At 68.6% G+C, this 55,575-nt stretch carries 55 protein-coding genes (2 of these 55 running past the window's edge); 9 read left to right on the top strand and 46 right to left on the bottom strand.

Annotation, left to right across the window (positions count from 1 at the left end; all coding sequences use genetic code 11):
• The 18 genes from B4920_RS13585 to B4920_RS13500 all read right to left on the bottom strand — a co-directional run.
• A protein-coding gene (locus tag B4920_RS13585; RefSeq protein WP_079435229.1) for an SDR family NAD(P)-dependent oxidoreductase crosses the window boundary here: on the bottom strand, positions 1-11 show its start. The gene continues 700 nt to the left of window position 1, outside the view; only the first 11 of its 711 coding nucleotides appear in the window; its start codon is at positions 9-11; its stop codon lies off the left edge, out of view.
• Between the two features lie 16 nt (positions 12-27).
• Complete coding sequence (locus B4920_RS13580; RefSeq protein WP_079435228.1) at positions 28-903, bottom strand: DMT family transporter; 876 nt, start codon at positions 901-903, stop codon at positions 28-30.
• A gap of 86 nt (positions 904-989) precedes the next feature.
• Positions 990-1,952, bottom strand: a complete 963-nt coding sequence (locus B4920_RS13575) for a PDR/VanB family oxidoreductase (RefSeq protein WP_079435227.1) — start codon at positions 1,950-1,952, stop codon at positions 990-992.
• Positions 1,953-1,978: 26 nt separating this feature from the next.
• Positions 1,979-3,625 (bottom strand): AMP-binding protein, encoded by a 1,647-nt coding sequence (locus B4920_RS13570; RefSeq protein ID WP_079435226.1) that lies wholly within the window; start codon positions 3,623-3,625, stop codon positions 1,979-1,981.
• A 12-nt stretch (positions 3,626-3,637) separates the two neighbouring features.
• The gene (locus B4920_RS13565; RefSeq protein ID WP_079435225.1) at positions 3,638-4,726 is read right to left on the bottom strand and encodes an acyl-CoA dehydrogenase family protein; all 1,089 of its coding nucleotides are present in this window, start codon (positions 4,724-4,726) and stop codon (positions 3,638-3,640) included.
• Positions 4,723-5,928 carry an acyl-CoA dehydrogenase family protein gene (locus B4920_RS13560; RefSeq protein ID WP_079435224.1) on the bottom strand — a complete coding sequence of 402 codons (1,206 nt, stop codon included), beginning with the start codon at positions 5,926-5,928 and terminating at the stop codon, positions 4,723-4,725. Before B4920_RS13560 ends, B4920_RS13565 begins: the two co-directional genes overlap by 4 nt.
• Positions 5,925-6,956 (bottom strand): NADP-dependent oxidoreductase, encoded by a 1,032-nt coding sequence (locus B4920_RS13555; protein ID WP_079435223.1) that lies wholly within the window; start codon positions 6,954-6,956, stop codon positions 5,925-5,927. Before B4920_RS13555 ends, B4920_RS13560 begins: the two co-directional genes overlap by 4 nt.
• Positions 6,953-8,350 carry an SRPBCC family protein gene (locus tag B4920_RS13550; protein WP_079435222.1) on the bottom strand — a complete coding sequence of 466 codons (1,398 nt, stop codon included), beginning with the start codon at positions 8,348-8,350 and terminating at the stop codon, positions 6,953-6,955. The genes B4920_RS13555 and B4920_RS13550 overlap by 4 nt, the downstream gene beginning before the upstream one ends.
• A 44-nt stretch (positions 8,351-8,394) precedes the next feature.
• On the bottom strand, positions 8,395-9,546 hold the full coding sequence (locus B4920_RS13545) for a thiolase family protein (RefSeq protein WP_079435221.1): 1,152 nt from the start codon (positions 9,544-9,546) through the stop codon (positions 8,395-8,397).
• 19 nt (positions 9,547-9,565) lie between these two features.
• Positions 9,566-9,997 (bottom strand): Zn-ribbon domain-containing OB-fold protein, encoded by a 432-nt coding sequence (locus tag B4920_RS13540; protein ID WP_079435220.1) that lies wholly within the window; start codon positions 9,995-9,997, stop codon positions 9,566-9,568.
• 112 nt (positions 9,998-10,109) lie between these two features.
• Positions 10,110-10,430 carry a type II toxin-antitoxin system RelE/ParE family toxin gene (locus B4920_RS13535; protein ID WP_079435219.1) on the bottom strand — a complete coding sequence of 107 codons (321 nt, stop codon included), beginning with the start codon at positions 10,428-10,430 and terminating at the stop codon, positions 10,110-10,112.
• Positions 10,427-10,660, bottom strand: a complete 234-nt coding sequence (locus B4920_RS13530; protein ID WP_254050933.1) for a type II toxin-antitoxin system ParD family antitoxin — start codon at positions 10,658-10,660, stop codon at positions 10,427-10,429. Before B4920_RS13530 ends, B4920_RS13535 begins: the two co-directional genes overlap by 4 nt.
• A gap of 120 nt (positions 10,661-10,780) precedes the next feature.
• Complete coding sequence (locus tag B4920_RS13525) at positions 10,781-11,611, bottom strand: TetR/AcrR family transcriptional regulator (RefSeq protein WP_079435217.1); 831 nt, start codon at positions 11,609-11,611, stop codon at positions 10,781-10,783.
• 169 nt (positions 11,612-11,780) lie between these two features.
• Positions 11,781-12,578 carry an SDR family NAD(P)-dependent oxidoreductase gene (locus B4920_RS13520; protein ID WP_079435216.1) on the bottom strand — a complete coding sequence of 266 codons (798 nt, stop codon included), beginning with the start codon at positions 12,576-12,578 and terminating at the stop codon, positions 11,781-11,783.
• A gap of 21 nt (positions 12,579-12,599) precedes the next feature.
• The gene (locus tag B4920_RS13515) at positions 12,600-13,367 is read right to left on the bottom strand and encodes a 2-oxo acid dehydrogenase subunit E2 (protein ID WP_079435215.1); all 768 of its coding nucleotides are present in this window, start codon (positions 13,365-13,367) and stop codon (positions 12,600-12,602) included.
• Positions 13,367-13,597 (bottom strand): biotin/lipoyl-containing protein, encoded by a 231-nt coding sequence (locus B4920_RS13510; protein ID WP_079435214.1) that lies wholly within the window; start codon positions 13,595-13,597, stop codon positions 13,367-13,369. Before B4920_RS13510 ends, B4920_RS13515 begins: the two co-directional genes overlap by 1 nt.
• Before the next feature lie 78 nt (positions 13,598-13,675).
• Positions 13,676-14,671: an alpha-ketoacid dehydrogenase subunit beta gene (locus B4920_RS13505; RefSeq protein WP_079435213.1), complete on the bottom strand. Its 996-nt coding sequence runs from the start codon at positions 14,669-14,671 to the stop codon at positions 13,676-13,678.
• Positions 14,668-15,654: a thiamine pyrophosphate-dependent dehydrogenase E1 component subunit alpha gene (locus B4920_RS13500; RefSeq protein ID WP_079435212.1), complete on the bottom strand. Its 987-nt coding sequence runs from the start codon at positions 15,652-15,654 to the stop codon at positions 14,668-14,670. The genes B4920_RS13505 and B4920_RS13500 overlap by 4 nt, the downstream gene beginning before the upstream one ends.
• Before the next feature lie 311 nt (positions 15,655-15,965).
• Between B4920_RS13500 and B4920_RS13495 the strand changes: the two genes are divergently transcribed.
• Both B4920_RS13495 and B4920_RS13490 read left to right on the top strand, forming a co-directional pair.
• A complete protein-coding gene (locus B4920_RS13495) occupies positions 15,966-17,570 on the top strand; it encodes a tetratricopeptide repeat protein (protein ID WP_079435211.1) in 1,605 nt (534 codons plus the stop codon).
• Between the two features lie 97 nt (positions 17,571-17,667).
• Entirely contained in the window at positions 17,668-20,631 is a 2,964-nt protein-coding gene (locus tag B4920_RS13490) for a PAS domain-containing protein (RefSeq protein WP_079435210.1), read from the top strand.
• A 9-nt stretch (positions 20,632-20,640) separates the two neighbouring features.
• On the opposite strand, the gene B4920_RS13485 is transcribed toward B4920_RS13490, so the two are convergent.
• The 11 genes from B4920_RS13485 to B4920_RS13435 form a co-directional block, all read right to left on the bottom strand.
• Entirely contained in the window at positions 20,641-21,549 is a 909-nt protein-coding gene (locus B4920_RS13485; RefSeq protein ID WP_079435209.1) for a Pnap_2097 family protein, read from the bottom strand.
• 29 nt (positions 21,550-21,578) lie between these two features.
• Positions 21,579-22,883: an MSMEG_0569 family flavin-dependent oxidoreductase gene (locus B4920_RS13480; RefSeq protein ID WP_079435208.1), complete on the bottom strand. Its 1,305-nt coding sequence runs from the start codon at positions 22,881-22,883 to the stop codon at positions 21,579-21,581.
• Between the two features lie 64 nt (positions 22,884-22,947).
• Entirely contained in the window at positions 22,948-23,241 is a 294-nt protein-coding gene (locus tag B4920_RS13475) for an MSMEG_0570 family nitrogen starvation response protein (protein ID WP_079435207.1), read from the bottom strand.
• Positions 23,234-24,475 carry an MSMEG_0565 family glycosyltransferase gene (locus B4920_RS13470; protein ID WP_079435206.1) on the bottom strand — a complete coding sequence of 414 codons (1,242 nt, stop codon included), beginning with the start codon at positions 24,473-24,475 and terminating at the stop codon, positions 23,234-23,236. Before B4920_RS13470 ends, B4920_RS13475 begins: the two co-directional genes overlap by 8 nt.
• Complete coding sequence (locus B4920_RS13465) at positions 24,472-25,464, bottom strand: sll0787 family AIR synthase-like protein (protein ID WP_079435205.1); 993 nt, start codon at positions 25,462-25,464, stop codon at positions 24,472-24,474. Before B4920_RS13465 ends, B4920_RS13470 begins: the two co-directional genes overlap by 4 nt.
• Positions 25,464-26,015 (bottom strand): MSMEG_0567/Sll0786 family nitrogen starvation N-acetyltransferase, encoded by a 552-nt coding sequence (locus B4920_RS13460; RefSeq protein ID WP_079435204.1) that lies wholly within the window; start codon positions 26,013-26,015, stop codon positions 25,464-25,466. Before B4920_RS13460 ends, B4920_RS13465 begins: the two co-directional genes overlap by 1 nt.
• Positions 26,012-27,121 carry an MSMEG_0568 family radical SAM protein gene (locus B4920_RS13455; RefSeq protein WP_079435203.1) on the bottom strand — a complete coding sequence of 370 codons (1,110 nt, stop codon included), beginning with the start codon at positions 27,119-27,121 and terminating at the stop codon, positions 26,012-26,014. The genes B4920_RS13460 and B4920_RS13455 overlap by 4 nt, the downstream gene beginning before the upstream one ends.
• On the bottom strand, positions 27,081-28,094 hold the full coding sequence (locus B4920_RS13450) for a Nit6803 family nitrilase (RefSeq protein ID WP_079435253.1): 1,014 nt from the start codon (positions 28,092-28,094) through the stop codon (positions 27,081-27,083). The genes B4920_RS13455 and B4920_RS13450 overlap by 41 nt, the downstream gene beginning before the upstream one ends.
• Positions 28,095-28,116: 22 nt before the next feature.
• Positions 28,117-28,599: an MSMEG_0572/Sll0783 family nitrogen starvation response protein gene (locus B4920_RS13445; protein WP_079435202.1), complete on the bottom strand. Its 483-nt coding sequence runs from the start codon at positions 28,597-28,599 to the stop codon at positions 28,117-28,119.
• 425 nt (positions 28,600-29,024) lie between these two features.
• Positions 29,025-30,422, bottom strand: a complete 1,398-nt coding sequence (locus B4920_RS13440) for a PLP-dependent aminotransferase family protein (RefSeq protein WP_079435201.1) — start codon at positions 30,420-30,422, stop codon at positions 29,025-29,027.
• A gap of 111 nt (positions 30,423-30,533) precedes the next feature.
• Positions 30,534-33,671, bottom strand: a complete 3,138-nt coding sequence (locus B4920_RS13435; protein ID WP_079435200.1) for a response regulator — start codon at positions 33,669-33,671, stop codon at positions 30,534-30,536.
• 270 nt (positions 33,672-33,941) lie between these two features.
• Here B4920_RS13435 and B4920_RS13430 point away from each other — a divergent pair, with 270 nt between their 5' ends.
• Positions 33,942-34,268, top strand: a complete 327-nt coding sequence (locus B4920_RS13430; protein ID WP_088179459.1) for a hypothetical protein — start codon at positions 33,942-33,944, stop codon at positions 34,266-34,268.
• 87 nt (positions 34,269-34,355) lie between these two features.
• On the opposite strand, the gene B4920_RS13425 is transcribed toward B4920_RS13430, so the two are convergent.
• The 7 genes from B4920_RS13425 to B4920_RS13395 form a co-directional block, all read right to left on the bottom strand.
• The gene (locus B4920_RS13425) at positions 34,356-35,561 is read right to left on the bottom strand and encodes an SRPBCC family protein (protein WP_079435199.1); all 1,206 of its coding nucleotides are present in this window, start codon (positions 35,559-35,561) and stop codon (positions 34,356-34,358) included.
• An 84-nt stretch (positions 35,562-35,645) separates the two neighbouring features.
• The gene (locus B4920_RS13420) at positions 35,646-36,428 is read right to left on the bottom strand and encodes an SDR family NAD(P)-dependent oxidoreductase (RefSeq protein WP_079435198.1); all 783 of its coding nucleotides are present in this window, start codon (positions 36,426-36,428) and stop codon (positions 35,646-35,648) included.
• Positions 36,425-37,858, bottom strand: a complete 1,434-nt coding sequence (locus B4920_RS13415) for an FAD-dependent oxidoreductase (RefSeq protein ID WP_079435197.1) — start codon at positions 37,856-37,858, stop codon at positions 36,425-36,427. The genes B4920_RS13420 and B4920_RS13415 overlap by 4 nt, the downstream gene beginning before the upstream one ends.
• Positions 37,859-37,880: 22 nt before the next feature.
• Positions 37,881-38,882, bottom strand: coding sequence for an NADP-dependent oxidoreductase (locus B4920_RS13410; protein WP_079435196.1), 1,002 nt, complete (start codon positions 38,880-38,882; stop codon positions 37,881-37,883).
• 3 nt (positions 38,883-38,885) lie between these two features.
• Positions 38,886-40,505 (bottom strand): GMC family oxidoreductase, encoded by a 1,620-nt coding sequence (locus B4920_RS13405; protein ID WP_079435195.1) that lies wholly within the window; start codon positions 40,503-40,505, stop codon positions 38,886-38,888.
• 288 nt (positions 40,506-40,793) lie between these two features.
• Positions 40,794-41,240, bottom strand: coding sequence for a bacteriohemerythrin (locus B4920_RS13400; RefSeq protein ID WP_079435194.1), 447 nt, complete (start codon positions 41,238-41,240; stop codon positions 40,794-40,796).
• A gap of 38 nt (positions 41,241-41,278) precedes the next feature.
• On the bottom strand, positions 41,279-41,866 hold the full coding sequence (locus B4920_RS13395; RefSeq protein WP_079435193.1) for a TetR/AcrR family transcriptional regulator: 588 nt from the start codon (positions 41,864-41,866) through the stop codon (positions 41,279-41,281).
• A gap of 164 nt (positions 41,867-42,030) precedes the next feature.
• Here B4920_RS13395 and B4920_RS13390 point away from each other — a divergent pair, with 164 nt between their 5' ends.
• The 6 genes from B4920_RS13390 (at position 42,031) to B4920_RS13360 (ending at position 48,521) form a co-directional block, all read left to right on the top strand.
• Complete coding sequence (locus tag B4920_RS13390; RefSeq protein ID WP_079435192.1) at positions 42,031-43,782, top strand: FAD-dependent oxidoreductase; 1,752 nt, start codon at positions 42,031-42,033, stop codon at positions 43,780-43,782.
• Positions 43,782-44,198, top strand: coding sequence for a hypothetical protein (locus B4920_RS28420; protein ID WP_088179458.1), 417 nt, complete (start codon positions 43,782-43,784; stop codon positions 44,196-44,198). Before B4920_RS13390 ends, B4920_RS28420 begins: the two co-directional genes overlap by 1 nt.
• A gap of 56 nt (positions 44,199-44,254) precedes the next feature.
• Positions 44,255-45,028 carry a LuxR family transcriptional regulator gene (locus tag B4920_RS13375; protein ID WP_079435189.1) on the top strand — a complete coding sequence of 258 codons (774 nt, stop codon included), beginning with the start codon at positions 44,255-44,257 and terminating at the stop codon, positions 45,026-45,028.
• Positions 45,029-45,305: 277 nt separating this feature from the next.
• Positions 45,306-46,616, top strand: a complete 1,311-nt coding sequence (locus tag B4920_RS13370; protein ID WP_161493303.1) for an SRPBCC family protein — start codon at positions 45,306-45,308, stop codon at positions 46,614-46,616.
• Positions 46,617-46,693: 77 nt separating this feature from the next.
• Positions 46,694-47,452 (top strand): SDR family NAD(P)-dependent oxidoreductase, encoded by a 759-nt coding sequence (locus B4920_RS13365; protein WP_079435187.1) that lies wholly within the window; start codon positions 46,694-46,696, stop codon positions 47,450-47,452.
• A gap of 28 nt (positions 47,453-47,480) precedes the next feature.
• A complete protein-coding gene (locus B4920_RS13360; protein WP_079435186.1) occupies positions 47,481-48,521 on the top strand; it encodes an NADP-dependent oxidoreductase in 1,041 nt (346 codons plus the stop codon).
• A 57-nt stretch (positions 48,522-48,578) separates the two neighbouring features.
• Here B4920_RS13360 and B4920_RS13355 read toward each other — a convergent pair whose 3' ends face one another.
• The 10 genes from B4920_RS13355 to B4920_RS13310 all read right to left on the bottom strand — a co-directional run.
• Entirely contained in the window at positions 48,579-49,028 is a 450-nt protein-coding gene (locus B4920_RS13355; RefSeq protein WP_079435185.1) for a VOC family protein, read from the bottom strand.
• A gap of 95 nt (positions 49,029-49,123) precedes the next feature.
• Complete coding sequence (locus B4920_RS13350; protein WP_079435184.1) at positions 49,124-49,651, bottom strand: nuclear transport factor 2 family protein; 528 nt, start codon at positions 49,649-49,651, stop codon at positions 49,124-49,126.
• Complete coding sequence (locus B4920_RS13345; RefSeq protein WP_079435183.1) at positions 49,648-50,178, bottom strand: nuclear transport factor 2 family protein; 531 nt, start codon at positions 50,176-50,178, stop codon at positions 49,648-49,650. Before B4920_RS13345 ends, B4920_RS13350 begins: the two co-directional genes overlap by 4 nt.
• 57 nt (positions 50,179-50,235) lie before the next feature.
• Positions 50,236-51,006 (bottom strand): SDR family NAD(P)-dependent oxidoreductase, encoded by a 771-nt coding sequence (locus B4920_RS13340; protein ID WP_079435182.1) that lies wholly within the window; start codon positions 51,004-51,006, stop codon positions 50,236-50,238.
• A 28-nt stretch (positions 51,007-51,034) separates the two neighbouring features.
• A complete protein-coding gene (locus B4920_RS13335; RefSeq protein ID WP_079435181.1) occupies positions 51,035-51,223 on the bottom strand; it encodes a hypothetical protein in 189 nt (62 codons plus the stop codon).
• Between the two features lie 3 nt (positions 51,224-51,226).
• Positions 51,227-52,651 (bottom strand): SRPBCC family protein, encoded by a 1,425-nt coding sequence (locus B4920_RS13330; protein WP_079435180.1) that lies wholly within the window; start codon positions 52,649-52,651, stop codon positions 51,227-51,229.
• A 16-nt stretch (positions 52,652-52,667) separates the two neighbouring features.
• Entirely contained in the window at positions 52,668-52,997 is a 330-nt protein-coding gene (locus B4920_RS13325) for a Rieske 2Fe-2S domain-containing protein (RefSeq protein ID WP_079435179.1), read from the bottom strand.
• 28 nt (positions 52,998-53,025) lie between these two features.
• Positions 53,026-53,553 (bottom strand): nuclear transport factor 2 family protein, encoded by a 528-nt coding sequence (locus tag B4920_RS13320; RefSeq protein ID WP_161493302.1) that lies wholly within the window; start codon positions 53,551-53,553, stop codon positions 53,026-53,028.
• A gap of 8 nt (positions 53,554-53,561) precedes the next feature.
• Positions 53,562-54,347: a glucose 1-dehydrogenase gene (locus B4920_RS13315; RefSeq protein ID WP_079435177.1), complete on the bottom strand. Its 786-nt coding sequence runs from the start codon at positions 54,345-54,347 to the stop codon at positions 53,562-53,564.
• An 18-nt stretch (positions 54,348-54,365) separates the two neighbouring features.
• Positions 54,366-55,575, bottom strand: the 3' portion of a protein-coding gene (locus tag B4920_RS13310) for an SRPBCC family protein (protein WP_079435176.1). 191 nt of this gene lie beyond the right edge of the window; only the last 1,210 of its 1,401 coding nucleotides appear in the window; its start codon lies beyond the right edge, outside the window; its stop codon occupies positions 54,366-54,368.

Raw genomic sequence — 55,575 nt, 5'->3', positions numbered from 1 at the left:
TCATTGGTCATGAGTCGCTCTCCCGAGCTAGGTTGCAGACGGCGCGCCGCCGCGTTGGTGCAGCAGCAAGCCCAGACTGATCGCCGCGGCGCCGGCCCAGGCCTGGGCCGGCAGCGCCTCGCCATTGAAAAGGCGCCCGAGGAACAGCGCGAACAGCGGCGTCACCACCAGGGTCAGCGCCAGCGCGGCGGCCTCCAGATGCTTCATCAGATAGTAGTAAAGGGCAAAACCCAGCACCGAGCCGAACACGCCCAGGTAGCCGATGGCCAGCACGCTGCGCAGCGGCAGCTCGGCCGGCCAGATGGCGCCGTCCGCCAGCCAGGCCAGACCGAACAGCGGCAGCGACACCAGCATCACGCCGGCGGTCAGCGCCATCGGCGGCGTCGCCGCGCCGAAGCGTTTGACGCCCACCAGGCCGGTGGCGTTGAGCAGCACTGCCAGCAGGATCGCCGCCAGCCCGGCCGGCGCATGGGCCCCGCCGAGGTCGGTACCATGACCGAAGACCACCGCCAGGCCGGCCGCGGCCAGCGCCATGCCGGCCACCCGGCGCGGCGTCAGTGCCCGCTCGCCGAGCCACAGGGCGGCCAGCACGCTGGTGACCAGCGGCGACAGGCCGAACAGCACCGAGATCAGCCCGGAATGGACGAACTGGGCGCCCCAATAGACGCACAGCATCGTGCCGAACAGGCTGGTGCCGCCGATCAGGTAGGCCGGCCACACGCCACGGCGCAGCGGAAAACCCGCGCCGGTGGCCGCCAGCACCCCCAGCGCACAGACCAGCCCCACCACCATGCGGGCGAACAGCGCGAACGCGAAACCGCCGCCGGGCAGACTCCAGTTGATCGCCAGCGGCGTGGTGGACCACAGGATGACGACCGAGATGTAGGCAAGGGGGACGGACATGGCATCGGGGCGAAAAGGCTCGCCGGCAGTCGGAGATTCAAACGCCGTGGGGCGAATTCACTCACCCGCAAGCGGTTTTCGGCGTCCTACAGGTCCAGCACCAGCTGCTTGCCCCGGGCCCGCGAGCAGCACGGCAGGAACTGGTCGTTGGCCGCCTTTTCCTCGTCGGTGAGGTAGTTGTCCCGGTGGTCCACCTCGCCTTCCAGCACGCGGGTCAGGCAGGTGCCGCAGACGCCCTGCTCGCAGGACACCTCGACATTCACGCCGGCCTCGCGCAGCGCCGTGACGACGGTCTTGGTGGGCGGCACGCTGACGCACTTGCCGCTGCTCGCCAGCTTGACCTCGAAGCAGCCGTCCGCCGAGGTATCCACCTTCTGGCCGGCGAAGTACTCGAAGTGCACTCGCTCGGCGCTCCACTGGCGGGCCGCGGCGCCCTTGGTGACGAAGTCGATGAAGCCCGACGGCCCGCACACGTACAGGTGGGCGTCCGCGCCGGCAGCCTCCAGCACCGCGCCGAGATCCAGCTTCTGCGCGGCGTCGCCGTCGTCGTAGTGGAAATGCACCTTGGCGGCGAAGGGCGAGCGGCGGATGCGCTCGACGAAGGCCGCCCGGTCGGCGGAGCGGGCGCAGTAGTGCATCTCGAAATCCGCCCCGCTCTGGGCCAGGCGCTCGGCCATGCACAGGATGGGCGTCACACCGATGCCACCGGCAAACAGGATCGAGCGCTTGGCCGGCACCAGCGCGAAGTGGTTGCGCGGCGCGCTGATGCGCAGCACCTGCCCTTCCTGCAGCAGCTCATGGACGGCCACCGAGCCGCCGCGGGAGACCGGATCGCGCAGCACGCCGATCAGGTAGCGGTGGGATTCGGTAGGGTCGTTGCACAGGGAATACTGGCGCACCAGGCCCGGTTTCACTTCCACGTCGATGTGCGAGCCGGCGCTGAAGGGCGGCAGCGCCGCCCCTTCGAGCGGGGCCAGTTCCAGCGATACGATGTCGGTGGCCTCGACGGCCTTGCGGGCGATGCGCACGGAAAGCTGGGTTGTCTCCATTTTCTTTTTCTCCTGTCTTCTGTCGTTCAGGCCTGGGCCTGCAGGCGCTCGCGGATGTCGGCGCGCAGGCGGTCCTTGCGTATCTTGCCCGAGGCGGTGCGCGGGAAGTCCTCCACCACCATCAGACACTCCGGGTATTTCTGCCGGGCCACGCCGCTGGCGGACACGAAGCCCAGCACCGCGTCGAGGTCCAGCTGCTCGCTGCCGGCCTGGGGAATCACATAGGCGCACAGGGTCTCGCCGAGCCGGGCATGGGGCATGGACACTACCGCCGCCTCCTTGATGCCGGGCATACGGTGCAGGATGTCCTCCACCTCCTTGGCGCTGACCTTCTCCCCGCCGCGGTTGATCAGGTCCTTCTTGCGGCCGGTGATGACGATCGCCCCTTCCGGCGTCAGGCGGCCCAGGTCGCCGGTGGTGAAGAAGCCGTCGGCGTCGAAGCTGGCCGCGGTGGCTTCCGGATCGCCGTAACCGAGGAACATCGCCGGGCCGCGCACGCAGATCTCGCCTTCCTGGCCGATGGACAGCGGATGCCCCTCGTCGTCCAGCACGCGCACCTCGTAGTCAGCGATCTGCCCGTCGGTGGTCGCCGCCATGTCCATCTCGCCGGCGCCGGCGAAGCCCAGCGTGGTCAGCGGCACCTCGCTGGAGCCATACACGCGGAACGCGCGGCACTGCGCGAGCACCTCGTAGGCCTTGCAGATCAGCGCTGGCGGCACTTCGGCACCGCCGCAAGCGAACACCTGCAGGCTGGGCAGGCGCCGTCCGGCCTGCTCGGCGGCGCTCAGCAGCTCGTGCAGGAAGGGCGTCGCGCCGACGCTGGCGGTGACTTTCTCGGCGTCGATCAGGTCGAGGGCCTCGGCGGCGCTCCAGCGCTCCATGAAGACCGTCCGGCTGTCGCTGCAGAAAGGCAGCTCCATGCCGCTCTGGCCGGTCACGTGGGTCACCGGCGAGGCCATCAGCAGCACGTTGGCGAGACCCGGAATCTCCGAGCCCCGCGACCAGTTCTCGAAGGCCCGCTTGAGGCGCAGCGGCCCGGTGTTGTGGGTGTGCAGCACGCCCTTCGGGCGGCCAGTGGTGCCGGAGGTATACAGGATCATCTTGACCGCGTTGGCATCCACCTGCGGCCGCTGCCCCAGCGGCAGGCCGGCGCTGACCAGCGCGTCGTAGCTGTCCGGGCCGTCGCCGCGCACCGCGAAGCGGTGCGTCAGGCCGGGCAGTTGGGGCGCCAGCCGCTCCATCATCGCCGCGTAGTCGAAGCCGCGGTACTCCACCGGGAAGAAGGCCGCCTTGACGCCCGCGTCGGCGAGCATGAAGGCCACCTCGGCATCCCGGTAGATCGGCACGATGGGCGCCACGACGAGGCCCAGCATCGTCGTCGCCAGGTCGATGACCACCGCCTCGCGCCAGTTGGGCAGCTGGAAGCTGACCACGTCGCCGGCCACCAGGCCGCGCGCCTGCAGCGCGGCGGCCAGGGCCTCGGCCTCGGCAAGCAGTTCGCTGACCGTGCAACGCTGCTCGCCGAACACGTGGGTGACCCGTTGCGGGTCGCGCTCGGCCAATTCGTAGGCGAAGTCGGCCAGGGTCTTGTTGGGCCAGTCGCCGCTGGCGCTGTAACGCTGGATCAGGGCCTCGTCGAGGCGGACCTGCCAGCCGCTCACGTCCTTGCGCATCGTCTGTCCTCCTCAGCGGGCCAGCGCGGCATCGGTGAAGCGCGTGAAATGCACATCCCGGTTACCGAACAGCGCCGCATTGACCATCAGGCGGCGGAAATAGTGGCTGACGTCCAGCTCGTCGGTGACGCCCAGGCCGCCGTGCATCTGCACCGCCTCGTTGCACACCTTGCGGGCGGCATGGACGACATAGGCGCGCGCGCCGCTGACGATGCGCGTGCGCTCCGCCGCCGGGCCGGCCAGCGCCTGCTGGGCGGCGGCGGTCAGCGCGCGGATCTCCTCCTGCAGCAGCAGGCAATCCACCATGCGGTGCTGCAGGGCCTGGTTGCTGCCGATGACGCGGCCAAACTGCTTGCGCACCTTCAGGTAGTCGGTGGTGATCTCCACCAGCTTGCGCACGATGCCGAGGCTCTCGGCACACAGGGCCACCGCCGCCTCGTCGCGGGTCTCGGCCAGCGCCGCCGCGGCGGAGAGGCCGGACTCCGGCTGCAACAGCTCGGCCGGCGCGCCGTCGAAGCTGAAGCGCGCCGCGCCGCGCCCGTCCACCAGCCGGTAGCCGCGTCGGCTCACGCCAGCCGCGTCGGCGCCGACGCGCAGTACCACCGGCGCGCCGGCGGTATCGCGGGCCGACACCAGCAGCTCGCCGGCCACGTCGCCATGCAGCACGCCGAGCTTGCCGCCGATGAGGCGGCTGCCGTCGAAGACGCAGGCGTTGCCGGCTTCGTCCTCATCGGCGAAGGCGAGGATCAGCGAACCGTCGGCCAGGCGCGGCAGCAGCGCCGCCTTCTGGCTGGCGGAACCGAGCTTGAGCAGCAGGCCGGTGGCGACCACCGCGCTGGCCAGCACCGGCTCCATCAGCAGGCGGGCGCCGACGATCTCCATTATCGCCCCCACCGCCACCGCATCGCCGTCCAGCCCGCCGTCGTCTTCGGGCAGGCGCAGGGCCAGGAAGCCGAACTCGGCCAAGTCGCTCCACGCCTGCGGGCTGTAGCCCTCGGGGCGCGCCAGCACGCTCCAGCGCTGGTGGAAGCTGTAGTTGTCGTCGGCGTAACGGGCGGCGCTGTCGCGCAACATCCCAATGGTTTCGAGATCGGTACTCATAGCCCCAGCACCACCTTGGCAACGATATTGCGCTGGATCTCCGACGAACCGCCGAAGATGGTCGCAGCGCGGTTATAGAAATGGTCCTTGAGGATGCCGCCGGCGTCGTCCGGCCCCAGCGGCGGCAGGCCGGCGCTGTGCAGGGCCTCCACGTCGCAGGCCACGCCGGCGGCGCCGAGGGCTTCCACCAGGGTTTCCATGACCTCCTGGTACAGCTCGGTGCCGCGGATCTTGATCAGCGAGGCCTCGCTGCCGCTCTCGCTGCCGTCGCACATGGCCTCGACGGCCTGGTAGGCAGCCAGCTCGAGAGCCAGGAAGCGCAGCTCGAACTCGCCGAGGCGGTGGCGCAGCAGCGGCTGCTCGATCAGCGGCAGGCCATTCACGACGCTCTCGCGGGCGTGGCGCTTGAGGCGGTCCAGCACATGCCAGGCCCAGCCGACGATGGCGCCGGCGGTGCGCTCGTTCTTGAGCAGGAACTTGGCGTAGGTCCAGCCCTTGCCCTCCTCACCGATCAGGTTTTCAGCCGGCACCTTGACGTCTTCCAGCCATACCTCATTGACGTGGGCGTAGCCGTCCATGGTGCGGATCGGCACGACCTTCACGCCGGGGCTCTTCATGTCGATGAGCAGGAAGGAGATGCCGCTCTGCGGCTTGTCGTCCTTGTCGGTGCGGACCAGGCAGAACAGCCAGTCGGCCCACTGGGCGTAGGTGGTCCATACCTTCTGGCCGTTCACCACGTAGTGATCGCCGTCGCGAATGGCGGTGGTGCGCAGGCCGGCCAAGTCGGAACCGGCGCCCGGCTCAGAATAGCCCTGGGCCCAGAACTCCTCGGTGGTCTTGATGCCGGGCAGGAAACGCTGCTTCTGGGCGTCGCTGCCGAAGGCGTAGATCACCGGGCCGACGTACTTCACGCCGAAGGGGATCACCCACGGGCAGCCGAGGCGCGCCAGCTCGTCCTCGAAGGCGAAGCGCTCGAGGGGCGACCAGCCCTTGCCGCCATATTCCTCCGGCCAGTGGGCCACCGACCAGCCCTGCTGGTCGAGCAGGCGCATCCAGCGCACGTAGTCGTCCTTGGACAGCACCTGGTGGCGGTGCGACTTGTCGCGCAGGTCGACAGGCATCACGGTGGCGTGGAAATCGCGCACCGCCTGGCGCAGGCTGTCGGCCCGCGCCCTCAGTTCGGAAAGCGGAGCCGGGCTCATCGTGCCTCCTCGTCGGAAATCCTGACCAGCTGGACGCCCCGGTTCTTGCCGTGGAACACCCGGCCGATGGCCTCGACCATCGAGTCCAGGCCATCCAGCACCTCGATCTGGTACTTCAGCGCACCGGTGGCGACCCATTCCTGCAGGATGCCGACCACCTCCTCGTGGCGGTGCAGGTACTCGCTGACCAGAAAGCCCTCCATGCGCGCCGCCTTGTTCACCAGCGTCATCAACGACGCGGTGTTCTGGGTGACGCCGCCGTTGTAGCTGGACACCAGCCCGCACAGCACGACGCGGCCCTTGAAGCGCAGGCGCTCGATGAGCATGTCCATCACCGGGCCGCCGACGTTCTCATAGACGATGTCGATGCCCTCCGGGCACAGCGCGTCGAGGCGCGCGGCGACGTCCTCGGACTTGTAATCGATGACGTGCTCGATGCCACACTCGTCGCGCAGCCAGCCGCACTTCTCGCCACCGCCGGCGATACCGATCACCTTCAGGCCGAGCTTCCGGCCGATCTGGCACACCAGGGAGCCGACGCTGCCGGCGGCGGCGGTCACCACCAGGGTTTCGCCGGCCTGGGGCTGGCCGATCTCGGTGAGGCCGCAGTAGGCGGTGAGGCCCTGCACGTCGAGCACCGAGCGGTAGGCGGCCAGCGGCACACCCGGCCGCGGGCGGACCTTCTGCAGCTGGCCGGCCGGCGCCACCGACCACACCTGGCAACCACCGAGGCCATTCACGTAGTCGCCGGGGGCCAGCGACGGATCGCGGGACGACTCGACGATGCCGAGGGTGATGCCGGTCATCACCTCGCCCAGCGGCTGCGGCGGAAAGTAGGTTTCCTTCGCGTTCATCCACAGGCGCATGGACGGCGGGATCAGCAGGTACAGGTTGCGCACTCGCACCTCGCCGGGGCCGGGCTCGGGGATCGGCGCGCGGGTCACCTCGAAGTGCTCGCGGCCGACCTCGCCAGTCGGGCGGCTGACGAGCCGCCACTGGACATTGAGGGTGTCGAGGGGCGCGTTCACTTGCCCGCTCCCAACCCGAGGTACTTGTCGAGGGTCTCGTGGTGGTGGCGGATACGGCTTTCCTGGTAGCTGGCCAGGCTCACGGTGCCCTTCTTGGAGGCGCGCAGGCCCTTGGTCATCGCGCCGAGGTTGCGCATGTCCTGGTCGAACACCGGGCCGAGGGCGCCCAGCTCCGGCGCCGCCGAGAAGGGCTGGTCGTCCGGCAAGCGGTTGAGCTTGGCCGGCGGCGGCGGCACTTCGCCTTCCTTGTGGCGCCACAGCAGCATCACGTCGAAGATGCAGCTCTCGTGGTTGTTGCCGTCGGGAATCACGCGATACACGATGTTGCCGCAGTAGCCGGACCAGATCTGGGTGTTGGGGAAGATCGAGTACAGGATGGCGTCCTGCAGCTCGGCCAGCGTGGCGTGGGCGAGGTCGCGCCCGGAGGCTTCGCCGAAGATGCGCCGGTTCAGTTCGCCGATGTACTGGCGGGCGGTCTGGCCTTCGGGCAGGGTGTGGGCGCTGCCGTCGGAGTCGGCCATGCGGCCGGATTCCTCGAGGATGTCGTGCAGCACCAGCGGCTCGACGACGCCGCGGGTGTGGGTGCTGGGCACCGCCATCGGCGTGACGCTGCGGCTGATGTTGTCGCCGTACATGTCGTACTGGCTGTCGCAGTCGGCGGTGAAGGTGAGCAGCTGCGGGTGGGTCACGCGGGCGTGCATGGACTCCATGAAGGCTTCCTGGGCCACCTTCCAGTTGGCTTCGACGCGACGCTGCACATGGGCGACGATCACCGAGCGCTCGAAGGCGTAGTCGCGGAAGTGCTCAGGCAGCGCGTCCAGGTAGTCGTTCAGCGGCTGGGCATGCTCGTCCAGGTTGATGAAGACGAAGCCGAGCCAGCTGTCCACGCGCACCGGCGGCAAGTCGTTGTTCTGCCCTTCCAGATGCTTGAAGTCCCACGCGCATGGGATGCTGGCCAATTTGCCCCGCAGATCCCAGGTGAAGCCGTGGTAGGGGCACTTGAGCTGGCCGACGGTGCCGCCGTTCATGCGCAGCGCGCGGCCGCGGTGCAGGCAGGAATTGTGGAAGGCGCGGATCACGCCATCGTCGCCACGCATCACGATGATGGAGCTGTCGACGATGTCGTACACCAGGTGGTCACCGGCCTTCGGGATCTGCTCCTCGCGGCCGACGAACTGCCAGGTCTTCGGCCACATCTTTTCCGCTTCAAGACGGTGGAAGGCCGCCGAGGCGTAGCGATCGACGGACAGGTCGGCGTCGCCGAAGCCCGGGTTGTGGGGGGCCAGGTAGTCGGGCACCGGCACCGTCTCCTGCTTGAGGAGCTGCTGGAAGACACCCGGGTCGCCGCCCTGTTCCTGCGGCAGGATCTCGAATTTTTCGCTGGGCTTGTTCATGTCTTTGTCTCCGTCCGTTTCTCTTTTGTGTGGGCCGGCCGGTTTCAGCCGGCCTGCAGGATGGTCACGGCGCTGACGCCGGGGGCGCCATAGACGTGGGTGTAGCCGAGCCGGGGCGTGCCCGGCACTTGCCGCGCGCCGGCCTGGCCGCGCAGCTGTGTGCAGATTTCGATGACCTGGCGCAGGCCCGAAGCGCCCACCGGCTCGCCGTTGGCCAGGCAGCCGCCATCGGTGTTGATGGGCAGGCGGCCGTGGATGTCGGTGTCGCCGTTCTTCAGCAGGTGGGCCTGCTCGCCGTGCTCGCAGAAGCCGTTCTCGGCGATGTGGATCAACTCGGAGCCGCTGTCGGTGTCCTGCAGCTGGATCACGTCGATGTCCTGCGGCCCGACGCCGGCCAGCTCGAAGGCGGCGCGGGAGGCCATCACCGTCGGCGCCGGCGACTGCTGCGCGGCCAGGCCCGGGTTGAAGACCTCGAAGGAGCCGTGGTGGCGGGTGCGCATCACGGCGGCCTTCACGATCACCGGCTTGGCGCTGTATTTACGGGCATGCTTGGCGCTGCACAGCACCAGCGCCGCGCCGCCTTCCGCCGGGTTGCAGAACATGAACTTGCGCAGCGGCAGGTTCACCGGCATCGATTCGGCGATCTCTGCGTACGACAGCTCGCGGCGGCGCCACGCGTGGGGCGTCAGCGCGCCGTTACGGAAGGCCCGCTGGGCGATGCGCACCAGCGCCTCCTCACCGATGCCGTGCTCGTGCATGTAGCGCTGGGTCTTCAGCGCAAAGAACTGGGTGGTCAGCATCAGGCCGGTCTCGCCGTACCAGTCCTCCAGCCCCCAGTCCTTCGGCCTGGGGTTGAAAGCGCCGCGCGGGTGCTTGTCGAAGCCCACCGCGACGCCGATCTCGGCGACGCCGGACTGGATCGCCGCGATCACGCTGGCCAGCGCCGAGCCGCCGGTGGCGCAGCCGTTGGCCACATTCACGAAAGGGATGCCGGTCAGGCCCAGGTGGTTCGACAGCGCGTCGGCGTTGCCACCGTCCTGGCTGCCTCCGTAGGCGACGCCGACGTCCTTCCATTCGATGCCGGCGTCTTTGAGGGCCTCGCGCACCGCGTAGGCGCCCTGCTGCTGGCCGGACAGGGCGTCGGTGCGTCCAAAGGGATGCAGGCCGACGCCGATGATTGCAACTTCGTTGTCCATGCGGGGAATCTCCGGGAAATCAGGCGGGGGCGAAGGCGTAGGTGTAGACCGGCGCCTCGCCGGGCACCTGGCGGTAGGCCTGCAGGGTCAGGATCATCGGCATGCCGATGGCGAGCAGCGCCGGGTCAGCGACACTCAGGCGGCTTTCCACCTTCACGCCGGACGGCATCTCCACGTAGCCGACGCCGTAGGGCCGGAAGTCCGCCTCGGACTCGCCGCCGTTGTAGGGCGCCTTGGGCCGGAAACCCTGGATCGTCCATGACCACAGCGTTCCTTCGCTGCCCAGGCGGTAGGGCTCCATGTCGGTGGCGCAGCAGCGCGTGCAGCCATGGCTGGCCGGGAAGTACACCTCGCCGCAGGCACGGCAGCGGCTGCCCAGCAAGGCCAGGCGCCCGCCGGCCAGGTCGAGCAGCTCGGGACAGGCAAGTTTCTTGGGGGTATCCAGCATCATCGGACCGGCCTCGTATTTGTATAAAACAATCAATTCTGTTTGTTATGGTACAGGAAAGAAATTGCTGGGGACAACAGGGAAATGGATTTCTTTGGGGAAGGCAGGTGGATGCTCAGACCGACTGCAGCCAGTCGGGAAGGTGTTTGTGGCCGTGGAGCACCCGCCACACATCGATATGGTCATTCCGCTCGATGTAGAAGACCAAGTAGGGGTAGCGCGTCAGCCCCCAGCAGCGCAAACCAGGCAGGTTGAGCTCGTGCGCGTAGCGAGGTGACCCGATCTCGGGGTGCTGACCGATCTGGCCGTAGGCCGCCTCCAGCGCATCGACGAACCCGAGTGCCGCCTGCTCGGCCCCTTCACGCAGGTAGTAGTCCAGGGCTTCCTCGACGTCCTCGTGGGCCCGCTTGCGCGGCACCACTGGCTTGTCGCTCACTCCCGCGGGCCCGCCTTGCGGATCCGCTCGCGCAAGCCCGCAAAATACCCGGCATCCGCGGGCCCCACCGTTTCCGATGCGGCCCCTTCGAGCAACAGGGCACGCAGCTGCTGGCAATCCTGATCCCGGCGGATCAATTCACGCACGTACTCGCTGCTCGTGCTATAGCCGCGCTGGGCGACCTGCTCATCCACGAATGTCTTCAGGGCGTCAGGCAGGGAAATATTCATCGTGCTCATCCAGCCAATTTAGGTCGCCTGGCAAAATTTGGCAAGGAACAGGAGGCCCCAATGGCAAAAGGGCCAGCGGCATGCCGTTGGCCCTTTTGCTCCGGTCCGCAAACCCACAACTCAGTCTGCGGCAACCTTCTTCGTCCGCCGGGCCTTAGGTGCCGACGCGGCGGCAGGCTCGGGTTCTGCAGCAGCAGCCTGCGGCGGGATCTTGGTGCCGTGCACCGCCTCGTAGGCTTTCTCGAACTCCACCATCGCCACCGACGCAAGCAGCTTGTGCAGGCGGTGCAGACGATCGCCCTGCATGTAGGGGGTCGGGTTGACGGCGACGCCCTTCAGGGAATGAAAGAACAAGTCACGCAGCACTTCGCCGGTCTGCGGGTAGTCGGCCCAGAACGGGAAGCGCTTCAGCATGCTGGCGTTCTTCTTGTCGTCGAGGGCCTTCTCGAGGGGCTGCATGACCCGGGCGAGGTCCTTGTCGGTGCGGGCGCCACGCTGCAGCTCCTGCAGGGCGATGAAGGACGGCCGCGCGTAGTAGTACTTCTGCAGCATCTCGAGGGTGTCGAGCATGCTCTCGTAGGTAGCCAGGTCGCCTTCCGGCAGGCGGATGCGCCGGCAGGCGTCCTCGTATTCGGCGGCGCGCAGGTCGGTGATGTACTCGGCGGCGGCCTCGAAGACGTCGGCGCGGGACTTGAAGTGGTGGGTCATCGCCCCACGGGACACACCGGCCTTCTGGGCGATCTTCTCGGTGGTGGTCTGCGTGTAGCCGAGTTCGACGAGGCACTGCAGCGTGGCTTCGAGGATCTGGTTGCGGGTGGCCTGGCTCTTTTCGGCCTGCCAGGTGCCGCCGGCCGCCTTGGAGCGGGCGGCGTCGCGCTTGGGGCGGACGATCTTGCGTACCGGCGGAGCCTCGGGGCTCAGCAAAGATTCCGGTTTGTTTTCTTCAGTCATGTAGGTATCCCCCAGATCCGGGCAGTTGCCGCCGGTCCGGCGTAGTCGTGAAGCGCCAGGGCGCTCCGAAGCAAGGTGGAGCGCCCTTTTGCCCTCTGCTGCGCCCCCGGCTGCTGCCGGGGAAAACGCGTGTTATGTATTTATTTCAGCAGGTTTTCCGGCGAGGATTCTACGACAAGCGAACCGAGTGTCCATAGTCGACGGTCAAGACGCTGCCGTTCATGTACGACGACGCTTCGCTGGCCAAGAGCAGCAACGGGCCGTCGAGTTCCTCCAGGCGCCCGAGGCGCTTGGCGGGCAGGTGGGCGATCTCCTTCTTGCCGGCCTCCGATTCGTAGAACGGGTTGGTCATCTCGCTCGGGAAATAGCCCGGTGCGATCGCATTGACGCGGATGCCGTGGGGCAGCAGGTCCAGCGCCATGTAGCGCGTCATGTGGATCAGCGCCCCCTTGGTCGTACCGTAGTTGATGAAATTGGGATACGCCAGGTGGCCGAGGATGGAGGCAATGTTGATGATCGAGCCGCCCTGCTCCGCGGCGATCAGGCGCTGGGCCACGGCCTGGGTCACGAAGAACGGGCCCGACAGGTTCACGTCGAGCACCGAGGTCCACTGGGCCTCGCTCATCTGGTGGAAGGCCGTCGGATCGGTGGCGCCGGCGTTGTTGATCAGGATGTGCGCGGGACTGCCGAAGCGCTGCTCGATGGCGTCCAGCGCGGCGCCGATGGTGGCCTGGTCGCCAACGTCCATGCGGCAGGCCATGGCCTGGCCGCCGGCGTCGCGGATCGCCGCGGCGACCGCCTCGACACGCTCGACGCGGCGCGCCACGCAGGCCACTTTGGCGCCAGCCGCCGCCAGCACGTGGGCCATGCGCTCGCCCAGGCCGGAACCGGCCCCGGTCACCAGGGCGACCCGACCTTCCAGGGAAAAGCGTTGCAGGAGGGTTCCTGCCTCAATGTGGGTCGTCATCTTGTTGTCCTTATCGTGGTTTCAGGCCAGCGCCGCCGGATCGGCCAGCGCGTCGGCGATGCAGCGGGTGAAGCGGGCCGCGTCGGCACCGTTGATCACCCGGTGGTCGTAGCTGAGGGACAGGGGCAGCACCGGCACGCCGACCACCTCGCCATCCACCCGCTTGAGGCGCTCGACCGTGCGGGTGACGCCGAGGATGGCCACTTCCGGTGCGTTGATGATCGGCGTGAAGCCGGTGCCGCCGAGGTTGCCGAGGGAGCTGATGGTGAAGCAGCCGCCGGACATCTCGGTGATCGGCAGGCCCTTGCCGCGGGCCCGCTCGGCCTTCTCGGCCAGCTCGGCGGCGATCTCCGGGATGCTCTTCCTGTCGCAGTCGCGGATCACCGGCACGACGAGGCCGTTGGGCGTTTCCACGGCGATGCCGATGTGGAAGTAGCGCTTCATCACCAGGCCGTCGCCGTTCGGCGTCAGCGAAGCATTGAAGCGCGGGAAGGCCTGCAGCGCCTTCACCGCCGCCTTGACCAGGAAGGCCACCTGGGTGACCTTCACGCCGGACCCGGCGCTGATGGCCTTGCGCGCCGCATCCAGCCCGGGCACTTCGGCCTCGTCCTGGTGGAACACGTGGGGGATCTGCGCCCAGTTGCGGGCCAGGAAGGACGCCACCAGCTTCTGGTGGCGCGGCAGCGGCACGGTCTCGACCTCGCCGAACAGGCCGAAGTCCATCACCGGCATCGGCGGCAGGCTGGCCGGCCAGGCCGGCGCAGCGGGAGCCTCGGGCTTGGCGCTCATCACACCAGCTCGCCGATGACGGTGCCGACCTCGTAGGTCTCGCCGGCTTCCTTGATGATCTTCAGGGTGCCGTCGGCCGGGGCCTCGACTTCCTGCACGGACTTCTCGCTCTCCATCGTGTACAGCAGCTGGCCTTTCTCGACGGCGCCGCCGTTCGGCACCATCCATTCGGTCAGGATGGCCTCATTGACGGAAAAACCGAGCTTGGGGAGGATGATTTCGGTTGCCATGATGTTGTCCTTTGCTGTTCTGTCTTTTTGATCGGGTTGGGTGCGGGCTTTGGTCGAATGAATTCGACCCCACGGGGCTTAGTTGAGGGTTTCGCGGATGGCCGCCAGGATGCGTTCGCGGGTCGGCACGAAGGCGGCTTCGAGGGGCTTGGAGAAGGGCACCGGCGAGCGCGCCGCGCCGACCCGCGCCACCGGGGCCTTGAGCTGGCCGAAGAGTTCCTTGTGCAGGCGCGCGGAGATCTCGGCGCCGACGCCGAAATCCACCTGGGCCTCGTGGGCCACCACCACGCGGCCGGTCTTGCGGGCCGAGGCGAGGAGGGTGTCCATGTCCAGCGGGGAGATGGTGCGCAGGTCGATGACCTCGGCGGCGATGCCTTCCTTGGCCAGCTCCCTGGCCACGCCGATCACGTCGTGGAGGGTCTTGCTGTAGCTGATCAGCGTGATGTCGCTGCCTTCCTGCACGATCCTGGCCTTGCCGATCGGCACGCGAACGCCGGGCTCCGGCGCTTCGCCGGGGACGAAGTACAGCGGAAGGTTCTCGATGAAGATGCACGGGTCGTCGTCGAAGATGCACGACAGCATCAGGCCGTAGGCGTCCGCCGGGGTGGCCGGGGCGACGACCTTCAGGCCGGCGGTGTGGGCGAACCAGGCTTCCAGGTAGTCGGCGTGCTGGCCGCCGGTGCCGAAGCCGGCGCCGGTGGTGGTGCGGATCACCAGCGGCACGTGGGTCTGGCCGCCGGTCATGAAACGCAGCTTGGCGGCGTGGTTGACGATCTGGTCCATCGCCACCGTGGTGAAGTTCATCAGCATGATCTCGGCCACCGGGCGCAGGCCGGCCAACGCGCCGCCGACCGCCGCGCCGACGATGGCCTGCTCGGCGATCGGCGTGGATTTGACGCGGCCGGTGCCGAACTTGGTGGACAGGCCGGCGGTGCACTTGAACACCCCGCCGCCTTCCCGGTCGGCGATGTCCTCGCCGAGGACCACCACCGATTCGTCGAGGGCCATGGCGTCATGGAGGGCCAGGTTGATGGCCTGGGCGGTGTTCATCTTTTTCTGGGCTGCGGTGGTCATGCTTGGGCTCCCTCGGCAACGACATCCTTGGCGAGTTCGGACACATCGGGATAAGGGCTGGCGAGGGCGTACTCGACGGCCTCTTCGAAGGCGGCGGCGTTGGTGGCCTCGATGTCGGACAGCTGGCCGTCGCTGGCGTGGCCCTGGGCAATCAGCCAGGCGCGGAAGCGCGGCAGCGGATCGGCGGCGATGGCAGCGGCCATCTCGTCCTTGGCGATGTAGTGGCTGTCGTCGCCCATCAGGTGGCCGCGGAAGCGGAAGGTGTTGGCTTCCAGCAGGGTCGGGCCCTCGCCGGCGCGGGCGCGGGCCACCGCGGCGCTGGCGGCCTGCCACATGGCGACGGCGTCGTTGCCGTCCACCTCGACGCCGGGGATGCCGTAGCCGATCGCCCGGTCGGCGATGGTCGCCGCGCCGGTGCCGTATTCGTACTTGGTGTGCTCGGCGTAACCGTTGTTCTGGCACACGAAGAGCACCGGCAGCTTCCACACCGCAGCCAGGTTGAGGGCTTCGTGGAAGGCGCCGATGTTGGACGCGCCGTCGCCGAAGTTCACCACCGTGACCTGGTCGGTGCCCTTGAGTTGCGACGCCCAGGCCAGGCCGTTGGCAATCGGCAGGCCGGCACCGACGATGCCGGTGGTCACCGGCAGGCCGGAGGCGACGTGGGTCACGTGCATCGGCCCGCCCTTACCCTTGCAGGTACCGGTGGCGCGGCCGAGCAGTTCGGCGACGAAGGGCTTCAGCGGAATGCCCTTGGCGAGCTGGTCGTGGATGCCGCGATAGGTGGTCACCACGTAGTCGCTGGCCTTGAGGTTCACCGAGATCGCCGCCGGGATCAGCTCCTGGCCCCGCGGCGAGTAATACGGCGAGGCGATCTGGCCGGCCTTGATCAGCTCGATGAAGCGGTCGTCCGCACGCTTGATCAGCGTGGCGATGCGGTAAATGTCCAGCAGGACCGCCTTGCTGGGTTGCTGCGTTTCACTCATGCCCTACCTCTCGATTGGGTTGGTAACTGGGGGCCATGGAACCGGCGGCTCATCCGGCAAACGGAAAAGAAACCAACAATCCCGTTTGTTTTTTTGCAGTATATCGGCAGTGATCGGGGGGCACAAGGGGATCAGAAAGAGGTTTTTTCCAGGCGCCCGGCGCTCTGACTTGACAAGAGCCAACAAAAGAACAAATTTATTTGTTTTCAAATCCACCGAAAACGAACGGCTGGATTGCTTGGCAGCCCGCCGGCAAGTTCCTATCCTCGCCATACCCACGTACACCGCGCACAGCGCCCGACGCGCCGGCCATGCACCAGCCCGACTCCACCCCCTCCACGCTGTTTGCCAGCCAGGCCGGACTGGCCCTGCTCGACGACCATCCCGGCGACGCGCTGCGCATCGCCCGGATGGGCCTGAGCCTGTGCCACGACGCCCCCGACCTGCTGGAGATCGCTGCCGACAGCGCCGCCCGCCTCGGCGACGACGCGAACGCCGCCCTGTACTGGCGCCGCCTGGTGGACCTCGTGCCGGAACACGCCCAGGCCTGGAACGGCCTCGCCATCGCGCTGCAGCGCCGCGGCGCCGTCCACGACGCCGAGGCTGCCTGGCAGCAGGCCCTGGCGCTACTGCCGGACGACGCCAACCTGCACACCAATCTGGGCCTGCTGCTGGAGGAGCGCGGCGCCCTGGCCGAGGCGGAACGCCACCAGCGCCGCGCCGCCGCGCTGGCGCCGGACTCGGCCCCGGTCCTCAATCATCTGGCCAACCTCCTCGCCCGCGGCGGCCACGCCACCGAGGCCGAAGCCCTTTACCGCGCCGCCCTCGTCCACCAGCCGGACTTCGCCACCACCCACTGCAACCTCGGCGTGCTGCTCACCGACCTGGAACGCCATGCCGACGCCGAAGCGGCCTTCCGCCGTGCGCTGGCCCTGCAGGCGGACTTCCCGCGCTGCCAGGCCAACCTGGGGCAGCTGCTGCTGGCCCACGGGCGCCTCGCCGAAGGCTGGCCGCTGCACGAAGGACGCCTGCTGACCCACGGCGCCTACTGCCGCGATGCATGCGGCAGCGCCGGCCTGCCCCAGTGGCAGGGCGAGGCGCTGGACGGAAAGGCGATCCTCGTCCTGCCGGAACAGGGCTACGGCGACGACATCCAGTTCTGCCGCTACCTGCTCTGGCTGAAATCCCGTGGCGCCGCGCAGGTCACCCTGGCCTGCCGGCCGGCCCTCGCCGCGCTGATGGCGGGCCTGGCCGGCGCCGACCGGGTGGTCGACCACAGCGAGGTCCCGGCCCTGCTCAAGCAGCACGACTACTGGACGGTGCTGCTGAGCCTGCCGCTGCACGCGGCCACGACGCTGGACACGATCCCCGCCACGGTGCCCTATCTGCGCCCCGATCCAGCCCGCATGCAACGGCTGCTGCCTGTGCTGGAGGCCGCCGCCGGCCCCGGCGAGTTGCGGGTCGGCCTGGTATGGCGCGGCAATCCCCGCCACGCCAACGATGCCGACCGCTCCCTGCCCGGCCTGGAAACCCTGGCGCCCTTGTGGGCCGTCGATGGCGTCCGCTTCTTCAGTCTTCAGGTCGGCCACTCTTCGCCCTTCCCCGCCGCCCAGCCGATCGGCGATCTCGCCCCCGTCATCGGCGACTTCGCCGACACCGCGGCCCTGCTTGCCGGTATCGACCTGCTGATCAGCGTGGACACCGCCACCGCCCACCTGGCCGGCGCCCTCGGACGGCCCTGCTGGATCCTGCTGCCCTGTTTCAAGGCCGACTGGCGCTGGCTGCGCGGACGCGCGGACAGTCCCTGGTACCCGGCCAGCCGCCTGTTCCGCCAGCCCCGGCGGGGCGACTGGAACGCCCCGGTGAAGGCGTTGAGCGCCGCCCTGGAACAACTTCGCGTCGAGTGGAAAACTTGATTGCAGTTTCCCGTTGACCTGCCGATGATGGCCTCCATCGGGACTGCCGCCAGTGTGGCCAGCCGGCCCCCCGCACCCGTTCGCTAACGAGACCTCCATGCCAGGATCCCCAGTCGAAGAACACCCGCACATCCTGAGAATCGTCGGGATCTACGTCCTGTTCGCCGCCGCCTGGATCCTCCTGTCCGACAAGGCGCTGGAGGCCCTCTTCGACGACCCGACGCAGATGACCCTCGTCAGCATCGCCAAGGGCTGGGTCTTCGTCGCCGTCACTGCCCTGCTGCTGTACACGCTGATGCAGCACGCCTGGCGCCGGACATCCAGCGCGCGCTCCGAACGCCAGCAGACCCTGCAGCTCCTCGAAGCGATTGCCGAGAGTTCCGACGATGCCATCTTCGCCAAGGACCTGGAAGGCCGCTACCTGCTGATCAACCGGGCGGCCAGCCGCATCCTCGGGCAACCGGCGGACGCCGTACAGGGCCACGACGACCGCGCCTTCTTTCCGCCCGAACAGGCCGCCCGCCTGATGGACATCGACCGCCGGATCGTCGCCGGCGGCCACCCCCAGAGCCACGAGGAAACCGTCGACACTGCGCTGGGCACCCGCGTCTTCCATGTCACCAAGGGGCCGCTCACCGGCCCCGAAGGTCATGTAATCGGGATTTTCGGCATTTCCCGCGACATCACCGAGCGGCAACATACCGCCGCCACGATCCGCCAGCTCAACGCCGAACTGACCGCGACACTGCAGGCCATCCCCGACCTGCTCTTCGACATGGACGTCAATGGCGTCTATCGCGGCATCTGGGCCCAGAACCCCGAGCTGCTGGCCGACCAGGAGAGCCGCCTGCTCGGCCGCTGCGTCACCGAGGTGCTGCCGACCGAAGCGGCCGATGGCGTGATGGCGGCGATTCGCGAAGCCGCCACCAAGGGCAGCGCCTACGGCCGGGTGATCCGCCTCGGGCACGGCAGCGACTGCAAGTGGTTCGAGCTGTCGGTCGCCCGCAAGGGCCGCGACGCCGGCCCCGGCGCCCGCTTCATCATCCTGTCCCGCGACATCACCGAACGCTACCAGGCCGAAGCGGCGCTGATGGAACGGGACTTCAAGTTCGGTGCGATCGTCCGCCATTCCCCGTCGGCCCTGACCCTCAAGACGCCGGACGGCCGCTACGCGCTGGCCAACCCCAATTTCCAGAAGATCCACCACCGCAGCGAGGACGAGATCGTCGGCCAGACCGATTTCGATCTCTACCCGGCGGAAATTGCCCGGATCTTCCAGGCCAACGATGCCCGCGTGCTGGCCACCCTGCAGCGCCATGCCATCGAGGAGAACATGCCGGTGGACGGCCAGCCGCACACCTTCATGTCGCACATGTTCCCGATCCTCGACCCCTCGGGCACGGCCCGCTTCGTGTGCCGCATCTCGCTGGACATCACCGAGCGCAAGAGAGTGGAAGAAGAGCTGCGCAAGCTGGCCCAGGCCGTGGAGCAAAGCCCCGGCAACGTCTTCATCACCGACCTCGACGCCCGGATCGAATACGCCAACGAAGCCTTCCTGCACAACACCGGCTACAGCCGCGAGGAAGTCCTGCAGCACAATCCGCGCTTCCTGCAGTCGGGCCGCACGCCGCCGGCCACCTTCGCGGCCCTGTGGCGCAGCCTCGAACGGGGCGAAACCTGGAAGGGCGAGCTGTTCAACCGCCGCAAGGACGGCAGCACCTACACCGCGCTGTCCATCATCACGCCGATCCGCCAGGCCGACGGCCGCATCAGCCACTACGTGGCGGTTCAGGAAGACATCACCGAGAGGCAGCGCAACCTGGAGGAGCTCGACCGCTACCGCCACCACCTGGAAGAGCTGGTCGCCACCCGCACCCTTGAGCTGGCCGAGGCCAAGGCCGCCGCCGAGTCCGCCAACGTCGCCAAAAGCGCCTTCCTGGCCAACATGAGCCACGAGATCCGCACCCCGCTGAGCGGCATCATCGGCATGGCGCACCTGGTCCGACGCGGCAACGTCAGCGTCCGGCAGGCCGAGCAGCTCGACAAGATCGCCGCCTCCGGCAAGCATCTGCTGCAGGTCATCAACGACATCCTCGACCTGTCCAAGATCGAGGCCGGCAAGCTGGCCCTCGACGAACGGGATTTCGCGCTGCGCGACATGCTCGACGCCACGCTGGCGGTCACCGGCGATGCCGTGGCCACCAAGGGCCTGCAGTTGCAAACCGACTTCAGCCGCCTGCCGGAAGTCCTGCACGGCGATCCGACGCGTCTGTCCCAGGCCCTGGTCAACTACATCGGCAACGCCCTGAAGTTCACCGACAAGGGCAGCATCCGCCTGAGCGGCCAAATGGTGAAGGAGGATGCAGAGGGCTACCTGCTGCGCTTCGAGGTCAGCGACACCGGCATCGGCATGTCGGCGGAGCAGCAGAGCCACCTCTTTGAGGCCTTCGAGCAGGCCGACAACTCCACCACCCGCAAATACGGCGGCACCGGCCTGGGCCTGGCGATCACCCGCCACATTGCGCGCCTGATGGGCGGCGAAGTCGGCGTGCGCAGCGAAACGGGCGTCGGCAGCACCTTCTGGATGAGTGGCCGCTTCGGCAAACCTCGTGACGCACAGCCGGTTGCGGCCAGCCCGGCCGGTGAGTGCCCGGAAGCCGTGCTGGCCCGGGACCACGCCGGCACCCGCGTGCTGCTCGCCGAGGACAACCCGGTGAACCAGGAGGTCGCCCTGCTGCTGCTCGGCGATGCCGGCCTCCACTGCGACCTGGCCGAGGACGGTGCCGAGGCCCTGCGCCTGGCCGGCGACCGGGACTACGCGCTGATCCTGATGGACATCCAGATGCCGGTGATGGACGGCCTGCAGGCGACGCAGGCAATCCGCCGCCTGCCCGGCCGCGGCACGGTGCCGATCCTGGCGATGACCGCCAACGCCTTCGCCGAGGACCGGGAGCATTGCCTGGCCGCCGGCATGAACGACTTCATTGCCAAGCCCTTCGAGCCGGATGCCCTGTACGCCATCCTCCTCAGATGGCTGGAAAAGCCGGCCACACAGGACTGACGCGCCGCGTCAGCCCCGCGGCTCGAACAGGGTTTCGAGAAAATCCCCCTGCTCCCGGCGCGGGCTGCGCCGGGTGAACACGTCGGCAAGGGGCCGCTTCTCCGCCTGGGCCAGCAGCTGGCAGTGGTGATGCAGGCCGGCCTCGCCCTGTTCCACGGCGCATAGCTGCACCGACAGCGCGCTGCCCACGTCGGCGTTGCCGTGGTACAGCAGATGCCGCTCGGTGCTCAGGCAGGCCGCCGCCCTGGGGCCGAACCAGCCCCACTCGGCCTGATCGACCAGCTCGTGGAAGCGCGCGAAATACAGGAAGCCCGCGCCGTTGAAATGCAGCGACGGACAGGGATGCACCGACAGCGGCGCGTAGCTGTGCCCGCCGCGGGCCGAACGGCCCGGCTCCCGCTCCTGGGGCGCCTGGGCCACGCGCCGGTTGAGCTCGGCGAAGCGCAGTCCCTCGTCGAGCGCCGGCACGTGCTCCAGCCCCGCCACCGGGCTGCGCACGGCCGAGGTATTGAGCCCGGCCGTCTCCCGCGCGACGAACACCGACTGCATCTCCACCACCGCACACAGGCCGGCACCGGCCGACACCACGTGCTTGCTGTAGAACTGCGTGCGGCTGACCCGCCCGAGCTGGCTGGCGACCTCCAGCTCGTCGTCCTCCGCCACGCTGCCGAGCCGGCCGTGGCGCAGGCGCACCGCGCGAAAGGCCGGATAGACGCGCCGCCCGCCGCCATCGCGCAGGCGGGACACCGGCATGCCGGCGGCGGCCGCCAGCAGCTGCCAGTGGCGGTCGCCGCAGTCGGCGAGCAGCCAGCTCTCCGACAAGCCGTTCAAGGCCAGCTGCGGCATGCCGACCCGCTGCCGGCCGTGCAGGGCCGGGGCGCTCGGGCGGGACGCTTCGGACAGGACGAGTTCGAGCATCGGAAGCCTCCTTTCGCGGCAGTCGCGCCTCAGGCCACGGCCGCTTGGGGCGGCTCGGCCTCGGCCCCTTGCGCAACGCGCCCGGCGATCACGCCGGCCAGGTGGCGGGCGTCGTCGGCGATGCCCAGGAAACGCCCGGAACCCCAGGTGTGCAGCCACGGCAGGCCCAGGAAGTACAGGCCCGGTACCGGCGACACGCCGCGCTGGTACTTGGGATGGCCGCGCCCGTCGAAGGCCGGCAGCTCGATCCAGCGGTAGTCCGGGCGGAAGCCGATGGCCCACACGATGGTGGTGATGCCGGCCGCCGCGCAGTCCACGCTCAGCGGGTCGGCCTCCGGCGCCCACACCTTGCTGAAAGCCGGCTCTTCCGGCGCGTCGATGCCGTGGGCGGCGATGTATTTGTCGATATCGTTGCGGATGCTGACGTACACCTCGTCGGCGTCGTCCAGGTTGGCCGTCAGGTCGGGCAGGAACTCCAGCGTGCTCCCCTGGATGTTGGCCAGGCTGCCGTAGAGCCTGACCCCGTCCCGCGCGAACTTGCGCAAGTCGATCTCGTGGCCGCCGTCGCGTCCGGTCATGTAGTGGTTGGTCTTCTCGCGGGCCTTCTCGCCGAGGGGATGGCGATCGACGGTCAGCTCGTAGTAACCCATGTCCATCAGCCACTCGGTTGCCTCGCGGCCGCGATAGACCCGCGGCGAGCGCGGCGCCGGGCCGACGCAGAGGTGCACCTTGCGGCCGGCCAGGTGCAGGTCTTCCATGATCTGCACGCCGGACTGGCCGGAGCCCACCACCAGCACCTCGCCGGCCGGCAGGGATTCCGGGTTGCGGTAGTCCACCGAGTGCACCTGGTGGATGTGGGCCGGCAGGCTGGCCGCGTAAGCCGGCACGATGGGAATGTCGTAGCCGCCGGTGGCCACCACGATGTGGTCGGTGGTGAACTGGCCGGCGCTGGTGCCCACCTCCAGCCGCCCGGACTTGCCGCGCACCACGTGGTTGACCGCCACGCCCTCGACGATGGGCGGCGCGATCTTGCGGGCGAAGGCCTCCACGTAGTCGACGATCTGGTCCTTCAGCATGAAGCCCTGGGGGTCGTCGCCCGGGTAGGGGAAGTCCGGCAGGCGGCACTGCCAGTTCGGCGTGACCAGACAGAAGGTGTCCCAGCGGTCGTTGCGCCAGGAATGGGCGACCCGGTTCTTCTCGAAGACGATGTGGGCGATGCCGTGCTGCTGCAGGAAGTGGCTGGTGGACAGGCCGGCCTGGCCGCCGCCGACGATCACCACGGGGTAATCACGGCGCGACAGCAGCTGGGTGGATTGGGGAAACAGGGTGTTCATGACGGCTCCTTGGAAATTGGCTGGAATGCGGGGATGGATGCGAAAGGCGGGAACGGGCGGCGCCTCAGCGCGCGCCGGACTGGAAGGACTCGACCTGCACCGTGCCGTCGGTCCCCTCGAAGGGGCGGGCGGCGTCGCGGATGCGGCCGAGCTGGTCCATGGCGCTGGAGCAGAAGTAGCCGTACTTCTGCTGGACCCGCGCACTGGCCTCGCCGAGGGCCTGCTCGCAGCGCTGCACGAAGTCGGCCACCGGGTAGCTGCGGCCGGGCTGCAGGAAATCGCCGATCACCAACGACGGCGAGTAGCAACGCTCCTCGCGGCCGTCGGGCCAGCGGACGTGGAAGTACATTTCAGGCATGGTTGAACTCCTGGTCAGGTTGGGAAACGGCAAGCGGCAGGTCCGCCACGGCCCGGTAGGCCGGCAGGTGGGCGCGGGCGCAGGTCGGCCAGTCATGGCGGGCGGCCACCTGGAAGCCGCGGGCGACGATGCGCTCGCGGGTGCCGGGCATCAGCGCCCGGCACATGGCATTGGCGATGGAGTCCGGGTCGTCGGGATCGGCCCACAGGCAGTCCCCGTCGGCGAGGAAATCGGTGAAGGGGGCGATCTGCGACACCACTACCGGCGTGCCGCAGGCCATCGCCTCGACGATGGCCAGGCCGAAACCCTCGACGCGGGACGGAAAGACCAGCGCATCGGCGAGCCGGTACAGCGGCGCCATGTCGGCATCGGCCAGCACGCCGGCGAGGATCACCGGCGCCTCCTGCGGCAGCGGCCCGCCATCGTCCGGCAGCGCCGCCGCGGCGAGCCCTTCCCGCGCCAGCACGGCGTCGAAGTCGCGCCGGCAGGCACCGTGGTCGAGCAGGCTGGCGCCGCCGGCCACCACCAGCCGGGCATTGCCGAGGGTGGCCCGCAGGCGGGCGAAGGCGCGCAGCGTGGCGACGGTGTTCTTGCGCGCCTCGATGCCGCCGACGGCCAGGAAAACCGGCCCGGCACCGAGGCCCAGGCGCTGCCGCAGCTGGCGGTCGCGGGCCCCGGCGGCGGGGCCGAAGCGGCGCAGGTTGACGCCGTTGCCGACCACCTCCGCGGCACGCCCGCAGCGCTCCGCCAGCCGCGCCGCCCAGCTCGGGCTGACGCACAGCAGGCGCGCCGCGCCGGCGATGGAGCGGCGCTCGAGGAAGTCCAGGCGCGCGTCGCCGTAACTGTCTTCCAGATGATGGACGGTGCGCACGTAGCCCGGCAGCACGCCGCGCGCCTGCAGCTCGTACAACGCGTTGGCGCCGATGCCGTCGTGGGCGTGGAAGACGTCGAAATCGGCGTGGCCGGGCTGGGCAAACCATTCGGCGAAGGTCGCGATACGTCGCTCGACGCGTTCGCGCAGGTCGCCGCCGGCCAGCGTCTCGGGGATCAGGCACAGCTGCGCGGCGGTGCTGCGGAACAGGCGCGTGCCGGGCGCTGCCGGCGCGTGCAGGGTGACCCGGTGGCCGAGGGCCACCAGCGCGTCGGCCAGCTCCAGGCAATGCACGACGCCGCCGCGCGGGTTGGTGGAATGGGTCAGCAGCGCGATGCGCAGCGGGCGGTTGTCGCGGTTCATGGCCGGCCTCCTTGTGCCACGGCGCCGCGCTGCGGCCCGACGCCCATCAGCGGCTCGACGGCCAGGTCGCGGAACAGACCCTCGACGCCGCCCTGACCCAGCATCAAGCAGCTGCCGTCAGTCACTGTGCCGATGCCGGCGGCGGCGATGCCGCGGGCGTGGAAGCGGGCGCACAAGGCTTCCGCCTGCGCCGGCCGGCAGGCCAGCACGTAGCCGAAGCTCGGGAAGGAGCGCAGCCAGCGCGCCAGCGCCACGTCGGCCGGCCGCGGCACGGCGTCCAGGTCGATGCGGGCGCCGACCCCTGAGCACTCCATCAGCATCAGCACGGTGCCGGGCAGGCCGGCCTGGCTGATGTCCTTGGCGGCGTGGGCAAGGCCGGCCTCGGCGATCTCCGGCAGCAGCGCCAGGTCGCCGCGCAGGCGGGCGGGCTCGGCGGCGGTGGCCGCGTCCCAGTTGTCGAAGGGCTCCCGGTAGGCGCCGCGCAGGTCTACCGCCATCACCAGCGCGTCGCCGGGGCGGGCGGCGAAGCTGGTGAGCAGGCGCGTCGCCTCGCCGAGCACCGCCACCGCCAGCTGGGCGCGGTCGCAGCGGGTGTTGCTGTGGCCGCCGACCAGCGGCACACCGAAGGCCGCCGCCGCGTCGGACAGGCCGCGCATCAGGGCCTGGGCCTGTTCATGGCCGTCGCTCCACAGGGCGTCCACCACCGCCAGCGGACGGCCGCCCATCGCGGCGATGTCGCTGAGGTTGACCATCACGCCGCACCAGCCGGCGAACCACGGGTCGTGGGCGACGAACGCGTTGATGAAGCCTTCGATGGCGAACAACAGGTGGCCGTCGCCGCGGGGCAACGCGGCGCAGTCGTCGCCGAACCAGGCGCCGGCCTCCGGCAGGTGACGGCTGGCCAGCGCCGCCAGCACGCCGTCGATGTCGCGCTTGTGGGCGATGCCCGGGTAGCCGCGCAAGGTGTCGATGAGAGCCTGGAGTTCCATCACGCCCCCCGCTTCACGTCGACCCGCATGGCCGCGCCGGCCGCGAACGGCGGGTAGTGGGCCAGGTCGGCTTCCATCAGGTGGTGGGGACGGCCGTGCAGCGCGATCTCGCCGGTGCTGCGCCAGTGCAGGCGGCGAAACAGCGGCACGTTGGCGGCCTGCACCTGGGCCACGAAGCACGCGCAGCCGAGCGTGGCGGCGCTGCGCACGGCGAGCTGGATCAGCGCGCCGCCAAGGGCACCCACGCGCCGGTACTCGGCGGCGACGGCCAGCCGGGAGCCCTGCCAGACGTCCGGCGCGAGGCGGTGGATGCGCACAGTGCCGACCACCGGCGCCGGCCCGCCGCCATCCACGCACGGGCGGGCCACCAGCAGCAATGCGTCGGTGTCGATGGCATCCTCGTCGCTGCCGTCGAACAGGCCCTGCTCGGTGCAGAACACCGCCCGGCGCAGGGCCAGCGCCTCGGCGCGGGCGGCCGCATCGGCATGTTCGACGCGGTAGTGGCGTGGCAGACGCAGCCGCACCGCGATGGCAGGCAGCGGGGCGTTCATGGCCGGGCCTCGTAGCGGGACTGGGCCGAGCAGGCGCCGCATTTGCCGCAGCCGGCCTTCATCGCCGTGCCGCTGAGGCCACCGGCCTGCAGCAGCCCGGCCAGCGGGGCCAGCACGGCGTCCATGAAGGCGGCGTCGGGCGCCGGGTGGTCTTCCAGCGGCGTGCCGGAGATCGGCACGAAGGGCACCACGAAGGGGTAGACGCCGATGTCGATCAGCCGCGCGCAGGCCGCCAGGATGGTCTCGCGGCTGTCGCCGAGGCCGGCCAGGATGTAGGTGGACACCTGGCCGCGGCCGAAGACCTCGACCGCCGCGGCGAAGGCCTCGTCGTAGCGCTCCGGCGGGATCGCCGCCTTGCCGGGCATCAGGCGCTGGCGCAGGGCCGGGGTGAGCACTTCGAGGTGCATGCCGAGGCTGTCCACGCCGGCCTCGCGGACGCGGCGGAACCACGCGAAGTCGTCGGGCGGCTCGAACTGGGCCTGCAGCGGCAGATCCACCGCGGCGCGGATCGCCGTGGCGCTGTCGCACATCACGCGGGCGCCGCGATCGGGGGTCGGCGGCGTGCCGGTGGTCAGCACCATGTGGCGCACGCCGTCGAGCAGCACCGCCGCGCGGGCCACCTCGGCCAGCTGCCCGGGCGTCTTGTGGGCGATGGTGCGGCCGGCCGCCAGGGACTGCCCGATGCTGCAGAACTGGCAGGCCTTGGCGCGGCTCTGGTAGCGCGTGCAGGTCTGCAGCACGGTGGTGGCCAGCACGTCGGTGCTGTGCAGCGTGGCGATATGGCTGTAGGGCACGCCGTCCAGCGTCTGCAGGCGGTAGAAGCGTGGCGGGCGGGCGAAGGCGATGCGCGCCACGTGCTGCCCGTCGCGGCTGAGGGTGGCCGCGCCGGCGGCATCCGGGCGGGACGCCACGAAGGGCGAGTGCAGCGCCCGGCCGGTGTGGAGCGGCACCATCACCGGCTGGCCGTCGATGAGGATGGCCGCGTGGTCCGACGGGCCGGCGCCGCCGCGCCGGCTGTGCAGGCCACCGGCCGCGGCGTCGAGCCGGAAGCCGTGGCTCTGCAGCTCAGAGATCAGCTGTTGCGGGCGCAGCGCTGCCATGGACATGATCGACTCCTGCGGTTTCGGGGAAGGGGGAAAGCACGTCGCGCAGGCCCTGCAGCGGCGCCTTGGGCGCCAGGTCGGCCTGCAGGGACAGCAGCTCGGGGCGGGCGTAGTGGCCGACCGAGTCCATCATTCGCTTGCGCTTGGTGATGAGGGCCATGTCCAGGTCGGCGATCAGCATGCCCTCGCCTTCCCGCAGGGGTTCGCCCAGGTAGTTGCCCTCGGGCGTCACGATGGCGGTGTGGCAGCCGCCGCGCAGGGCTCGCTGCATGGCCGGGTCGGGGGTGATCGAAGCGACCTGCTCGTCGCTCAGCCAACCGGTGGCATTGACGACGAAGCAGCCGGACTCCAGCGCGTGGTGGCGGATCGTCACGGCGATCTGCTCGGCGAAGATGTTGCCGACCATCGAGCCGGGGAACTGGCTGGCGTGGATCTCCTCGTGCTGGGCCATCAGCGTGTAGCGGGCCAGCGGGTTGTAGTGCTCCCAGCAGGCCAGCGCGCCGATGCGTCCGATGCCGGTGTCCACCACCTTGAGGCCGCTGCCGTCGCCCTGCCCCCACACCATGCGCTCGTGGTAGGTCGGGGTGATCTTGCGGCGCTTGAGGATCAGGCTGCCGGTTTCGTCGAAGACCAGCTGGGTGTTGTAGAGGGAACCGTGGTCCCGCTCATTGACGCCGAGCACGACGACCGCCCCCGCCCGCCGGGCCGCCTCGCCGACGGCCTGGGTCACCGGACCCGGCACCGTGACGGCCCGCTCGTACAGCTTGAGGTGCTCGGCCCCCATCGCCACCGCCGGCTGGACGAAGGAGAAGTACGGGTAGTAGGGCACGAAGGTTTCCGGAAAGACCACCATCCGGGCGCCCTTCTCCCCCGCTTCCAGGATGGCGCGGCAGACCTTGTCCACCGTGCCGGTGGCGGACGTCAGGTCCGGGCTCATCTGCACCGCCGCCACGCGGACGATTCGTTCGGTCGTCATGCTCATCTCCTCGGCGTGGCGCTCAGAGCGTCCAGCTGTTGATGACGAAGGCGTTGTCGCGCTTGTGCAGGAGCTGGATGTCCATCACGTCGAGCGGGCTGATCGGGCGGATGCCGGGGATCAGCGAGGGCTCGCCGTGGCCGTACAAGGCCTGCAGCGCGAAGCGGCACGCGTAGACCTTGCCGCCCTCCTCGATGAACTTGGCGAGCTGCTTGTTGATCGCCAGGTGGCCCGGGAAGGCCTCGTCGCCAAGGCGCGGGAAGCCGCGCTGCAGGCCGAGGGTGACGCCCGGGCCGTAGAGGAGGATGGTGGTGTCGAAGCCCTTGCGCAGCAGGCGGGTGGCCTGCAGCAGGTTCACCAGGCCGATGGAGCCTTCGAAAGCGACGGTGTGGAAGGTGACGAGGGCTTTCTGGCCGGGTTCGGCCTTCACGTCCTCGAAAACCTTCTCTTCGTAGTCGACGAAGAAATCACCGGCGGTATGGGAGGGCAGGGTCACAGCGGGCATGTCAGATTCCTCATGGTTGGGATTTGAGATGCGCACCGCCGGGGTGTCATGGACGTCTGGGCCGATGTCTGCCGCCGGTGGTGCGCAGCATCAATTCAGCAACAGGCGTGCCATCAATTTACTTTTATTGTATGCATACAATAAAAGTACGAATAATCATTTTCTTGGGTTTCGAGGGTGACCGCGGGGCGCCGCCCGGCAGCAGAAAAAGGCTGGTGGATCAACGCACTTGGCCAGTGCATCGGCGACGCCGCGCGCACCCGCGGCGTGCATGCATTGAATGCATACAATCTTCAATCGCGTGGATTTTGTCCGCGTCCAGCGGCCTGCAGGAAGCGGAGACGGCGTGGAGAAGAGTTATCTGGACGGACAGCGGATGGTCCGCCCCGCCGGGACGCTGGCGCGTCCGCGGCAGGCAAGGGGATTCAGACGATGGAGGAGTAGATCGCCGGCGGGTGGGACAGGGCGGCACCGACCAGCTCCATGGCGTGCTGCACGTCGTCGCGGCTGGCCGTGCCGCCGAGGCAGATGCGGACCGCCTCCACCGCCGCGCCGCCGACCAGGAAGGCGTCGCTGGTCACCACGCCGATGCCGCTGTTACGCAGGTGGGTCGCAAAGCTGACCCGGCTCCAGCCTTCCGGCAGCGGCAGCCACAGGTGGAAGCCGTCGGGCGAGGCCTGGAAGGCAGTCGGGCCGAGGGCCGCCGCGGCCAGCTGCTGGCGCACCCGCGACTCCTCACGGATGAAGCGGACCAGTTGCTCGGCGGTGCCATCGAGCACCCATTCGGTGGCGATGGCCGTCGAGATCGGCGGCGTCATCACCGACACCGCGCGCAGGATGCCGCTGACCCGCGGCAGCTGGCGGGCGTCCGGCAGCGCCAGGTAGGCCACCCGCAGGCCGGCGCCGACGGTCTTGGACAGGCCGCAGACGTGGTAGGTGAGCTCCGGCAGCAGGGTCTTGAAGCTCGGTGGCGGCGCCTCCGGCAGCAGGCCGTAGGGATCGTCCTCGATCACCGCCACATGGTGGCGCGCGGCGATCTCGGCGATCGCCTCGCGGCGCCCGGCGGACATCGTGGTGGTGGTCGGGTTGTGGATCGTCGGGTTGATGTACAGGGCCGCCGGCTGGTTGTCGCGGCAGCAGCGCTCGAAGGCGTCGGGCAGGATGCCGTCCGCGTCGGACGGCAGACCGAGCAGGCTGACGCCGTGGATCGCCGCCAGCGCGCGGATGCCCGGATAGGTGATGTTGTCGCAGCACACGCGGCCGCCGCCGCTGCCGACCAGGGTGCTCAGCAGCGCGTTGAGCACGCTGTGGGTGCCCGGACACACCAGCACCTTGTCGATGCTCGTCGCGATGCCGCGCCGCGCCAGCCAATGCACAGCGGCCTCCCGGTCCTCGGGGCTGCCGCCGAAGGGCTGGTAGCGCAGCAGGGAGTTGATGTCGCCGCACAGCCCGCGCAGGCCGGTCTCCATGCGGGCCAGCAGCTCGGGTTGGTCGGGCTCCGGCGGCAGGTTCATCGACATGTCGATCAGGCGCGCCCGGGCCGCGCTGTGGCGGACCCGCGGGCAGGCCTCCGGCCGCACGAAAGTGCCCTGCCCGACCCGCGCGCCGAGCAGGCCACGGCGCTGCGCCTCGGCGTAGGCCCGGCTGATGGTCGTGAAGTTGAGGCCCAGCACATGGGCCAGCTGGCGCTGCGGCGGCAGCTGGGTGTCCGGTGCCAGGCGTCCGTCGCGGATGTCGCCGGCAATGGCGTCGGCGATGGCGATGTAGGCGGGCTTGGCCGGGTCGAGGGCGAGGGGCGTCCACGCCAGGGTTCTGGGTGCCATGGAATCAATTCAGGTAGGCAAGGCGGAGATTGTATGCATTCAATCCGGCACCCGCCAGCCGGCTGCTTGCCTGTGGGGGCGAATGAATTCGCCCCAACGGGAACCCCGGAGTCAGCGCGCTTCCAGCCAGCGCAGCAGCACCGCGTAGAACGCCGCCGGCTCGACCGGCTTGGCGACGAAATCGTTCATGCCGGCGGCGAGGCAGTGCCGGCGGTCCTCGGCGAAGGCGTTGGCAGTCATCGCCAGCACCGGCAGCTTGGCCTTGCCCGGCAGCAGGCGGATACGGCGGGTCGCTTCGAGGCCATCCATCACCGGCATCTGCATGTCCATCAGGACCAGATCGAAGTCCTCGACGGTGATCCGCGCCACCGCTTCCGCGCCATCGCCGACGGTGGTCGTCTGCAGACCGCATTCGTCGAGGAAGAAGCGCGCCACTTCCTGGTTGAGGGGCTCGTCCTCCACCAGCAGAATGCGCGCGCCGGCATGATCGCGGCGCAGGATGGTGTCGGCCGGCAGGCTGTCGGCGGCGGACCGGGCCGGGTCCCGCGCAGCCGGGGGCTGGGCCCGGCGGAAACGCGCGCTGAGCCAGAAAGTGCTGCCGACCCCCGGCGTGCTGCTGACACCGGCCTCTCCGCCCATCAGGCGGGCCAGACGGCGGGTGATCGCCAGGCCCAGGCCGGTGCCGCCGTAGCGGCGGGTCGTCGAGTCGTCGGCCTGTTCGAAGGCCATGAACAGGCGCGGCAGCGCCTCGGCGGAAATGCCGATGCCGGTGTCCACCACGTCGAAGCGCAGCAGCAGGCCTTCGATGCCCTCCTCCACGACCCTCACGCGCAAGGTGATACCGCCCTGTTCGGTGAATTTCACCGCGTTGCCGAGGTAGTTGAGCAGGGCCTGGCTCAGGCGCACCGCGTCGCCGTTGAGCCAGCCCAGCCCGGCCGGCACATCGAAGGCCAGTTCGAGGCCCTTCTCCCGCAGGCGCTCACCGAGCATCGAGCGCAGCCGCGCCAGGATTGCGTCGAACTCGAAATCGGCGCGCTCCAGGACCAGCTTGTCGGCCTCGATCTTGGAGATGTCCAGGATGTCGTTGATGACCCCCAGCAAGTGGTCGGCAGAGCCGAGGATCTTGTCCAGCATGCCGGCCTGCGCGGCATCCATGCCGGTACGGCGCAGCGCGTGGGAGAGGCCGATGATGGCATTCATCGGGGTGCGGATCTCGTGGCTCATGTTGGCGAGGAACACGCTCTTGGCGCGGGTCGCGCCCTCCGCCTCGTCGGCGCGGCGGGCCAGTTCCTCGTTCAATGCCTCGATCTCGCGCTCCTTCTCCTTGGCCGCGGTGATGTCCGAGGCCAGCGCGAAGAAGCCGCGCACGACCCCCTCCTCGTAGTCGGGGATGTATTGCACCTGCGTCCACCGCCGCACGCCGCGTACGTCCACCAGCGGGCGCTCGAAGGCGCGCCCTTCCCCACGCAGCACGGCGTCCAGGTGGGGACGGGTCATCTCGAAGGCTTCGGCGCCGATCACCTGCCGGAGGTGCAGCCCCTTCACCTCCGGCGGACGGAGCCCGAACATGGCCTCGAAGGCGTGGTTGGCGAACTCGTTGCGCAGATCCCGATTCCAGTAGGCGATCAATGCCGGCACGTTGTCGAGCACCCCGTGCAGCAGGGCCTCGCTCTTGCGCAGCGCCAGCTCCAGCGCCTTGCGCTGGCGGTTGTCGAAGACCGTGGTGCGGGACGCCACGAAGTGCCCCACCCTGTCGCAGATCGCTGTCGAATTGACCAGCACCGCCATCGTGCCGCCGTCCTTGCCGCGCAGCTCCAATTCCAGGTCCTGCACACAACCGTCCCGCAGGAACTGCGCGAAAGATTCGTCGAAGCGCTGGGCCAGCTCGGTGGTGAGGACGTCGGTCAGGCGCAGCTTGCCGACCACCTCCTCGCGCCGGTAGCCCAGCCACTCCAGCTCGGTGTCGTTGATGCGCAGGAAGACGCCGTTGCGGTCCACCGAGTGGTAGCCGCAGGGCGCCCGGTTGTAGAGATCCTCCACTTCCACCGAACGCTGGCTCAGCGCGGCATTGGCGCTCCGCAGTTCGGCGGTGCGCACCGACACCTCCCGTTCCAGGCGATCCCGCTCCTTGCTGATGAAGTCCTTCTGCCCGGCGACCTGTGCCTGCATCACATTGAAGTTGCGCAGCAGCAGGCGGATTTCGCGGCTGCCTTCCTCTTCCAGGTGCAGGGCCGGCAGATCGCCGGCGACGGACTCGCCGATCCGCTGCGTCGCCCGTTCGAGGGGCGCCAGCGCCCGGCGCAGGCCGAACCAGATCAGCAGCCCGGACAGCAATACAGCCAGCACCGCACCGCCATAGATGCGGGCGATCGCCGCCTGCAGCGGCCCGAAGGCTTCGGCGGTCGGCAGGTAGGACACTACCAGCCACTGCCCCTCCATCACCGGCGCCGCGGCACTGATCAGGTCCACCCCTTTCGAGTCCACCGTCCGCCCGGGCCCGAGGTAACCCTCCAGGCGGCGGTCGAGCAGCGGGTTGACGCCGGCCGCCGGCAGCGGGCGCAGGACCCGGCTCGGGTCCGTGCTGGCCGCGAAGATGCGCTGCTCGAGGGCATACACGTGAAAACCGCCGGTCTGCCCGTTGCGAGCCTCCTCGCTGAGGTGGAAATGGCTGCCCTTCTCGATCAGTTCGGCTCCGCACACGGCGCCGAGCAGGCGGCCGTTGCGGTCGATGATCGGCACCGCGACCAGCAGCACCGGCTGCCGCGCGAAACGTCCGAACCACGCGCGGATCACCGGCTTGCGGCGCTCCATCAGGCTGCCGAAATACGCCGCATCCCGGTACTGGCTGCCCACATGGCCGCGCACCGGGCTCTCCGCGATGCGCACCCCGTCATGCCAGATCACGTACACATCGCGGGTGAACAGGCGGTTGGCCATCGGCTGGGTCAGCAGGTAGTCCTGCACCGCGCGGGGAGAGGGGTCCGGCAGGGCGGCGACGTGTTCGGCCATCACGTTGAGCGTGTCGAGGCGGAAGCGCAGCTCCGCGTCCAGCGTGCGCGCCAGGAAGCTCGCCGCGGTGGCCTGCTCATGGCCGATCAGGGCTTCGAAGTCCTCACGCAGACCGCTGGTCACATGCCAGGCCAGCGCACCGATCCCAGCCGTGAAGACCAGCACCGACAACAAGGCGGCCTTGATCTTCAGCGGCAGGACCGCAAACGCCTCCTTCCAGACGCCAACTCGCAGATACATCGACACGTCGCGTCACTCCTGGGCCACTGCCGCCGCGCTCCTGCACCCCGGACAGGTGGAGCGGGAAAAGGGTGGAAGCGGCCAATCCCACATCCAATGTGCAGGAAGACTCGCCCAGCCGTGCGGCCAACGCTATGCGGCACGTCACAAACGGGCGGGCAGCAACATTTTTTTGCCAGCGCTCCCTGCTGCAGCGACAATTCCAGCGTAGGCCATGCCGCACGGAATGGGCCTTTCCATCCACCTTCGATCGTCACGTCACGTCACGTCATGGATCTGCAAAACCAATTTCGAGATGACGAACTGGAAAAGATCGTCGATGAGGCCGCCTTGTACATGTGCGCCTGCCCCGGTCAGGTGGCGGCGGAACTCTTCCACCTGCGCGACCTGATCCGCTACCAGCGCCGCTGCCTCGAGAGCAGCGACACGGCGCCGATCGTCCATCGCACCATCGCCGACGCCGCCGTCCAGGCACACCAGTTGATGGAGGACTGCCTCCGCCAGGTGCTGGAACTGGAAGGCTGGGACCGGGAGACCCTGTCGATGCCCGCAGGCCTGCGCGAGCGCCGCGACGCGCTGATCGCCCGCGACGACTGACGCCGCCCCAAAAGGAAAACGGAGGGACCGCCCCGGGGCTCAAACCCCGGCGACGCTCCCTCCGCCCGCAAGTCGGAAAGCGGCGGCTCAGCAGCCCGCCGTCACACCCACCTTGGTCGGCGGCGCTTCGACCGGCACCTCGCCGATGCCGCGCAGGAAGGCCTGGTGCATGTTCTGCAGGGCCGGCTCGTTGGCGCCGAAGGTGCTGTAACGCAGCATGCCGGCGTTGAGGTTCTTCATCACGTTGGTGGACACCCAGTAGTCCTCCTCGTCCACCACTTTGCAGATGAACTCGAAGTGCTCCTGCGGCGTGTTGCCGTCCCAGCCCTTGTCGCCGCCCTGGCGCACATAGCTGCGGTAGATGGTGCGGTGCTCGCCGGGCTTGTCGCCCGGGTAGAGCTTGAAGAACTCCACCGACACCGGCGACACCAGCAACGAGGTGTTGGGGTAGATGAAGTGCACCAGCTGGAAGTCGTTGAAGATGTCCAGCGTCCATTCGGACTCGGGGATCTCTTTCAGGCGCTTGATGCTCTCGTTGGGGAAGGCCAGGCGGTGGTTGCGCCCTTCGGGACCGAAGGTGTCGAAGGCCGAGGTATTGCCGATGGAGATGCCGCCAAGGGTGTTCTTGTGCAGGGCCAGGAAGTGGTAGCCCTCGCAGAAGGTGTCCAGCGCCAGCTTCCAGTTGGTCTGCAGCTTCCACTCGTGCTGGGCGACGTAGCCGAGGGAGCCCAGGTCCCACATCTCGAAGACCGGTGCCATGTCGCCGAGGATCTCGTCCACCGAGACCTTCACGTCCGGGTGCATGCCGGCGAAGATCATCCCGTACTTTTCCTCGACCGGCAGGCGCACCAGGTCGTACAGGGATTTCTCGATGCTGCCGAAGCTCTTTTCCTCCCACACCGCGCGCAGCTTGCCTTTCAGGTCGAAGCCCCAGTTGTGGTAGGGGCAGGCCAGCGAGGCAGTCTTGCCGCAGCCGTCCTTCAGGCGCGCGGCGCGGTGGGTACAGGCGTTGAGGAAGGCATTGACCTTGCCTTCGTTGTCGCGGGTCAGCAGCACCGGCACGCCGAGGTCGTCGAAGGTGTAGTAGCTGCCTTTCTCCGGCAGGTCGCTGGAGAAGCACACGAACTGCGGCTCGTCCTTGAAGATGGTGGCCTTTTCCCGCTCGAACAGGGCCGGGTCGGTATACACCGACGACGGCTGGCGGTAGGCACCGGCGGCGCTGTCGGTGGTGCCGGCATCGACGAGGGCCAGCATGCGCTTGATGAGATCCTTGTAAACCTGAACGTTGTCCATTGTCTCGCTCCTTATGATCAGGACTGTTTGTTTTTTATGTAGGCCGCAGTATCGTCCGTTCGGCCGTCGCCCACAACTACCGGATCAGGTAGTGGCCGGAGCGCCGGGCAGGCCGTCGAAGTAGCGACCGGCCAGATTGCCGCCATCCACCACCATCTCGGCGCCGCACACGTAGGAGGCTTCCTCGCCGAGCAGGAACAGCGCCATGCGGGCGATCTCGATGGGCCGGCCGATGCGCGGCACCGGCTGGCTGCGGTAGGCCTTGTCGAGGGCGTCGGTGTCGCCGTCGAACATGCTGCCCATGCTGGTGTCGATGCCGCCCGGATGGATCGAATTGACCCGCACGCCGCGCTGGCCCAGCTCCAGCGCCGCCACCCGGCTGAGGCCGCGCAAGCCCCACTTGCTGGCGCAGTAGGCGCCCATCGAGTTCCAGGCCGTCATGCCGCCGATCGACGAGATGTTGACGATGCGCCCGTAGCCGCGGGCCGCCATCGCCGGCCCCACGTGCTTGATGCCGAGGAAGGGCCCCACCAGGTTCACGTCCACCACCCGGCGGAAGTCCGCCAGGCCGGTCTTGGCCAGGGTTTCCGAGAAGTTGATGCCGGCGTTGTTGACCAGCCCGTCGATGCTGCCCCAGCACTCCAGCACGTCGCTGACGACGCGCTGCCAGTCGGCCTCCTCCGTCACATCGAGATGCTGGAACAGCGCGCCGTCGCCAAGTTCATCGGCCAGCGCCGCGCCATCGGCATCGAGGATGTCGGCAATCACCACGCTGGCCCCTTCGGCGTGGAACAGGCGCGCCATCGTCGCGCCCATGCCGCGTGCCGCGCCGGTCACCAGCACTACCCGTCCGGCCAGGCGCTTCATGCTGCCACCCCGCTTGCCGCCTGCTCTGCCAACGCGGAGCGGGCCGCCTCGGCGCCGGCCAGGCGGCCGAACACCACCGCATTGCCGATCGACAGGCCGCCGCCCCCGTAGCGCGCCCCGTGGAAACAGCCCAGCACCTCGCCCGCCGCGTAGAGACCGGGGATCGGCTGCTGGTGCGCGTCGAGCACGCGGGCCTGGCGGTCGATGTCGAGGCCGGCGGCGGTCAGGCCGATGATCGCGGCGCGGATCTCCACCGCGTAGAACGGCCCCCGGCGGATCGGGAAGTAGGCCGGCGCCTTCTTGAAGAACTGGAAATCACCACCGGCATCGCAGTCGGCGTTGTAGCGGGCCACGGTCTGCGCCAGCGCGGCGCCGTCGATGCCGACCTGGCCGGCCAGCGCCGCCAGGCTGCCGGCCACCTTGACGCGGCCCGCCGCGACCTGGGCGCGCAGGGTCGGCTCCTCCCAGGTCGGGATGCTGATGCCGGCGTTGTAGGGGTCGAGGTACTTGGTGTTGGTGCTGGCTTCCACCAGCGCCTGTTCGTCGAAGATCGCCCAGGCCTTGCGCTCGGTCTGCGCATTGAGCAGGTAGCCACACACGCTGTACGGCGACAGCTCGGACATGAAGCGCCGACCCTCCTTGTTCACCGCGATGATCCACGGCGGCAGGAAGGCCTCCAGCGACTTGCTGAAACCCGAGGTGGGCAGCACCAGGCCGGTGTCGTGGCCGACCACGCCGGCGCCGAGCTTCTCGGCCAGCGTGATGCCGTCGCCGAGCACATAGGGCACGTCCTTGTGCACCGCCCAGGTCCAGCCCTCGTGGCAGGCCGACGGGTACAGGCGCCTGAGCATTTCCGGGTTGTTGCCGAAGCCGCCGCTGGTGATCACCACCGTCGGGGCGCGCAGCTCGGCGCCGGCGGCACGAATGCCGACAACCCGGCCGTCCTCGAAGAGGATCTCTTCCACACGGCTGCCGAGGGCCGTATCGATGCCCTTCGCCCCGGCCGCGTTGATCAGCGCATCGGCAATGCCGGAACCCGCCCCCTGGCTGGAATGGCCGCGGGCCACGGTGTCCACGCCCGATTTGACCAGCCACTCCTTGGGAAACTCGCTGCCCAGCTCGATCAGCCATTCCAGCGCGGCGCCACAGTGGTCCGCGTAGTAGCGGATCAGGTCCGGGCGCAGCTGCCACTGGTTGAGGGTCATCAGGTAGTCGTAGAGGTCGTCGGGCGTGTCGTCCATGATGCCGGCGGCCCGCTGCACGCTGGTGCCGCAGGCGTAGAACACCCCGCCCGACTGCGCGGTGGCACCGCCGAGGCGACCGTCGGCCTCGACGATCATGCAGCGGGCGCCCTCTTTATGAGCCATCAGCGCGGCGGCCAGGCCGGCACCACCCCCGCCGACAATGATCACGTCGTAATCCCATTCCATTTCGTGTGTCCCTTTTCAGATTTCAGGCAATGCGGACCAGTTGCTTGCCGAGGCTGCGCCCGGCCAGCAAGTCGAGGAGCGCCTGCGGGGCGTTTTCCAGCCCGTCGGCGATGGTTTCGCGGTAATGGAGGCGCCCCGCCGCGACGTGGCCGGACAGCGCGTCGATGGCCACCGGCCAGCGTGCCGGGTGGTCGCCGACGATGAAGCCCTGCAGCTTGACGCGATTGACGATCAGCGGCAGCAGGCGGCGCAGCCCGGTCGGGCTGGGGTTGTCCACTTCCGAGATGGCGCCGCACAGGGCCACCCGCGCAAACGGCTTGAGGCGGCCGATCAACGCGTCGAGCACCGGCCCGCCGACGTTGTCGAAGATGCAGTCGATACCCTGCGGCAGCGCCGCCTTGAGCTGCTGGCGGAAGTCCTCGGCGCGGTAGTCGAGGCAGGCGTGAAAGCCCAGGTCCTCCACCACGTGGCGGCACTTGTCGGGCCCGCCGGCCACGCCGACCACGCGGCAGCCGGCGATGCGCGCCAGCTGGCCGGCCACACCGCCGACACCGCCCGACGCGGCGGTGACCACCACCGTCTCGCCGGCCTGCGGCGCGCACAGGTCCATCAGTCCGACCCACGCGGTGACGCCGGGCATGCCGGCCACGCCGAGACCGGCCGACAGCGGCACGCGGCTGGTGTCCACATGGCGCAATGCGTGGCCCGGCAGCGTGCCGTAGCGCTGCCAGCCGAGGGGGCCGGCCACCGCGTCGCCGACCGCGAAACCGGCATGGCGCGACGCGACGACGAGACCGGCGGTATCGCCGACCATCACGTCGCCCAGCGCCACGGGCTCGGCATAGGTGCGAATGTCCATCATGCGGCCACGCATGTAGGGGTCGATGGACAGCCACTGGTTGCGTACCAGCACCTCGCCATCGGCGGGCTCCGGCAACGGCCCTGTTTCGACGCGGAAGTTGGCGGTGGAAGGCTTGCCGTCGGGCCGGCTGGCGAGGACGACTTTCAGGTTGGTTTCGGCCATCGCTCAGCCCCCCGCCCGATCGGCCAGGATCAGCCTGGACGCCTGCCAGCCCAGCGCCATCGCCGGCCCGTTGGTGTTGCCGGAGATCGGCGCCGGCATCACCGAACAGTCCGCCGCGCGCAGGCCCTGCACGCCGCGCACGCGCAGGCGTTCATCGACGACGGAAGCGGCATCGCGGCCCATCCGGCAGGTGGCGACGGCGTGGGTGCCGCACAGGGAGGCGCGGCGGAACAGGTCGAGGATCTGCTCGTCGGTCTCACAGGCGACGCCGGGGCCGAGTTCCTCGCCGACATAGCCGGCCAGCGCCGGCTGGCGCATGTAGCGGCGCATGTAGCGGAACATGTCGATGGCGGCGCGGCAGTCCTCGTCGGTGCTCAGCCAGTTGGGCTTGATGTCCATCGCGGCATTCGGGTCGGCGGCGGTGATGGCCATTTCACCTTCGCTGCTCAGGCGCACCAGCTGGCCGTAGGCGGTGATGCCCGGCTGATCCTCGACGCCGTCCGGCACCGGGAAGTTGTCGTCGCTGCGCGGATAGGTGAAGGCCGACAGGTAGAGCTGGGCGTCCGGCGTCTTCACCGCCGGCGAAGTGCGCACGAAGGCGCCCACCTCGAAGGGCCCGGTGGCCATCGGACCGCTGCGCAGCAGGTAGTACTCCAGCACGCTGCGCACCAGGCCGAGGCCGCGGAAACGGTAGTTGAGGCCCTTGTCGTTCTTCAGGCGGAAGGGCAGCAGGAAGCCCAGGTGCTCGCGCATGCGGCGGCCCACGTCAGGCGCATCCACCAGCACCGGCACGCCGGCCTTGTTCAGCACCGCGCCGGGGCCGATGCCGGACAGCTGCAGGATCTTCGGCGTCAGCATCGCGCCGCCGGACAGGATCACCTCGCCGCGGCAGCGGTAGCTGACCGCCTCGCCGTTGCGCCGGCCGGCCACGCCGACCGCCCGCGTGCCGTCGAACAGCACCCGGTCCACGTGCACGCCGGTCATCACCTTCAGGTTGGGCCGCCGCCGGGCTGGCTCCAGGAAGGCCTTGGCCGAACTCCAGCGCCGTCCCTTGTGGATGGTGTGGGCGTAATAGCCGACGCCTTCCTGGTCCTCCCGGTTGAGGTCTTCCTTGCGCTGCAGACCCATCTCCTGGCCGGCGCGGATCATCGCCTCACTGACCGGGTAGCGGAACTTGCCGGCGCTGACGTGCAGCGGTCCGCCCACGCCACGCAGCTCGTCGGCGCCGAGGTCGTGGTTCTCGATGGTGCGGAAGACTTCCTTCATCGCCGCCCAGTTCCAGTCGGCGCCGGCGGCCTCGCCCCAGGCCGCGTAGTCCTCCGGCTGGCCGCGCACGTAGATCATGCCGTTGATGGCGCTGGAGCCGCCGAGGCCCTTGCCGCGCACCCACATCTCGCCAGCCGGCTGGCCCGGCAGGCGCGGCTGCTGGACCGGAAAGTGCCAGGCATGGGCCGGCATCGCGACCAGCTTGGCGAAGCCCTTGGGCATGTTCACCAGCGGCGTCGCGTTGTGATCGCCGGCCTCCAGCAGCAGCACGCGGCTGCGCCCGTCCTCCGACAAGCGGTTGGCCAGCACGCAGCCGGCCGAACCGGCGCCGACGACGATGTAGTCGTAGTGTTCCATGAATGCCGTTCTCCTCCAGCCTCGCGCGGCGTCACCGGTCCGGCTGCGTCTTCATTTTTACAAACAAACAATTTTGTTTGTTTAAGCCTACTCCGCTTCGGCGGAAAAACCAAGGGGCGGCCGGAGACAAATTCTCTGTTCAGCGCCTCACGCTGTGGCGTTGTAGGGGCGAATTCATTCGCCCTTCGCACGTGGATCGACCACTGCGGGCGAATGAATTCGCCCCTACGGTGTCTTCCGGCGTGGGCCCGCGTCTCCCCGAGCTGGGGTTGGGCCTGTGGGGGAGCCTCACTCGGGCAGCGTCACCTTGCGGCGCAGTACCACCGGCTTGCCGCCGGCACTCTTCTTGACCAGCCAGTGGGCCAGCGCGGAATCCAGGTAGTCGGCGTGGCCCGGGAACCAGCGCGCCAGCTCGGTGGCGAACTCACGGCCGATGGCGATGTTGCCGGCGGCCACCAGCGGCTCGACCTCGCGGGCCGAATCCAGCACCGCGTTGTGATCGTCCACATGGCAATCGGTGGCCGGGAAGTCGCTCGCCTCCATCCACGCCTTCTCGTCGGCGAAGTGCTTCTCGGCATGCGCGATGAAGGCGCGCACGTTGGCGGCCAGTTCGTCGTCGGCACAGGTGAGCATGGCATTCACCACGTCCACGAACTCCCGGTGGGTGTCGTCCATCGGCGTGTAGCCGAGCAGGTAATTGTCGGTCCACGGCAGGCCGTTCGTTTCTTCGCTCATTGCTGTCTCCTAGTGATCTTGTGTTGTGCTTTACCGCATCAGTATCCCAGAGCGGCCAGCTCCTTGGCCAGATAGGCCTTCTGCCCGTCCCCCGACCAGTCCGTCGCGTCGAAAAGGGAATGGATGGCGATACCCAGCACCTGCACCAGCAGGCGCCGCGCAGCGGTATCCACCTCGTCCGGCACGATGCGGGTGCGCCCGGCGGCGACCCGCGCCTCCAGCACGCGCTGCAGGATCGCGCGGGCGTTCTCGGCCTGGGCGCGCTGCTCGGCGGCGAAATCCGCATCCACCAGGGCCATCTGCCAGAACGCGAAATAGACCTTCCATTCCCCGAGTTGGGCCGGATCCAGCGGCAGTAGCGCCTCGATGCTGCCCTGCAGGTCGGCCGGGTCACGCGCCAGCACTTCGTCCACCCGGCGCTGGGCGTCCAACGCCGATGAGCGGTAGGTGTACAGCAGCAGCTCGCGCTTGCTGGCGAAGTAGTGGGTGACGATGGTGGTGCTGAATCCAGCCTCGGCGGCGATCTGGCGCATCGTCACCGCATCCAGCCCGACGCGGGAAATGATGTCGGTGGCGATGCGGGCGATCTGCCGGCGGCGGCTTTCGTGGTCGACGGGTGCAGGCATGTGTTGACTCTTCAATCAGGCTTGGTCTAGTTTACAACACGTGTTGTAAATAAAAAAAGGCGCGGCGCAACAAAGCTCCGGACAAACCGGACAGGCACCGCGCTGGAGACTCGGCAGGCCCCGGACAAGGCCCGCCCCAAGACGAAAATCCAAAGGAGAACCTGATGAGCAGCTCTATCCCCAAGCAGCCGACCCGTCGCGACCTGCTGAAGCGCGGCGCCATCGCCGCCGGCAGCCTGGCCACCCTCGGCCTCGGCCCCAGCGCCGCCGAAGCGGCCAAGGCTTCCTCCCAGAAGTGGGACCATGAAACCGACGTGGTCTGCGTCGGCTCCGGCGCCGCCGCCTGTGCGGCCGCCGTCACCACGGTCGGCCAGGGCGCCAAGGTGATCCTGGTCGAAAAAATGCCGCTGCCCGGCGGTACCACCGGCAAGTCCGGCGGCGTCACCTGGATTCCCAACAACCCCTTCCTGCGCGCCCGCGGCATCCACGACGAGAAGGGCGACTGCCTGCGCTACCTGGCCCGCTACGCCTTCCCCCGCGAATACACGCCGCACAGCCCGACCCTCGGCCTCGACCCGCACGACTATCGCCTGCTGGAGACCTTCTACGACAAGGGCTCGCAGATGATCGAGCACCTGGGCAAGCTGGATGCGGTGCATTTCCGTGAATTCAAGATGTGGTTCGTGGACAAGTACGCCCCGGATTATGCCGACCACCTGCCGGAGAACAAGGTTTCCCGCGGCCGCGCCCTCGAACCGGCGGCTGGCGCCGGCTCCAGCGTCGGCGGCGGCAGCCTGGCCAGCCAGATGGAAAAGTGGCTGGCCGCCCGCAAGATGCCGATCCTCCTCGAACACCGGGTCACCCGCGTCGTGAAGGACGGCGAGCGCGTGGTCGGCATCGAGGCCGTGCACGGCGACAAGCTGGTGCGCATCAAGGCCCGCCGCGGCGTGGTGTTCGGCACCGGCGGCTTCGCCCACAACACCGAGCTGGTCGGCCTGCACCAGCCCGGCCTCTACGGCGCCTGCGCGATGCCCGGCTCGACCGGCGACTTTATCTCCATCGCCGGCGCCGCCGGCGCCCGCATGGGCAGCCTCAACACCGCCTGGCGCACCCAGGTCGTGCTGGAGGAAGCCCTGCAGAACCGCGCCATCGGCATGGGCGCCTTCGTGCTGCCGGGCGACTCGATGATCCTGGTCAACAAGTACGGCCGGCGCATCGTCAACGAGAAGATCAACTACAACGACCGCACCCAGGTGCACTTTATCTTCGACCCGGTGAAGAAGGAGTACCCCAACCAGTTCCAGTTCATGATCTTCGACGGGCGCAGCCTGGACGCCTTCGGCGGCGCCTTCCCGATCCCCGCCGACCGCCGCGCCTCGCCGCACCTGATCGAGGGCGCCAGCCTTGCCGAGCTGTCCGCCAACATCGCCGCGCGCCTAGACAAGCTGCAGGACAAGACCGGCGGCTTCAAGCTGGAGGCGGACTTCGCCAGCCAGCTCGCCGACACCGTCGGCCGCTTCAACGGCTACGCCCAAACCGGCAAGGATCTGGAATTCGAGCGCGGCGTGCACGACTACGACAAGGACTGGCAGGCCCTGTTCTCGCCGGTGCGCAAAGGCAGCAGCCAGCCCGCCAACCCGATGCCCAACGTGACGATGCACCCGTTCACCGAGCAGGGCCCGTACTACGCTTTCATCCTCGCCCCGGGTGCCCTCGACACCAACGGCGGGCCGATGATCAACGAGCACGCCCAGGTGCTCGACACCAACGGCAAGCCGATCCCCGGCCTCTACGGCGCCGGCAACTGCATCGCCAGCCCGGCCCGCGGCGCCTACTACGGCGCCGGCGGCACCATCGGCATGGCGCTCACCTTCGGCTACATCGCCGGCCTGCACGCCACCGGAGTGGCAGCCTGATGCGCCCCGCCAGCCTCGCGGCCCTCGCGGTCGCGGCGCTGGCCGCCCTGGCATCCGCCGGTGCCGGGGCCGCCGCGCCCGCCGTCAGCGCCTCTGTCAGTTTCGCCCGCGACGTCGCCCCCGTGCTGCGCGCCAACTGCGCCACCTGCCACCTCACCGGCCAGGAAGCCGGCCAGATGAAGCTCCACCCGGGCGGCGCCTACGCCTCCCTGGTCAAGGTCGCCTCGGTGGAAAGCCCGCTGCAGCGGGTCGCCCCCGGCGCGCCGGACAAGAGCTACCTGATGCACAAGCTGGACGGCACCCACCTGGACGCCGGCGGCAGCGGCGAGCGCATGCCCTTCGGCCAGCCGCCCCTCGACGACGCCACCCGCGAACTGCTGCGCCGCTGGATCGCCGCCGGCGCGCCCAACAACTGACGCGGCGCTCTTCCCGAGGCTCCCGCGTTTCCAACCCTGTGACCAAGGAGACAGCCATGGTCCGCAACACCGCAGCCCGCTTCCGCGAAGGCCTCGCCACCAGCCCGTCCCTCGCCGCGGCCGGGCGCCTGCTGGCCGAGTACTCCACGGCACTGGGCTGGGAACGCGCCGCCTTCCAGGCCGACATGGAGCAGACCCGCCTGCCGCTTGCCGAGGACGGCCGCTTCGTCGCCGTGGACATGGGCTGGTCGCCCGACACCCTGAAGCACTGGCAGGACGACCGCCTGGCCCTGCACTGCCCGGTCAGCCGGCGCTGCGGGCGCAGCATGGACGCCTTCCTGTGGGACGCCGACCCGGACAGCGAGACCTGGCACGGCGAAGCCCTCGACGCCGCGCAGCGCGACACGCTGGCGGCCTACCGGGACTGCGCCGACGGCGCGGTGACGGTGCCGGTACATCGCCCCGGCGGCAAGACCGGCTACGTGTCCTGGTTCGGCCACGATCCGGCCGCACTGCGCCGCCGCCACCGGGACACCTGGCGCGAGACCTGGCTGATCTCCCACGCCTTCATCGCCCGGGCGGATGTCCTCGAAAGCGCCGCCCGCAAGCGCGACGCCCAGGCCGCCGCCGACACCCTGTCGCCGCGGGAGCTGGAATGCCTGTCGTGGGTGGCCCGCGGCAAGACCGACGAAGACATCGGGCTGATCCTCGGCCGCTCCCGGGAGACGGTGCATTTCCACCTCGGCAAGGCCATGAAGAAGCTGGACGCCAGCAACCGCAGCCACGCGGTGGCCATCGCCTGCACCCTCGGCCTGATCCGCCTGTTCTGAGCCCCCCATGGCCCGCCGCACGACAGCGCTCGCCCCCGATCCCGCCGCGCAGGGAAAGCGGCCGGAAGGCATACAAAAAACCAACTGAATTGTTTGTTATAGGAGTAGTATTTCCCGCGAGACAAGTCACAGGATCGGTCGGAACGCCGCAGCGCAACCCGACCCGCAATCGCAGACGCCACCGCCGCACAGACGGCGGGGCGTCCCCCGACAGACGAGACCTTGACCATTCATATCAATGAGGGCTGGCCCAGGGCCGGCACCGAAGGAGGACGACATGAGCATCCAGCAACGCATCGAAGAGGCAAAGGAAAGCGGCAAGTTCCTGCGCGGTGACCCGATCACCGGCGACCGCTACTACTCGAAGGAATTCGCGCAGAAGGAATGGGACGGCGTTTTCGCCCGCACCTGGCAGATCGGCGGCATGGCGGCCCAGCTGGCCAAGCCCGGCTCGACCATGACCCAGAACATCGGCGCGGAATCCATCCTGATGACCAGCGACGAGGACGGCACGATCCGCGCGTTCTACAACGTCTGCCCGCACCGCGGCAACCGCCTGGTTGCCGACGACGGCAAGTGCGGCGTCAAACGCATGGTGTGCGCCTACCACAGCTGGACTTTCAGCCTGGACGGCGTGGTGCGCCACGTGCGCGACGCCGAGGACTACCCGCAGGGCAACCCGATCGGCAAGATGAAGCTGAAGGAGATCCGCTGCGAATCCCTCGGCGGCCTGGTGTGGTTCAACATGGACCCGAACGCCCCGTCGCTGCGCGACTACCTGGGTGTCGTCGCCGACCAGCTGGAGGCCTACCAGACCGCCAACTGGACGCGGGTGAACTGGATGACCGGCCTGGTGGAGTGCAACTGGAAGATCATCCACGACAACTTCAACGAGGCCTACCACATCCTCAGCCTGCACCGCGAGCTGGGCACCTTCATCGACGACGCCTACCAGAACACCGAGTTCGAGCTGTACAAGAACGGCCACAACGTGATGAAGATGAAGGGCCACCTGCCCTCCGCCAATTCCCGCGTGAATGTGGTGCAGGCGCCGCTGGACGCCATCCTGCGCGAATGGGACCTGGACCCGGCGGCCTTCGAAGGCCGCGTGCGCGACACCCGCGTGGCGCTGCAGCAGCAGAAGCGTGCCCTCGGCCCCGCGCGCGGCCACAAGCACTATGAAGGCGTGTCCGACGCCCAGCTGACCGACTACCACCACTTCACGATCTTCCCTAACACCACGCTGACCATGGCCAGCGACTTCTTCCAGGTCCTGCGGCCGCTGCCGCACCCCAGCGATCCGGAGAAGTGCCTGTTCGACCACTGGGTCATGATGCCGCCGGTGGAAGGCCGCGACGAGGTGGACACCCCGACCGGCAAGCGCAAGTACGAACCGGCCCCCCACGAGACCTTCCTGCACGGCGAGGCCTCCATCGGCTTCGTCGCCGACCAGGACCTGAGCGTCGCCGTCGCCCAGCAGCTCGGCCTGCACTCCCGCGGCTACCAGGACGCCTACCTGTCCGGCCAGGAAGACCGCGTGCGCCGCCTGCACGAAGTGATCAACGACTACATCGCAGGCCGCCGCTGAGCGGTCCGGCCTGCTCCCCTTGGGGGCAGGCCAGGCAGGGCACCCCCAACCCGCAAACCACTCCAACGGAAACCGCCATGCAAAAAGAATTCGACAACAAGGTCGTCCTCATCACCGGTGCCGGCTCCGGCATCGGCCGCGCCGCCGCCCTGGCCTTCGCCCGCGAGGGCGCCCGCATCGCGGTGGCCGACATCACCGAGGCCGGCGGCAAGGAAACCGTCGCCCAGATCGAGGCCGCTGGCGGCACCGCCCGCTTCTTCCGCCTCGACGTCACCAAGTCGTCCGAAGTCGAGAGCCTGGTGCGCCAGATCGTCGAGACCTGGGGCCGCCTCGACATCACCCTCAACAACGCCGGCGTGGACAACGACATGGCGCCGATCACCGAGACCTCCGAAGCGGACTTCGACCGGGTCATCGCGGTGAACCTGAAGGGCGTCTGGCTGTGCATGAAGTACGCCATCGCGCAGATGGAAAAGCAGGGCGGCGGCGTGGTCATCAACACCGCCTCGGCCCTCAGCATCACCGTGGTGCCCGGCGCCTCCCCCTACAACGCCAGCAAGCATGCGGTGGCCGGCCTGACCAAGACGGTGGCGGTGGAGGTCGGCGGCAAGAACATCCGCGTCAATGCGATCTGCCCCGGCGTGATCCGCACCCCGCTGCTGGAAAACCACCCCAACCTGCCGGAGCTGGAGAAGAGCCTGCTGCCGCTGCACCCCATCGGCCGCCTCGGCCAGGTGGACGAGGTCGCCAACGCAGTGCTGTGGCTGGCCTCCGACAAGGCTTCCTTCGTCCACGGCGCGCTGCTCACCGTGGATGGCGGCTGGACCGCGATGTAAGCGCCGCCGGCCCGACAGGACGCCCGCCATGCCGCACACCCTCAACCGCCAGATCACCCTCGCCCGCCGCCCGGACGGCATCCCCGAGGCGGACGACTTTGCCTGGCGCAAGGTCCCGGTCCCCGAGCCCGCCGACGGCGAGGTGGTGATCCAGAACCTCTATCTGTCCCTCGACGCGGCGATCCGCAGCTGGATGAAGCCGGACTGCACCTACTTCCCGCCAATCCCCATCGGCGCACCGGTGCGCAGCACGGCCCTCGGCCGCGTCGTCAAGAGCCGCAACCCGGCCCACCAGGAAGACGACTACGTGGTCGCCTACGCCTGCAGCGGGTGGCAGGACTACTCGGTGATCGGCGCCGACGGCATCCTCCACACGGTCCAGCCGAGTCCCGACTTTCCGCTGCACTACCACCTGAGCATCTTCAGCGCGATGGGCCTGACGCCTTACTTCGGCATGCTCGACATCGGCCAGCCCAAGCCCGGCGAGACCGCGCTGATCAGCGCCGCCGCCGGCGCCGTCGGCTCGATCGCCGGGCAGATCGCCAGGATCAAGGGCTGCCGCGTGGTCGGCATCGCCGGCAGCGACGAGAAGTGCCGCATACTGGTGGACGAGCTCGGTTTCGACGCCGCCTTCAACTACAAGGGCAAGAACACCGAGCAGCTGTCCCGCGACATCGCCGAGCTGTGCCCCAAGGGCGTGGACATCTTCTTCGACAACGTCGGCGGCGAGATCCTCGACGCGGCGCTGCTCAACCTGGCCATGTTCGCGCGCATCGCGTTCTGTGGCGCCATCGGCGACTACACCAAGAGCGGCCCGATCCCCGGCCCCTACAACTACTGGCAGATCCTGGCCCGCTGCGCCACCGTGCGCGGCTTCCTGACGCTCTACTACCAGGACCAGTTCCCTGCCGCCATCGCCGAGATGAAGGGCTGGGTGGACAGCGGCCAGCTGAAGTTCAGCGAGGACATCTCGGTCGGCCTCGACAGCACCATTCCGGCCTTCGCCAAGCTGTTCACCGGCGCCAACACCGGCAAGCTGCTGGTCAAGCTGACCGACGACGACCTGTAAGCGGCATGAGAAAACCCCGGAGCACCGCCGGCCAGGCGGCGCTCCGGGGTTTGCATTTCAGGCGTGGAAGCCGCCCGTCAGCTGCTGCAGCTCGAAGACATTGCCGTCCGGATCGCGGCCGTAGGTGGCCTTGGCGACGCCGAAATCCTGCGGCGGAGTGTGGAAGCGCACGCCGGCGGCGCTCAAGCGGCGGTATTCCGCATCCACATCGTCCACGTCGAAGCACAGGTGGGTGATGCCGTGCTTGTGCACCGGCCGCTCGCCGTCCGCCTTCGACGGCTGCGCCGGCGCCGCGAACTGGAACAGCTCCACGCACAGCGGGCCAAGCTCCAGCATCACTGTGGTCGCCGCGGTTTCCGGCAGGTCCATGACCCGGTCGATCTTGGCCTGGTCGCCGTGCCAGCTGGCGCGGGCAATCTCCCGGAAGCCGAGCAGGTCGCAGTAAAAGGCCTGCAGGCGCGGCAGGTCGGCGGTGGACAGGGCCACGTGATGGACGCCACGGATCATCGCGCCCTCGCCTTGTCATTGTCGAAACGCATGCGGTCGTTCTCCTCCTCGTTGGGTGAAAGGCCGGAAGCCGGCGGGCTTCCGGCCCTGTCCGCTCAGGGCACCAGGCCGAGCTGGTAGACGCGGTCGTTGCGATCCCGCGAGCCCTGGATACGGTAGGCGGCGAACTCACCGTCCTCACGGCCGGCGTAGGGCCAGCAGCCGTTCCAGTCCATCACCAGGTCGCGGTGGCGCATTTTCCAGACGCCGTCACGCTTCTCCCATACATCGCGATAACGCATGTTGTCCGGACAGTTGATCTTCGTGCCATCAGGCAGCGCCGCCGCCGCGTTGCCGAGCATGTAGGACTCGGCACGAGCCAGCGTGTCGCTGTCGAACTCGATCAGCACGTTGGCGATGCGGTGGTAGGCCCAGATCAGGTTGTCCTTGATGAAGGGGATGTCGTAGTCGCAGAAGGCGTGGGCGTTGCCGTCGAAGATGCCGAAGATCACCGTACCGTCGTGGTGGAAGGTGGACTTCAGCAGCTCGAGGTCGCAGCGATCGACGGCCTGGATGTAGCGGCACATCTGCTCGTGGATCGCCTGCTTGTCCGCCAGCGCGCGGATGCGGGCGGCGCTGCTCATGCCTTTTCTCCGAACAGGGTGTAGCTGGGGTCGTCCTGGCCGCGGGTGCCGCGCAGCTTGATCATGCCGAACAGGCCCTCGTCCCACACGGTGGTGGTCGGGAAGCTCATGTTCCACTCATGCACGAAGGTACGCCGGGCGATCTTCCAGGCCCCGCCGACCTTGCGGTATTCGTCCAGGTAGCGGCCGCCGATCAGGGTGTCGGTCTTGGCGCCGTCCTTGTTCCAGGTGCTGACGGTGATCACGTACAGCTCGCCGCGAGCCGTGTCGCCGTCCACCTGGTAGAACTCGTTGGACACCGAGTGGAAGCTGCGCTCCAGGCCGGCCGGCGCCACGCACACCCCGACGAACTCGCTGGCCGGGCCGCTGAAGCCACCATCGCTGACCTGCGCGCCGTCGGCGAACAGGCTGGCCAGCAGGCTGCGGTCGGCGCGGTCGGCGGCGCGGGCGAACAGGGTGCCCAGTTCGCGCAGGGCCTGCTTGTCTTCCAGTTGCTGCAAAAGCTGCTGCTCGTTGTTGTCACTCATGCTGGTCTCCTTCTTGGGTGAATCGTCTTTGTAATGATCGCCGCCCCGTTATCGGGGTCAGCGGTTGGCGTAGCCGGCATCCACGTTGATGGTGGTGCCAGTGACGTAGGAGGCGAGGTCGGAAGCCAGCCACAGGCTGGCCTGGGCAACTTCCCGCGCCTCGCCGAAGCGGCCGAGCAGGCTCAGCACCGCGGCGAAATCGGCCTCGCTGGCGCCCATCGCGTCGAGCGCGCCGCGCAGCATCGGGGTGTCGATGGCGCCCGGCGCCACCGCATTGACGCGGATCCTGTGCGCGCCGTTCTCCAGCGCCGCGACCTTGGTCAGGCCGATGACGCCGTGCTTGGCGGCGACGTAGGCGCCGTTGTTGGGCTGCGGCCGGAAGGAGCTCACCGAGCCGATGTTCACGATCGAACCGCCCTGCCCCTGGCGGATCATCTGTGCCAGCTGGTAGCGCAGGCACAGGGCCACGCCCTTCAGGTCCACCGCCAGCACCTTGTCGAACTCGGCTTCATCCAGTTCGGCCAACGGCCGCGTGTCGGGGGTCACCGCGGCATTGTTCACCGCCACGTCGAGACGCCCGAAGCACTCGACGGTGGCACGGACCAGCTGGTCCACCTCGGCGCCGACGGCCACGTTGGACTTGTGGAACAGCGCCGTGCCGCCGGCCTGTTCGATGCGGGCGACCACCTCGCGGCCGGCCGCCTCATTGACGTCCGACACCACCACCCTGGCGCCGGCTTCGGCGAACAACAGCGCCGTGGCGGCGCCCATGCCCATTCCGGCGCCGGTGACGATGGCGACCTTGTTGTGCAGGCTCGGTCCTGTCATGGTTTTCTTCTCCTCTTCCTCGTTGTGTTCAGTGTTCGGTTGCCGGCGCCTCGGGCTGCCAGTCCAGCGCGTGGTTCTGGATGTAGCCACGGAAGAAGCCGGCCTCCACCAACTTCAGCGCGTGCTCCTTGTGGGTGGTCCGCCAGTATTCGCTGAAGCGGGTCTGGCTGAAGTCGGCGCGGCGGTGCAGGAAGCTCACGACCTTGAGGGCATCCATGCCTCAACCCTCCGCCTGGCCACGGGCCAGGTAACGGTCGGCCGTGCGTTCGAAGTGGCGGATGAGGATTTCCTGGTAGTTGCCGAGGGTCTGGCCTGGCTTCTTCGACGCCCGGAAGCCCTGCTGCTGGGCCCGCAGGTTGGCCGTGTCCTGGTCGTAGACCTTGGCCAGCAGCGGATCCATACCCGGCACCACGGCATAGGACTCCTCCTCGCTCACCAGCACCATCTCCGGGGGATCGGGGGGCAGGCCCTCTTGAGGGAGCGGGCGCAGGAACAGGATTTCGAACAGGCAACGCTCCGGGTCGTCCTTGAGCGGCCGGAAGCGATAGACCATCGGCAGCGACACGCCCGGGAACAGCACCATGTTCGGGAACAGGTGGTATTCGATGGTGTCGATGATCTCGGTATCCGACACCCCCGACAGATCGGTGCCGTACTTCTCGCCGAGCACCTTGCGCAGCACGCGGGCCATCACAGTACGGGCGCGCTCCCCCTCCCGCACCACCAGCTCGTCACCAACCACAGAACGGTCGCCGATCAGCATGGAGTCCACCAGTTCCTGCTCGCTGAGGGGCTGTTCCAGATGCGGGCTGCTCACCCCGAGAGCCACGTAGAAGCGGGCCACGTGCTCGCCATAAACGTCGTACTGGACATTGGCATCGCCGGTCCCACGGAGCAGCTGCGGGTGCGTCTCAAACACGTGGTAAGCCTCGATGAAGGCTTCCATGCCGGTCTTCCAGTTGCTGGGCAGGATCTTGCCCAGATGCAGCTCGGTGTAACGCTGGCCCAGGTCCCAATTGCGGAAATGCTCGGGCAGCACCTCCAGGTAGGCTTCCAGGGACGGCGCATCCTCATCCATATTGATGAAGACAAAGCCACCCCACAGGCCGACGCGGACCTCCGGCAGGCGGTAGGCCTCCGGCTTCACATGGAGAAAGTCCCACGCGCAGGGCACGCTCTTCAGCGCACCTTCAAGCGTCCACGTCCAGCCATGGAAGGGGCAACGCAGCTCCTGGGCCGATCCCATGCCCTCTTCCGGGCGCAGCTTGGTGCCGCGATGCAGGCAGGCGTTGTAGTAAGCCTTGATGCCGCCTTCCGTGCGGACCACCAGCACCGAATGGTGGCCCACCTCGTACACGTAGTAGTCGCCGACCTGCGGAATGTGCTCCTCGCGGCAAGCCCATTGCCAGGTCTTGGCCCAGATGTGGGTCATTTCCTGCTCGTAATGCTCCCGGGAGGTGTAGCGGCGGTAATCGATGTCCCCATCGCCGAGAAACTCGTAGCGGGACTCCCGCAGGACCTGCGGCGGTGGATTGAGGTCCCGGGCCACGATGTCCTGGGCGCTGGGACCCGGACACCGGTCGGCGCCCGGGGGCAGGCCGGCGTCGTCGCCGGGGATCAGCGGCATCGCAATGCGATCGTTCATGCTCTCTCCCTCCCCCTCAGGCCGTGAGCGGCATGTCGACGGACACCTCGATGCGCCCCTCCACCACCCGCAGCGCATAGGTGCGCAGCGGCACGCGGCCCATCTGGCCTTTGCCGCAACCGGTGCGCACGTCGAACATCACGCCGTGCAGCGGGCAGGCGATCAGGCCGTTGCGGATGCGCCCGCCTTCGAGGGGCGAATCCTGGTGGGTGCAGCGGTTCTGCACCGCGAAGAACTCGCCGGCGGAATTGCCGACCAGGATGTTGTGGCCGTCGATCTGTACGGCCTTGCTGGCGCCGGGCGGCAACTCGGCGGCGTCCAGCACGGAATGGAATGCGTTACTCATGATTGATCTCCAGGCCTGTCGCCGACGCTCATGATTTGAAGAAGGTGTAGGACACGTCGTCCGGGCCGGGCCGGCCGCGGGCCGCCAGCGCACCGATGCCGGCATCCCAGACGGCGCTGCCGGGCTGGCTGGACATCCAGTCCACAACGAACAGGCGCCGCGTGAACTTCCACATCCCGTCGCGGCGTGCGTACTGGTCCAGGTAGCGGCCACCGACCATGTGGTCGGTCTTCGTGCCATCCTCGGCGACCGCCACGCTCACGCCGATCACATAGCTGCGGCCGGTGGCCTGGTCGCCGTCCACCTCGAAGCGCTCGTTGGAGGCGAAGTGATAGCTGATCTCCACCGCCGGGTTCGGCGCGCTGATCACCTCGGCGAACTGCCGGCCGGTCCCCTTGAACAGCCCGAAGTCGATCTCCGAGTCCGGCCACCACAGGGTTTCCAGCAGCGCGCGGTCGCGGCGATCCACGCCTTCGGCGTAGCGCACGTTCAGATCGTGCAGATCCTGCCTGGCCTGCAGCTCGGCGACGGCCCGTTCCAGTTGTTCGATGTTCATGTCTTTCCTCATGCGCCTTCGCCGGCGGGATAGGGTTTGGCCAGCACGCCGCCGTCCACGTACATCTGGTGGCCGGTCATGAAGCTCGCCTCGTCGCTGGCCAGAAAGGCCACCGCGGCGGCGATCTCAGCCACCTCGGCAATCCGGTTGAGCGGCTGCATGCCGGCATAGATGGCTTCCAGCCGGGCCGGATCGGCGGAGGCGTCGAGATACTGCTGGAGGTTTGGAGTGCGCGTGGCGGCGGGGTGCACCGAGTTGCAGCGGATCTTGTAGCCCTGCTCGCCGCAGTGCAGCGCCACCGTTTTGGTGACGGCATCCTGGGCGGCCTTGGCGGCGCCGTAGGCGACGAACAGCGGGCCCGGGCGGATGCTCTCGACGGACGACACGTTGACGATGGCCCCGCCACCGCGCTTCTTCATGCTCGCCACGCCGTACTTGCAGCCGAGGAAAGTGCCTTCTCCATGCACGCGCATGTGCTTGCGCCAGTCTTCCAGCGTGGCGGCCTCGATATGGGCCGGGAAGGAGATGCCGGCGTTGTTCACCAGAATGTCGAGGCGGCCCCAGCGCCGCTCCACCTCGGCGATGGCGGCCTGCCAGGCACCCTCCTCGCGCACGTCGAGGGGCAGGTAGGCCGCACGCGGGCCCAGCTCGTCGGCCAGTGCAGCACCGGCGGCGTCGTTGATGTCGGTAAGCATCACCGTCGCCCCGTCGGCAATGAAGCGGCGGGCAATGCCGGCGCCGATGCCGGACGCAGCGCCCGTGACCAGGGCCACCTTGTCATGCAATTTATTCATGTTTTACTCCCGATTCATTCATTTTTTGCCGAGAAACGTGTCCAGCGTCTGGTGCAGCTGGCGGAGGCGCACTTCCTGATAGTTGCCGAGGGTCTGGCCCGGCTTGGTGCTGGACTTGAAGCCGCGCTGCTGGCCGCCGAGGTTGCCGGTGTCCTGGTCGTAGATGGTCGCCAGGCCAGGGTCGAAGCCCGGCACCTCGTGGAAGGACTGCTCGAAATCCAGCTCGATGACCTCCGCCGGGTCGGGGCGGACGCCGGAATCGGGTACCGGCTGCAGGAACAGCAGATCGAAGATGCAGGAATCCGGATCGTCACCGTTGGGGCGGAAGCGATAGACCATCGGGAACAGCAGCGACGGGAACAGACAGGTGTTGGGGAACAAGCAGTACTCGATGGCGTCGATGGTCTCGGACACGCTGAGGTGGGAGAAATCCTTGCCGTAGGCCTTGCCGAAGAGCTGTTGCAGGTGCTGCGCGAAGACCTGGCGAGCGGTGCCGCCGGGGGGTACGCGCAGCTTGGTGTCCTCGTCGGCAATGGCTTCCACGACGCCTTCGCCGAGCAGCGCGTCGAGCAGTTGCTGCTGGGTGAACGTCTCCTTCAGGTGGGGACTCGGATAACCCACTAGATGCACGAAGCGCGACACGCTCTCGCCGTAAATGTCGTACTGGCTGTTGGCGTCACCCACCGTCAGCACGCCCTGCGGATGGGTCTCCAGCACGTGGTAGGACTCCAGGAAGGCTTCCAGGCAGGCCTTCCAGTTGGCCGGCAGCAGCTTGCGCACATGGCGCGCAGTGAACTTGGCACCCAGGTCCCAGTTGGCGAAGTGCGCCGGCAGCACGCCCAGGTGCTCGGCGAGCGGCGGCGCGTCCTGGTCGAAGTTGATGAAGACGAAGCCACCCCAGGTGTCCACCTTCAGTGCCGGCAGTTGGAAATCCTCGTCGCGGATGTGCGGAAAATCCCAGCGGCAGGGTACGTCGCTGAGCGCGCCGTCCAGCGTCCACGTGAAGCCGTGGAAGGGGCAGCGCAGGTTCTTCGAGCGCCCGGCCGAGCCGGCCGGCTTGAGCTGGGTGCCGCGGTGCAGGCAGGCGTTGGGATAGGCCTTGATCGCCCCACTCTCGGTGCGCACGATGATCACCGACTTGTCGGTGATCTCATAGAGGAAATAGTCGCCGGGGCCGGGAATGTCGTCTTCGCGGCAGGCCCATTGCCACACCTTGGTCCACAGCTTG

This window comes from Zoogloea sp. LCSB751 (assembly GCF_002028455.1).
Taxonomy (GTDB): domain Bacteria; phylum Pseudomonadota; class Gammaproteobacteria; order Burkholderiales; family Rhodocyclaceae; genus Zoogloea.
This window is presented reverse-complemented; position numbering and strand designations above follow the sequence as displayed.

Bases quoted from the DNA above. Each gene is read 5' to 3' on its own strand.
- B4920_RS13580 (WP_079435228.1), bottom strand. From the start codon at position 903: ATGTCCGTCCCCCTTGCCTACATCTCGGTCGTCATCCTGTGGTCCACC.
- B4920_RS13575 (WP_079435227.1), bottom strand. From the start codon at position 1,952: ATGGAGACAACCCAGCTTTCCGTGCGCATCGCCCGCAAGGCCGTCGAG.
- B4920_RS13570 (WP_079435226.1), bottom strand. From the start codon at position 3,625: ATGCGCAAGGACGTGAGCGGCTGGCAGGTCCGCCTCGACGAGGCCCTG.
- B4920_RS13565 (WP_079435225.1), bottom strand. From the start codon at position 4,726: ATGAGTACCGATCTCGAAACCATTGGGATGTTGCGCGACAGCGCCGCC.
- B4920_RS13560 (WP_079435224.1), bottom strand. From the start codon at position 5,928: ATGAGCCCGGCTCCGCTTTCCGAACTGAGGGCGCGGGCCGACAGCCTG.
- B4920_RS13550 (WP_079435222.1), bottom strand. From the start codon at position 8,350: ATGAACAAGCCCAGCGAAAAATTCGAGATCCTGCCGCAGGAACAGGGC.
- B4920_RS13545 (WP_079435221.1), bottom strand. From the start codon at position 9,546: ATGGACAACGAAGTTGCAATCATCGGCGTCGGCCTGCATCCCTTTGGA.
- B4920_RS13540 (WP_079435220.1), bottom strand. From the start codon at position 9,997: ATGATGCTGGATACCCCCAAGAAACTTGCCTGTCCCGAGCTGCTCGAC.
- B4920_RS13530 (WP_254050933.1), bottom strand. From the start codon at position 10,660: ATGAATATTTCCCTGCCTGACGCCCTGAAGACATTCGTGGATGAGCAG.
- B4920_RS13525 (WP_079435217.1), bottom strand. From the start codon at position 11,611: ATGACTGAAGAAAACAAACCGGAATCTTTGCTGAGCCCCGAGGCTCCG.
- B4920_RS13520 (WP_079435216.1), bottom strand. From the start codon at position 12,578: ATGACGACCCACATTGAGGCAGGAACCCTCCTGCAACGCTTTTCCCTG.
- B4920_RS13515 (WP_079435215.1), bottom strand. From the start codon at position 13,367: ATGAGCGCCAAGCCCGAGGCTCCCGCTGCGCCGGCCTGGCCGGCCAGC.
- B4920_RS13510 (WP_079435214.1), bottom strand. From the start codon at position 13,597: ATGGCAACCGAAATCATCCTCCCCAAGCTCGGTTTTTCCGTCAATGAG.
- B4920_RS13505 (WP_079435213.1), bottom strand. From the start codon at position 14,671: ATGACCACCGCAGCCCAGAAAAAGATGAACACCGCCCAGGCCATCAAC.
- B4920_RS13500 (WP_079435212.1), bottom strand. From the start codon at position 15,654: ATGAGTGAAACGCAGCAACCCAGCAAGGCGGTCCTGCTGGACATTTAC.
- B4920_RS13495 (WP_079435211.1), top strand. From the start codon at position 15,966: ATGCACCAGCCCGACTCCACCCCCTCCACGCTGTTTGCCAGCCAGGCC.
- B4920_RS13490 (WP_079435210.1), top strand. From the start codon at position 17,668: ATGCCAGGATCCCCAGTCGAAGAACACCCGCACATCCTGAGAATCGTC.
- B4920_RS13485 (WP_079435209.1), bottom strand. From the start codon at position 21,549: ATGCTCGAACTCGTCCTGTCCGAAGCGTCCCGCCCGAGCGCCCCGGCC.
- B4920_RS13480 (WP_079435208.1), bottom strand. From the start codon at position 22,883: ATGAACACCCTGTTTCCCCAATCCACCCAGCTGCTGTCGCGCCGTGAT.
- B4920_RS13475 (WP_079435207.1), bottom strand. From the start codon at position 23,241: ATGCCTGAAATGTACTTCCACGTCCGCTGGCCCGACGGCCGCGAGGAG.
- B4920_RS13470 (WP_079435206.1), bottom strand. From the start codon at position 24,475: ATGAACCGCGACAACCGCCCGCTGCGCATCGCGCTGCTGACCCATTCC.
- B4920_RS13465 (WP_079435205.1), bottom strand. From the start codon at position 25,464: ATGGAACTCCAGGCTCTCATCGACACCTTGCGCGGCTACCCGGGCATC.
- B4920_RS13460 (WP_079435204.1), bottom strand. From the start codon at position 26,015: ATGAACGCCCCGCTGCCTGCCATCGCGGTGCGGCTGCGTCTGCCACGC.
- B4920_RS13455 (WP_079435203.1), bottom strand. From the start codon at position 27,121: ATGTCCATGGCAGCGCTGCGCCCGCAACAGCTGATCTCTGAGCTGCAG.
- B4920_RS13450 (WP_079435253.1), bottom strand. From the start codon at position 28,094: ATGACGACCGAACGAATCGTCCGCGTGGCGGCGGTGCAGATGAGCCCG.
- B4920_RS13445 (WP_079435202.1), bottom strand. From the start codon at position 28,599: ATGCCCGCTGTGACCCTGCCCTCCCATACCGCCGGTGATTTCTTCGTC.
- B4920_RS13440 (WP_079435201.1), bottom strand. From the start codon at position 30,422: ATGGCACCCAGAACCCTGGCGTGGACGCCCCTCGCCCTCGACCCGGCC.
- B4920_RS13435 (WP_079435200.1), bottom strand. From the start codon at position 33,671: ATGTATCTGCGAGTTGGCGTCTGGAAGGAGGCGTTTGCGGTCCTGCCG.
- B4920_RS13430 (WP_088179459.1), top strand. From the start codon at position 33,942: ATGGATCTGCAAAACCAATTTCGAGATGACGAACTGGAAAAGATCGTC.
- B4920_RS13425 (WP_079435199.1), bottom strand. From the start codon at position 35,561: ATGGACAACGTTCAGGTTTACAAGGATCTCATCAAGCGCATGCTGGCC.
- B4920_RS13420 (WP_079435198.1), bottom strand. From the start codon at position 36,428: ATGAAGCGCCTGGCCGGACGGGTAGTGCTGGTGACCGGCGCGGCACGC.
- B4920_RS13415 (WP_079435197.1), bottom strand. From the start codon at position 37,858: ATGGAATGGGATTACGACGTGATCATTGTCGGCGGGGGTGGTGCCGGC.
- B4920_RS13410 (WP_079435196.1), bottom strand. From the start codon at position 38,882: ATGGCCGAAACCAACCTGAAAGTCGTCCTCGCCAGCCGGCCCGACGGC.
- B4920_RS13405 (WP_079435195.1), bottom strand. From the start codon at position 40,505: ATGGAACACTACGACTACATCGTCGTCGGCGCCGGTTCGGCCGGCTGC.
- B4920_RS13400 (WP_079435194.1), bottom strand. From the start codon at position 41,240: ATGAGCGAAGAAACGAACGGCCTGCCGTGGACCGACAATTACCTGCTC.
- B4920_RS13395 (WP_079435193.1), bottom strand. From the start codon at position 41,866: ATGCCTGCACCCGTCGACCACGAAAGCCGCCGCCGGCAGATCGCCCGC.
- B4920_RS13390 (WP_079435192.1), top strand. From the start codon at position 42,031: ATGAGCAGCTCTATCCCCAAGCAGCCGACCCGTCGCGACCTGCTGAAG.
- B4920_RS28420 (WP_088179458.1), top strand. From the start codon at position 43,782: ATGCGCCCCGCCAGCCTCGCGGCCCTCGCGGTCGCGGCGCTGGCCGCC.
- B4920_RS13375 (WP_079435189.1), top strand. From the start codon at position 44,255: ATGGTCCGCAACACCGCAGCCCGCTTCCGCGAAGGCCTCGCCACCAGC.
- B4920_RS13370 (WP_161493303.1), top strand. From the start codon at position 45,306: ATGAGCATCCAGCAACGCATCGAAGAGGCAAAGGAAAGCGGCAAGTTC.
- B4920_RS13365 (WP_079435187.1), top strand. From the start codon at position 46,694: ATGCAAAAAGAATTCGACAACAAGGTCGTCCTCATCACCGGTGCCGGC.
- B4920_RS13360 (WP_079435186.1), top strand. From the start codon at position 47,481: ATGCCGCACACCCTCAACCGCCAGATCACCCTCGCCCGCCGCCCGGAC.
- B4920_RS13355 (WP_079435185.1), bottom strand. From the start codon at position 49,028: ATGATCCGTGGCGTCCATCACGTGGCCCTGTCCACCGCCGACCTGCCG.
- B4920_RS13350 (WP_079435184.1), bottom strand. From the start codon at position 49,651: ATGAGCAGCGCCGCCCGCATCCGCGCGCTGGCGGACAAGCAGGCGATC.
- B4920_RS13345 (WP_079435183.1), bottom strand. From the start codon at position 50,178: ATGAGTGACAACAACGAGCAGCAGCTTTTGCAGCAACTGGAAGACAAG.
- B4920_RS13340 (WP_079435182.1), bottom strand. From the start codon at position 51,006: ATGACAGGACCGAGCCTGCACAACAAGGTCGCCATCGTCACCGGCGCC.
- B4920_RS13335 (WP_079435181.1), bottom strand. From the start codon at position 51,223: ATGGATGCCCTCAAGGTCGTGAGCTTCCTGCACCGCCGCGCCGACTTC.
- B4920_RS13330 (WP_079435180.1), bottom strand. From the start codon at position 52,651: ATGAACGATCGCATTGCGATGCCGCTGATCCCCGGCGACGACGCCGGC.
- B4920_RS13325 (WP_079435179.1), bottom strand. From the start codon at position 52,997: ATGAGTAACGCATTCCATTCCGTGCTGGACGCCGCCGAGTTGCCGCCC.
- B4920_RS13320 (WP_161493302.1), bottom strand. From the start codon at position 53,553: ATGAACATCGAACAACTGGAACGGGCCGTCGCCGAGCTGCAGGCCAGG.
- B4920_RS13315 (WP_079435177.1), bottom strand. From the start codon at position 54,347: ATGAATAAATTGCATGACAAGGTGGCCCTGGTCACGGGCGCTGCGTCC.